Below are 55903 nucleotides of genomic sequence, written 5' to 3'. Positions count from 1 at the left end.
CGTGAGCGACCCGAGGACGTGCCGGCGGTGTTGGAGGTGGTCCGCGCGGCCTTCGGGGACGAGGGCGACACCGTGGCGCGGCTCGTGACGGCGCTGCGCGGCTCGCACGCCTGGCGCGACCTGTCCTTCGTCGCGGTGCGGGACGGCCGCGTGGTCGGACACGTGCTGCTGACCGGGTCGTGGCTGGACGCTCCCCGGCGCCTGGTGGACGTGCTGGTGCTCAGCCCCCTCGCGGTCGCGCCCCAGGAGCAGGGTGCGGGCGTCGGGTCGGCACTGCTCCGGTACGCGCTGGACGCGACGGCGGGGCGGCCCGAGCCGCTGGTCTTCCTGGAGGGTCACCCGGGCTTCTACCCACGGTTCGGGTTCGTGCCCGCGGGCGGGCTGGAGTTCCGTCCGCCCTCCGAGCGGATCCCGGCCGCCGCGTTCCAGGTGCTGGTCCGCGAGCGCCACGAGCCGTGGATGACGGGCGCCCTGGTGTACGCGGACCCGTTCTGGCAGCTGGACTGCGTGGGTCTGCGCGACCCGGACGCCTAGGGCCTGTGGCAGCGATGCGCCGGTCGGCCGGTGCGACCCGGGGGTGAACACTGTGGCCATGGTTCGCCTCCGCGAGTTCACGCTGGACGACGTCGAGGCCCACAACGCGGGCGAGGACGACGAGACGGTTCGCTGGCTCACCGAGGGAGTGGCATCGACCCCGGAAAGCACCGCCCGCTGGATCATGCGATGTCGACGCGTGCATACCGGCGCGGAACCCGGGGAGCGGGCGTACGCGGTGGAGCTCGACGGGCGCCTGGCCGGGATGGTGGCGATGAACCCGGAGCCGGTGGAGGGCTCAGGGCCTGGGGACGTCAACGTCTCCTACGCCGTCCATCCCTGGGCACGGGGCCGCGGCGTCGCGACGCAGGCCGTGCGCCGGGCAGCCGAGATCGCCGATAGGTGCGGCCTGGGGGCCACCCTCCTTGTCCGCGTCGAGCCGGGCAACGGGCCGTCGCTCGCGGTCGTGAACCGGCTGGCTGCGCGGTACGAGGGCGACCTCACCTGCACTGACGGCAGTCGGCTCGCCATCTTCCGCGCGCCGTTGCGCGACGTCGCGCGAGGATGACGCATGGAGCCACCGACGGGGAGCCACCGACGAGCAAGCGGTACGCGGCCGCATGAGGGAGGGCGTTCACGTCAGTCCGCCTGCTCGATGTCACCCATGACATCCGACCAGGCCGTGTCTCCTCATCGAGGCTCGATCAACTCGTGCACTCGTCGCGTGGCATTCATGAGCACCCGCTCTGCTGCTTCCTGTGACGGAACGGCCCCGAGGGCGATGTCGGATGCGACACGGGCACCTACCTGGCTGGTGTCCTCGACGAGCTCCCGGGTGCCCGGGGCCTAGGCCTGGACACGTCCGTGCGTGCGCTGCGTTCGACCGCTGGCGCCCACGAACGCGCCGCCGCAGTGACCTGGGCGCGCCTGGCGCATCATCAACTCCTCCCGGTCACTGATGAGCGCGACGGCGGGGGACGACACCTGAATCAGGCCGTAGGGACTGAAATCCTGGACGGTCTGCTGTGGAGGCTCATAGGCTCACGACGTGGCCGCCACTGGAGCTGCGCTCCTCACCCTCGCCATCGTGCTCTTTTCTGTGGGAGCCCACCCAGCGCTCGTCATCCTGGCGTTGTGGCTAGGCCTCCCACTCCTGGTCGTCGGCCTGGGTGATCGTCCGAGGGGATCGGGCAGGTCCGAACTCTGAAGCACGCCCTCGAAGGCTCGACCGCCACTCGCCGGTCCGGCCCTCCTGAGCCGGGCGGCCCCCGCCCGCGGTGCGCGGGCGGGGGCACGCCAGGTCCGGCTCAGGCGAGGGTCAGCCCGCGATGGGGGTAGCGGCCCCGCTGAACGGGTCGAGGGAGATGTACGCCTCCACCGGGTCGCCGTCGTGCACGAGTGACTCGTGGGCGCCGACGTCGTCGAACGCGAAGGCGTACGCGCGGCCGTCGGCCATCTGCGCGTGCACGAGCTTGGCGTACTCGTTGGTGACCGCGTCGGCGTAGAAGCCGGAGTCGTCCGCGTCGGGCTGCTCCGGGTTGGTCAGGAGCGTCGTGCGGTTGAACCCGGCGCACAGGGTCCGGGCGATCGGGCCGACGACCTGGTCGTTGGGTGCGAGCAGGTCCTTGTGGCAGCCGAAGATGCTGTCCGTGGAGGGGCGGGGGAAGGTGGCGACCACCTGGCCGGTCCCGTCGGTGAACTGCATCTCCTCCCCCACGACCCGGCCGGTGTACCGGATGCTCGGGTCCTCGGTGAACGGCGCGACGGTGAGGTCCTGGTCGCGGTACTGCTCCCAGACCCGGTCGACGTAGTCGGCCATGAGGTCCTCCGGCACGGCGCCGATCCCCAGGCCGTGGCTCGGGTTGAGCGCGCGCAGGACGCTGCCGTCGGGGGCGCGCTGGACGAGGTTGCCCCAGTCGCCCGGGGCCTGCTCGAGCCGGTCGAAGAACTCGGTGAAGCCGTCGGGGCGGAGCATGCCGGTGCTGGCCGCGCCGCCGTCGCCGCCGCGGACCCCGACCTGGTAGGGGGCGGAGAAGAAGTCGACCTGGGTGCTGTTGATCCACAGGCCGGCGTCGTTGAGGGTGTACTCCGTCCAGCTGAACAGGATGTCCCGGTTGGGGTCGGTGGGGTTCTGCACGGCCGGCTGCACGAGCCGCCCGTCGTTCACGATCTGGAACGTGAGCTTCTCGCCGTAGGAGAAGTACACCCGCCCGGAGAGCTTCGGCAGCTCGATGGTGGCGACCTCGCCCGCGGCGGGTCCGGGGATCGAGGCGTCGGGCGCGGGCTCCGGGACCTCCCCGGCGTCGGGCCACGGGTGGAACCCGCCGGTGGCGTCGGCGTACCCCATCTCACCGGTCTCCAGGTTCTCGCCGATCACGTACAGGTACACCGGACCCCGGTCGGCGTCGTTGGTGACGGTCAGGGGGATGGTGCTCGGGACGGCGGTCGCCGCGGGGCCTGTGGCCGCCACCATGCCGGTGGCGCACAGGGCTGCGGCGCACAGCGCCGCCCATGCTCGGACGTGCTTGCGCATCTGTCTGTCCTCTCGGTCGCGTCATCGAAACCGTGCGGCACGCCCCACCACCGCGCTGGGTGGGGGCGTTCCGGGGACGCTAGCCGCGTCAGGTGACACGTGCAACTAATGTGCGAGGCAACTTTTTAGATCGAGTTCCGAGGAGGAGGGCCGACGGGGTGCTACGGCTACTCCGGAGCGACCGTGAGCCCGAGCGCGCGCAGGCCCGCCCGCAGCCGGAGCGTCGAGACGAAGCGCACCGCTCGGAAACCCAGGGCGCGGGCGGCCGCGACGTTGTCCGGGTTGTCGTCGACGAAGACGGCCCGGGCGGGGTCGACGCCGTGCGTGACGGCCAGGTGGCGGAAGATCGCCGGGTCGGGCTTGGCGAGCCCCACCCGCCCGGACACGACGACCTGGTCCATGAGCGCCGTGGCCGGCGCCGCGGGCGCCGCGTGCTCGAACAGCTCCGCCGACCAGTTGGTGAGCCCGACGAGGCGCAGGCCCGCCGCCCGCAGCTCGTCGACGAGGGCGGCCGACCCGGGGACGGGCCCGGTGAGGGTGCCGCGGAAGTTCGCCACGTACGCGTCCAGCAGGGGCCGCAGGTGCGGCCGGTCCGCGAGCGCCGCGCGGGCGTCGGCCCAGCTGCGGCCGGCGTCCTGGGTGTGGTTGAAGGCCGGGAAGTCGATCTCCGCCATCCAGGCGTCCACCTCCCCGCGGGTGCGCCCGGGGAACGCGCCGTACGGGTCCCACTCGACCAGGACGTTCCCGAAGTCGTAGACGACGGTGTCGATGGGCAGGTCGACAGGCACGGCGACAGGCATCTAGAGCATCTCCCTGGGGTCGACCTGGACGCGCACGCTGCCGCCCTCGCGCCGGGCGGAGCGCACCGCCAGCGAGGCACGCAGCTGTGCGGCGAGCTCGGCGCCCCGCGCGAGGGGCACGCGCAGCACGGTCCGCACCTGCGGCTCGAGGGCCGTCGCCGCGCCGCGGCGGCCGTCGGCCCCGTCGGGCAGCTCGACCGGCCCCAGGACGGCGTCCCCGGTGGCGAGGGCGACCCGGCCCACGAGGGCGTCCACGGCGCCCCGGTCGCCGGTGACGGCCGCGACCCGCACCGCCGGCGGGAGGCCGAGCTCGCGCCGCTCCGCGAGCTCACGGTCGGCGAACCCGCCGGGGTCGTAGCGCACGAGCGCGCCCGTCGGCGCGGGGGCGGCGTCCCCCACGAGCAGCACCTGGCCGCCCGCCCGGGCGGGCAGGACGAGGGCGGCGGCGGCCAACCAGCGGTGCAGCGCCTCGGTGGCGGTGGCGAGGCCGGTGCCCGCCGTCGAGACCGCGGCGTCCAGGAGCAGGGCGGCGGCGTACCCGCCGTCCGCGACGGGCTCGGCCCCGGGGGTCGCCACGACGAGCGCGGCCTCGTGCCCGACCCGGTCGAGCACGCCCCCGGGGGCCGACGAGGCGGACACGCGCACCGGCGTGCCGGGGAACGCCCGGCCGAGCTCCTCCGCCGTCCGGTCCGACCCCACGCGCACGGCCCGCAGGTGCGTGTCGCCGCACTCCTCGCACCGCCACCCGGCGGCCAGGCGCCCGCACCAGGCGCACTGGGGTGCGGACCCCCTGCCGGTCATGCCCAGCGGGCCGTGGCACTCGGCACAGCGGGCGGCGGTGCGGCAGCGAGCGCACGCGACGACGGGCAGGTAGCCGGTGCGCGGCACCTGCACGAGCACCGGCCCCCGCGCCAGGCCGTCGCGGGCCGCCCGCCACGCGGCGGTGGGCAGGCGCGCGGCCGCGCCCGGCCCCTCGGCGGCGAGCTCGACCGAGGTGAGCGCGCGCACGCGGGGCGCGCGGGCGCGCAGGACGTCCCGCGGGGCGGCGATCTCCCGCGCCCACCCCGAGGTGAGGAGCGCCTGGGCCTGCACGGTGCGTCCCGGGGAGGCCAGCAGGTAGGCCGCGCCCTCGAGGTCGCTCCGCAGCGCGAGCACCTCGCGGGCGTGCGGGTAGGGCGCGTGCGGCTCCGCGAGGGTGTCCTCGCCGTCCCCCCACAGCACGATCAGCCCGAGGTCGGGCACCGGGGCGAACATCGCGGCGCGCGTGCCGACGACGACGGTGCCCAGCCCGTGGCGCGCGCGTAAGAACGCCCGGTACCGCGGGGCGGGCCCGTCGTCGGCGAGGAGACGCACCACGTCGTCCACGCCCGCGGTCTGGAGGGCGGCGCTCGCGCGCTCCGCGTCCCGGGCGTCCGGCACGACCACCAGCGCGCGCCGGCCCCCGGCCGCCGTGGCGCGCACCGCCTGCGCGACGGCGGCCGCCCAGTGCGGGACGGACGCCGGCTCGTCCCCGTCGGGCGGCGCCAGGCCGGGCAGGGGCGTCCACACCGCGCGCGGGGCCTGCCCGGCGAGCAGGTGGCGGCAGAACGCCTCTCCGCCCGCGTACGGCGCCCATGCCGACGGGGCGGGCTCTCTCGCCGGGGCCTCGCCGTCCTCCCCCGCAGCGGCCGGGGCGTCGGCGGCCGCCGTGGCCTCGGGAGCCTCAGGGGCCGCCGTCTCGGCGCCCGTACCGGCGTCCTTCTCCTCAGGCGTCGCCAGGGCCGCGAGGACCTCCTTCTCCACGCGCGCGTGCCGCGGCGGCACGGCCAGGCGCAGCACGTCCGCGAGGGTGCCGGCGTAACGGTCGGCCACGGCCCGCGCCAGGCGCAGCGCGGGGGCCGAAAGGACCGGGTCCGGCGAGACCACGCGGCGTAGCGGCACGAGCCGCCCCTCGTGGTCCGACGCCTCGACGCGCTCCACGACGTACCCGGCAACCTCCTGCGGCCCGAAGCGGGCCCGCACCCGCACGCCCGGCTGCGCGTCGTCGGACATGGCCTCCGGCACGAGGTAGTCGTACACGCGGTCCAGGTGCGCGGGCTGGAGGTCGAGCACCACCCGGGCGACCGGGAGCTCCTCGGCGATCGGCGCGGCGCCGAGCGCGGGGGCGCGCCGCGACGCGCGGCCCTTCGCCTTGCCGCCCCCGGAACGGGGCGCCGGGACGTCGTCGAGCCCGAGCAGCGCCGGCTGCTCGGGCTCGAGGGTGTCGTTCACGGACCTATCTCATCACGCCCCGCCCACGGCCCGAGTCCTTCCCCAGGCACCCGGGCCGGCGACGCAGGAGGTCAGACCGCCGCCCGCAGCGCATCCACGCGGTCCGTGCCCTCCCAGGTGAACCCGGGCAGGTCGCGGCCGAAGTGGCCGTACGCGGCCGTCGCGGCGTACACGGGGCGCAGCAGGTCCAGGTCGCGGATGATGGCCGCCGGTCGAAGGTCGAAGACCGCCCCGATCGCGGCCGAGATCCGCTCGGTGGGGACGGTCTCGGTGCCGAACGTCTCGACGTACAGGCCCACGGGGTGCGCCTTGCCGATCGCGTAAGCCACCTGGACCTCGCAGCGGCGCGCCAGGCCCGCCGCGACCACGTTCTTCGCGACCCACCGCATGGCGTACGCGGCGGACCGGTCGACCTTCGACGGGTCCTTGCCGGAGAACGCCCCGCCGCCGTGGCGCGCCATGCCGCCGTACGTGTCGACGATGATCTTGCGGCCCGTGAGGCCTGCGTCCCCCTGCGGGCCGCCCACCACGAACTTCCCGGTGGGGTTGACGATGAGGCGGGCGCCCGACGTCTCGATCCCGGTCTCGTCGGCGACCTGCGCCAGCACCGGCGCGATCACCTGGTCCGCGACCTCCCGCTGCAGCTTCTCCTGCACGAGGTCGGCATCGTGCTGCGTCGAGAGCACCACGGTGTCGACCCGCACCGGGCGGTCGCCGTCGTAGCCGATCGTGACCTGCGTCTTGCCGTCCGGGCGCAGGCCCGGCAGCTCGCCGCTGCGCCGCACGGAGGCGAGCCGCTCGGCGAGGCGGTGCGCCGTCCAGACGGGCACCGGCATGAGGGACGGGGTCTCGTCCGTGGCGTAGCCGAACATCAGGCCCTGGTCGCCCGCGCCCTGGGCGTCGAGGGGGTCGCGCGCGATGCCGGGCCCGGACGCGTCGTCGCGCTCCTCCACGCTCTTGTCCACGCCCTGCGCGATGTCGGGCGACTGCTGCCCGATCGACACGGACACGCCGCAGGAGTCGCCGTCGAACCCGATCGCCGAGGACGTGTAGCCGATGCGCCGCACCACCTCGCGCACGATCTGAGGGATCTCGACATACGCGTCCGTCGTGACCTCGCCCGCCACGTGCACCAGCCCGGTGGTGACCATCGTCTCCACGGCGACGCGCGAGCGCGGGTCCTGGGCGAGCAACGCATCGAGGATCGCGTCGGAGATCTGATCGCACACCTTGTCCGGGTGACCCTCGGTCACGGACTCGGACGTGAAGAGGCGCAGGGCTTCGCTCATGGCGCACAGCCTACGGCCAGGAGCGCTCAGCGCCAGGGTTGAAGGCCCGAGATCGTCTCACATCCCGGGTGAATCTCAGATGCTGGGCAGAGTCTTCGCCACGGCGTCCCAGATCGCGTCCGCGACCTCGCGCTTCGAGCCGGATGCCTCGGACACGACGTCACCCTGCCCGTCGAGGATCGTGACGGCGTTGGTCGACGCACCGAACCCCCGGCCGCCGCCCACGGCGTTCACCGCCAGGAGGTCCGCGCCCTTGCGGCGGGCCTTCTGCCGGCCGTGGTCCAGCACGGACCCGGTCGCGTCGCCGGTCTCGGCGGCGAAGCCGACGACGATCTGCCCGGCGCGCAGCCGGTCGTGGGCGAGCTCGGCAAGCACGTCGGGGTTCTCCACCAGGACGATGGGTGCGGGCCCGGTGCCCGGCACCTTCTTGATCTTGGCGTCTGGCACGTCGGTCGGCCGGAAGTCCGCCACCGCGGCCGCCATCACCACGACGTCCGCCGTGCCGGCCGCGCGGCGCACCGCGTCGCGCAGCTGGGCCGTGGTCTCGACCGGCACGACGTCGACGCCCGACCCGCGGGCCTCGGCCGACACGGCGTCGTCGAGGTTCGCCGCGACGAGGATCACGCGCGCGCCACGGGCCCGGGCCGCCTCGGCGAGCGCGGTCCCCTGCCGCCCGGTAGAGCGGTTCCCGATGAAGCGCACCGGGTCGATCGGCTCGCGGGTGCCGCCCGCCGAGACGACGACGTCGCGGCCGGCCAGGTCGCCGGTCGCGACGGAGAGTGCGGGGCCGGACGCAGGGCCGACCGCCGGGTCGGCTGCAGCGCCGTGCGCGACGTCGAGCGCCACGCGGGCGATCTCCTCCGGCTCCGGCAGGCGCCCCGCGCCGGTGTCGGCGCCCGTGAGCCGGCCGCTGGCGGGCTCGATCACGGTCACGCCGCGATCGCGCAGCGTCGCCACGTTGGCGCGCGTGGCGGGGTGCTCCCACATCTCTGTGTGCATCGCGGGAGCCATGACGACGGGGCAGCGCGCGGTGAGCAGCGTGGAGGTGAGCAGGTCGTCGGCGCGGCCGGCGGCGGCCCGCGCGAGCAGGTCCGCCGTCGCCGGCGCCACCACGACGAGGTCCGCTCCCTGCCCCAGTGCGACGTGCGGCACGTGCTCGACGTCCTCGAAGACCTCGCTCGTCACGGGCTCGCCGGAGAGCGCCTCGAACGTCGGCGCGCCGACGAAGCGCAGCGCGGACGCCGTGGGGACCACGCGGACCGCGTGCCCCGCCTCGCGCAGGAGGCGAAGCAGGAGAACGGCCTTGTACGCGGCGATGCCCCCGCTGACGCCCAGCAGGATCCTCATGGTCAGGCCACCTCGTCGTGGGATCGTCGGGCTGCGGTGCGCCGATCGGCGGGGACGCCGATCGAACGGTGCGTCAGGCGGGGACGATCAGAGGGAGAGCTCGTCGCCGGGCTCGACGACCGGCTCCGCCGAGGCGTCCGGCTTCTCCTCGACGGGCGTGGAGACGAGGAGGCCCTCGTTGATCTCGCGCATCGCGATGGAGAGGGGCTTCTCCTGGTTGCGGGTCTCGACCAGCGGGCCCACGTTCTCCAGCAGGCCCTCGTTGAGCTGGGAGTAGTAGGCGTTGATCTGGCGCGCGCGCTGGGACGCGTACAGCACGAGGCCGTACTTCGAGTCGGTGCGCTGCAGCAGCTCGTCGATGGGCGGGTCGGTGATGCCGATGGGCTGGGCCACGGTTCCGGCCATGGGTCACACTCCAAAGATTCGCGGGGGGAAGTCGGGGTTCAGCAGTCCATCCTACCCGTGGTCACCCCATGACCTGTGGCGCCGCCGACGTCACACCCATCACGCGGGCTAGCTCGTCGGTGGCGCGCGTGACGTCGTCGTTGACGATCGTCAGGTCGAACTCCGCCTCGGCCGCGAGCTCGGTGCGCGCCGTGGCGAGCCGCCGCTCCCGCTCCTCGGCGTCCTCGGTGCCCCGCCCGACGAGGCGCCGCACGAGCTCGTCGAAGCTGGGCGGGGACAGGAAGACGAACCGGGCGGCCAGGCCCGACTCGCGCACCGCGTCGCGCACCTGCCGTGCGCCCTGGAGGTCGATCTCCAGCAGCGTCGGGGTGCGGGCCGCGAGGTGCTCCTCGACAGGCCCCCGCGGGGTCCCGTACCGGTGGCGGCCGTGCACCACCGCCCACTCGAGCATCTCGCCCGTGGCGACCATCCGGTCGAACTCCTCGGGCGAGACGAACAGGTAGTGCACGCCGTTCACCTCCCCGGGGCGCGGCGGCCGCGTCGTCGCGGACACGGACAGCCACACCTGGGGGTAGCGCCCACGGATATCGGCGGATACCGTGCCCTTGCCCACGGCCGTGGGCCCGGCGAGCACAGTCAGACAGGCCTGCGGCGCCGTACCCCCGTCCGCGGTGGCAGGACCGGGAACGTCGTGCTGTGCCGGACTGCCGGCGGGCGGTGCGGAAATGTCAGCCAAACCTCTCGATGAGCGCCGAAGCCTGGTGCGGCCCGAGGCCACGGATCCGGCGTGTCTCGGCGATCCCGATCTCCTCCATGATCGCCCTGGCCTTCACCTTACCGACACCGGGGAGCGACTCCAGCAGCGAGACGACCTTGAGCTTGCCCACGACGTCGTCCTTCTTCCCTCGCTCGATCACATCCTTGAGAGAGCCCTGGGAGTACTTGAGACGGTTCTTGATCTCCGCACGCACACGTCTTGCCTCGGCAGCCTTTTCAAGGGCCGCTGCACGCTGTTCCGGGGTGAGAGGGGGGAGTGCCACGCAAGTCACCTACTCTGTCGAGCCGCTTGAAATGGGGAACTGCTCACTCGAAAGTAGCCACGACCTGCGAGGGCGGCAATCGCTAGGCCCCCCGGCCGCAATCTTATCCGGATTCCGACCGGGAGGAATGCGGCATTCAGGTCATGACATCCTCGCAGGTGGCGCCCGGTGACTTCCGTCTCCTCCCGCCCGACGGCGCCGGACGACCCCTCCGACGGGCGGGCTCGCGCGCGGATCCTCAGCTACGCAGCGCCGCGCGGGCGTCCGCGACGGCGGCCGCCGCGGCGGCGCGCAGCGCCCCGGCGTCCGGCCCCGCGGCGAGGACGCCCCGGGAGGACGACGCGAGCACCTGACGCCGTGCGGCGCCGAAGGCGGTCGCGAGCTCTCGCTTGCCCGCCCCCTGCGCGCCCACGCCCGGGGCGAGCAGCGGGCCGTGGACCGCCGTGAGGTTCGTGCCGGTCTCCCGCGCGGCGTCGCCCACCGTGGCGCCCACCACCAGGCCGACCGAGCCCATCGGCAGCCCCTCGGACACGGCGCCCGCGTTGAGCACCGCCGCCTGCGCGGCCACCGAGGCCGCCACGCTCACGCCGTCGGGCCCGACGGCGTGCTGTACCTCGTGGCCCTCCTTGTTGGACGTGAGGCACAGCACGAAGATGCCCCGCCCGGTGCGGGCGGCGAGCTCGGCCGCGGGGGCGAGCGAGCCGAAGCCGAGGTACGGCGAGACCGTCACGGAGTCGCCCGCGAGCGGAGAGCCGTCGGAGAGGAAGGCGTCGGCGTACGCGCCCATGGTCGAGCCGATGTCGCCGCGCTTGGCGTCCACCACCGTCAGCGTGCCCACCGCGCGCGAGGCGGCGATCACGTCCTCCAGCGCCGCGACACCCGCCGAGCCGTGCCGCTCGAAGAACGCGGCCTGCGGCTTGAACGCCGCCACGCGGCCGCCGAGCGCGTCCACCACGCGGAGGCCGAACTCGCGCACGCCGGCGGCGTCGTCGGACAGCCCCCACGCGTCCAGCAGCGACGCGTGCGGGTCGATGCCCACGCACAGCGGGCCGTGGGCGTCCATCGCCGCCGCCAGGCGTGCGCCGAACGGCACGGGACGCGTCGCCGGTCCGGCGGAGCCCGGCCCAGCGCTCACGCGCCCGCCCCCGCCGTGACACCGGCACCTGCACCTGGCACGTCCTCGCCCGCGAGCCGGGCCCGCGTCGCAGCCATGTGCTCCTGCAGGCTCGCGACGTCGAACGGTCCCCCGCGCACCGCCTCGATGCCCTGCACCGCCGCGGCGAGCTGGTCGACCGTGGTGATCATCGGCTTGTCCGCCGCGGTCGTGGCCGCCCGGATCTCGTAGCCGTCGGCGCGCGCGCCCTGGCCCGACGGGGAGTTGACCACCAGGTCCACCGCGCCGTCGGTGATGAGGTCGACGATCGTGGGCTCGCCGTCGGCGCCCCGCCCCTGCGAGAACTTGCGCACCACGGTGCTGCCGATGCCGTTGCGGCGCAGCACCTGCGCGGTGCCGGACGTCGCGAGCACCTCGAAGCCGAGCTCCGCGAGGCGCTTGACCGGGAACACGATGGAGCGCTTGTCGCGGTCGGCCACCGACACGAACACCCGGCCCGCGGTGGGCAGCCCACCGAACGCGGCGGCCTGCGACTTCGCGAACGCGTGCGGGAAGTCCTTGTCGAAGCCCATGACCTCGCCCGTGGAGCGCATCTCCGGGCCGAGCACCGTGTCGACGACCTGCCCCTCGGCGGTGCGGAACCGCTTGAACGGCAGCACGGCCTCCTTCACGGCCAGCGGCGCGCCCAGGTCGAGCGTGCCGCCGTCACCCTCGGCGGGCAGGACGCCCGCGGCGCGCAGGTCCGCGATCGACTCCCCCACCATGACGCGGGCGGCGGCCTTCGCGAGCGAGGTACCCGTCGCCTTGGAGACGAACGGCACCGTGCGGGACGCGCGCGGGTTGGCCTCGAGGACGTAGAGGACGTCGGAGACGAGCGCGTACTGCACGTTGAGCAGGCCGCGCACCCCCACACCCTCGGCGATCGCCTCGGTGGACCGGCGGATGCGCTCGATCTCGGCCTCGGACAGCGACACGGGCGGCAGGACGCACGCCGAGTCACCGGAGTGGATGCCGGCCTCCTCGATGTGCTCCATGACGCCACCGAGGAACAGCTCGGTGCCGTCGTACAGGGCGTCGACGTCGATCTCCATCGCGTCGTCGAGGAACCGGTCGATGAGCAGCGGCGCGGGCAGCAGCTGTCCCGCGCCTGCGGCGGCGGCTGCGCTCTCGTCGAGCGCCCGCTCGACGTACTCGGTGAGCTGCTCGACGGAGTACACGATCTCCATGCCGCGGCCGCCGAGCACGTAGGACGGCCGTACCAGGACGGGGTAGCCGATCGTCTCGGCGACATCGCGGGCCTGGCCGAGGGAGCGGGCCGTGCCGAAGGCGGGCGCGGGCAGGCCGGCGTCGAGCAGGACCTGACCGAAGATGCCGCGGTCCTCCGCGGCGTCGATGGCCTCCGGGGAGGTGCCGAGGATCGGCACGCCCGCGTCGGCGAGGCGCTGCGCGAGCGCGAGCGGAGTCTGGCCGCCGAGCTGCACGATGACGCCCTTGATCGGCCCGGCCGCGAGCTCCGCGGCGTAGACCTCGAGGACGTCCTCGAAGGTCAGCGGCTCGAAGTACAGGCGGTCGGAGGTGTCGTAGTCGGTCGAGACCGTCTCCGGGTTGCAGTTGACCATGATGGTCTCGTAGCGCTCGGAGAGGGTCAGCGCCGCGTGCACGCAGGAGTAGTCGAACTCGATCCCCTGGCCGATGCGGTTGGGCCCGGAGCCGAGGATGATGACGGCCTCGCGCTCGCGCGGCGCGACCTCGGTCTCGTCGTCGTACGACGAGTAGTGGTAGGGCGTGCGGGCCGCGAACTCGGCCGCGCAGGTGTCGACCGTCTTGTAGACCGGGCGCACGCCGAGGGCGTGGCGCACCTCGCGGACCGTGGACTCCCCGCCCCGGCCCATGCCCCGCAGGCGCGCGACCTGCACGTCCGACAGGCCGTGGCGCTTGGCGCGGCGCAGCACGTCCTCGGTGAGCGTCGGCGAGGCGGCGACCTCGGCGGCGACCTCGTTCATCAGCAGGATCTGGTCGAGGAACCACGGGTCGATCTTGGTGGCGTCGAAGACGGCCTCGAGCGTGGTGCGGCCCGCGGCGACGGCGCGCAGCGCCTGCTGCACCCCGACCATGCGGTGCTCGGTGGGCCGCTCGATCTCGGCGAGCAGCTGGTCCAGGGCCGCGCCCGAGGGCGCCTCCCCGTCCCAGTGGAAGGCGACGCCGCCCTTGTCGATCGACCGCAGCGCCTTGCCGAGCGCCTCGGTGAAGTTGCGGCCCAGTGCCATCGCCTCGCCCACGGACTTCATGGTGGTGGTGAGCGTCGGGTCGGCGGCCGGGAACTTCTCGAACGCGAACCGGGGCACCTTGACCACGACGTAGTCGAGCGTCGGCTCGAAGCTGGCCGGCGTGACGCGCGTGATGTCGTTCGGGATCTCGTCGAGCGTGTAGCCGACGGCGAGCTTGGCCGCGATCTTCGCGATCGGGAAGCCGGTTGCCTTCGACGCCAGCGCGGAGGAGCGCGAGACGCGCGGGTTCATCTCGATGACGATGATGCGCCCGGTCTCCGGGTCGACGGCGAACTGGATGTTGCAGCCGCCGGTGTCGACGCCCACCTCGCGGATGACGGCGATGCCGATGTCGCGCAGCCGCTGGTACTCGCGGTCGGTGAGGGTCATCGCCGGGGCGACGGTCACCGAGTCGCCGGTGTGCACGCCCACGGGGTCGACGTTCTCGATCGAGCACACGACCACGACGTTGTCGTCCTTGTCGCGCATCAGCTCGAGCTCGTACTCCTTCCAGCCGAGGATGGACTCCTCCAGGAGCACCTCGGTGGTGGGCGAGTAGTGCAGGCCCTGCCCGACGATGCGGCGCAGGCCCGCCTCGTCGTAGGCGATGCCGGAGCCGAGGCCGCCCATGGTGAACGACGGGCGCACGACCATCGGGTAGCCGAGGTCGGCGGCCGCCGCGACGGCCTCCTCGACGGCGTGCACGACGACGGAGCGGGCGGACTCCCCGCCGCACTTGGCCACGACGTCCTTGAACTGCTGGCGGTCCTCGCCCTTCTGGATGGCGGGGATGTTGGCGCCGATGAGCTCGACGTCGTACTTCGCGAGCACGCCGGCCTCGTCCAGGGCGATGGCGGCGTTGAGCGCCGTCTGCCCGCCCAGGGTGGGCAGCAGCGCGTCGGGGCGCTCCTTGGCGATGATCGTGGTGAGCACCTCGGTGGTGATCGGCTCGACGTAGGTGGCGTCGGCGAACTCCGGGTCGGTCATGATCGTCGCCGGGTTGGAGTTCACCAGGACGACGCGCAGGCCCTCCTCCTTGAGCACGCGGCAGGCCTGCGTGCCGGAGTAGTCGAACTCGCAGGCCTGGCCGATGACGATCGGGCCGGAGCCGATGACCAGGACGGAGGAGAGGTCGGAACGGCGGGGCATCAGTTCTCCTTCAGGGCGGCCAGCGCGGACTCCGGCACGGTGACGGGCTCGCGGGTGGTCATGAGCTCGACGAAGCGGTCGAACAGGTAGGCGCTGTCGTGCGGGCCGGCGGCAGCCTCGGGGTGGTACTGCACGGAGAAGGCGGGCACGTCGAGCGCCGTCAGGCCCTCGACCACCTGGTCGTTGAGGCCGACGTGCGAGACGATCACGCGGCCGTAGCGGCGCCCGTCGGAGCGCTCGTCGTCGTACGGCGCGGTGCTCACCGCGTCGGTGGGGGCGTCGACGGCGAACCCGTGGTTGTGCGCCGTGACCTCGACCTTGCTCGTGGTGCGGTCCATCACCGGCTGGTTGATGCCGCGGTGGCCGTAGCCGAGCTTGTAGGTGCCGTAGCCGAGTGCCCGGCCGAACAGCTGGTTGCCGAAGCAGATGCCGAAGAACGGGATCCCGCGGTCCAGCACGCCCCGCAGCAGCTCGATCTCGTGCGTGGCCGAAGACGGGTCCCCGGGGCCGTTGGAGAAGAACACCCCGGCGGGCGAGCCGTCGGCGGGCAGCAGGGCCTCGACGTCCTCGACCGACGCGGACTGGGGCACCACGTGCACCCGCACGCCGCGCTCGGCGAGGCGCGCCGGGGTCATGGCCTTGATGCCGAGGTCGACGGCGACGACGGTCGCGACGGGCTCCCGCCCGGCGAACTCGCCGGCCGGCTCGACGACGTACGGCTCGGTGGTCGTGACCTCGGGCGAGAGGTTCGCCCCGGCCATGGCCGGGGAGGCCTGCACCTCGGCGACGAGCTCGGGCAGCGGGCGCTCGAGCCCGCCCGCCACCAGCGCGTCCCCGGAGAAGATCCCGGCGCGCATGACACCGAGCTCGCGCAGGTGGCGCGTCAGGGCGCGGGTGTCGACCTCGCTGATGCCGACCACGCCCTGGGCGGCGAGCTCGTCCTCGAGCGAGCGGTCCGCGCGCCAGGAGGACACCCGGCGGGCCGGGTCGCGCAGCACGTAGCCGGACACCCAGACCTTGCCGGACTCCCGGTCCTCGTCGTTGACGCCCGTGTTCCCGACGTGCGGGGCGGTCATCACGACGATCTGCCGGTGGTACGACGGGTCGGTCAGCGTCTCCTGGTAGCCGGTCATACCGGTGGAGAAGACGATCTCGCCGAAGGTGACGCCGCGGGCGCCGTACGCGCGGCCGCGGGCGACCGTGCCGTCCTCGAGGACGAGAAGTGCCGCATCGGTGACGTGGGCCGCGGGCGCGGCGTGCGGGCGCGGCGAGGGAGCGGGGCTGGTGAGGGGGCGGTTGGTCACTGCTCGTCCTTCGGTGCGGGAGCGGAGGTCATGAGGTGGCGCACGGCGTCCACGAGCCGGGAGCGGTCGGGCGCGAACCGGGTGCGCAGCCCGGTGGCGAGGTCGGCGGCGGGCACGTCGCCCGTTGCCGGGTCCTCCCAGGTCACGACGACCAGGCCGTCGGCGCCGACGTACTTGCCGGCCATGCCCGGGGCCAGGCCGACGCCGCGCAGGGCGGCGACGGGCGCGAAGACGTCCGGGGCGCCGTCGCGCTCGACCAGCACGCCCGCGTCGTGCACGGAGACGCGCGCGGTGGAGCGGTCGCCGAGGCCGTGCGCGCCGACGCGGGCGAGCCAGTCCCCCGCGAGGGTCGAGGAGACGTACGTCGCCTCCAGGGGGCCGAGGCGCAGCGCGCCGAGGTCCTCGGGGACGGTGGGCGGCACGGGGACCGTGTGCCGGGTGCGGGCGGCGAGCCGGCGTCGTCCGCCGAGGACGACCAGCAGCAGCGCCACGCCGAGGACGACCCAGATCCCGACCGCGACGGGCATCGGCAGGTTCATCGCGCGCCTCCCCGGACGCCGGTCGAGCGTGCGCCGTCCTGAGCCTGTCGAAGGGTCGAGACCACCGGCGCGCCGTCGAGCACGGTGGCGCGCCCGCGCAGGAACGTCGCCACGACGCGGCCCGGCAGCTCGCGGCCCGCGAACGGCGTGTTGCCGCTCGAGGTGGCCTGGGCGGCGCCGTCGACGGTGCGGGTCGCGGCCGGGTCCACCAGCGTGAGGTTGGCCGGCTCGCCGACGGCGATCGGCCGGCCCTGCGCCGTCGGCCCGGAGTCGACGCGGCCGATGCGGGCCGGGTTCGTCGACAGCACCCTTGCGACGTCGGCCCAGGTGAGGCGGCCCGTGTCGACCATCGTGGCCTGCACCACGCTGAGCGCGGTCTCCAGGCCCGTCATGCCGAACGCGGCCGCGCCCCACTCGCAGTCCTTGTCCTCCCGGGTGTGCGGGGCGTGATCGGTGGCGACGATGTCGATCGTGCCGTCGGCCAGGCCCGCGCGCACCGCCTCGACGTCGGCGGCCGTGCGCAGCGGCGGGTTCACCTTGTACGCCGCGTCGTAGGTGCGCGCCAGCTCGTCGGTGAGGATCAGGTGGTGCGGGGTCACCTCCGCGGTGACGTCGATGCCGCGCCCCTTGGCCCAGCGCACGATCTCGACCGAGCCCGCCGTGGACAGGTGGCACACGTGCAGGCGCGAGCCGACGTGCCCGGCGAGCAGCACGTCGCGGGCGATGATCGCCTCCTCCGCGACGGCGGGCCAGCCTGCCAGGCCGATCTCGGCGGAGACGACGCCCTCGTTCATCTGCGCGCCCTCGGTCAGCCGCGGCTCCTGGGCGTGCTGCGCGACGACGCCGTCGAACGCCTTGACGTACTCCAGCGCGCGGCGCATGAGGATCGGGTCGTGCACGCATTTGCCGTCGTCGGAGAAGACCCGGACGCGGGCGGCGGAGTGGGCCATCGCGCCGAGCTCCGCGAGGCGCTCGCCGCCCAGGCCGACGGTCACGGCGCCGACGGGGTGCACATCCACCCAGCCCGCCTCGTGGCCCAGGCGCCACACCTGCTCGACGACGCCCGCGGTGTCCGCGACCGGCGACGTGTTGGCCATGGCGTGCACCGCGGTGAAGCCCCCGACGGCCGCGGCGCGGGTACCGGACGCCACGGTCTCGGCATCCTCGCGGCCCGGCTCGCGCAGGTGGGTGTGCAGGTCGACCAGCCCGGGCAGCAACACCTGGCCCGCGGCGTCGAGCACGACCACGTCTGCCCCGTCGTCGGGAAGGGTCGTCTCGCCGACTCCCCGGATCTCGCGCACGACGCCGTCCGCGAGGACGACGTCCGCCGGGTCGCCGCCGAGGGGACGCGCCCCGCGCAGCACGTAGGTGGTGGTCACAGAGTGGTCCCTTCGGTGGTGCCGGACAGCAGCAGGTAGAGCGCGGCCATGCGCACGGCGACGCCGTTGGCGACCTGCTCGACGATCACCGCCCGGTCGGAGTCCGCCGCCTCGGCGGAGATCTCGAGGCCGCGGTTCATCGGGCCGGGGTGCATGACGATCGAGTGCGCAGGCAGCATGGCGAGGCGCCGGGCGTCGAGCCCGAAGTAGCGCGTGTACTCCAGCGTGCTGGGGAAGAACGAGCCCGCGCCGCCGGACATCCGCTCCCGCTGCACCCGCAGCGTCATCACGGCGTCCGGCTGCCAGTCGGCGAGCGTCGCGTCCAGGTCGTACGACGTTCGGCAGGGCCAGGCCTCGACCCCGACGGGCAGCAGCGTGGGCGGCGCGACGAGCGTGACCTGCGCCCCGAGCGTGTGCAGCAGGCGCACGTTCGCCCGCGCGACCCGCGAGTGCAGCACGTCCCCGACGATCGCGACCTTGAGGTCGGCGAGGTCGGCGCCGACGCTGTCGCCGCCACCGCGGCGCAGCCCGCCACCTCTGCCCGCCAGATGCCGGCGGATCGTGTACGCGTCCAGCAGCGCTTGCGTGGGGTGCATGTGGGTACCGTCGCCGGCGTTCAGCACGGCGGCGTCGAGCCAGCCCGCGTGCGCGAGCTGGTACGGGGCGCCCGACGCCCAGTGGCGCACCACCACGGCGTCCGCCCCCATCGCGTGCAGGGTCAGCGCCGTGTCCTTGAGCGACTCGCCCTTGGAGACGCTGGAGCCCTTCGCCGAGAAGTTGATGACGTCGGCGGACAGGCGCTTGGCGGCCGTCTCGAAGGAGATGCGGGTGCGGGTGGAGTCCTCGAAGAAGAGGTTCACCACCGTGCGCCCCCGCAGCGTCGGGAGCTTCTTGATCTCGCGGGACTGCGTCACCGCCATCTGGGCGGCGGTGTCCAGCAGCTCGATCGCCTCGTCCTTGCCGAGGTCGGCGGTGGAGAGCAGGTGCCTCATCGGTCGCCCCCCGGGGTGGTCGGGACGCCGGCGCCGGGCTCGCGCCCGCTGATCACCACGGCATCAGTGCCGTCGACCTCGGCCAGCAGCACGCCCACGCGCTCGGACTGCGCGGTGGGGAGGTTCTTGCCCACGAAGTCGGGACGGATCGGCAGCTCCCGGTGCCCGCGGTCCACCAGGCAGGCCAGGCGCACCGCCTTCGGCCGGCCGAGGTCGCCGATCGCGTCGAGGGCCGCGCGGATGGTGCGGCCGGAGAACAGGACGTCGTCGACGAGCACGACCGTCTTGCCCTCGATCCCCGCGGCGGGCAGGCGCGTGACGCCGACGGCGCGGGTGGGCTGACGACGCAGGTCGTCGCGGTACATGGTGACGTCGAGCTCGCCGAGGTCCCGCTCGGGGTCGAACGCCGGGTCGATGCTCGCGAGTCGCTGGCCGAGCCGCGTAGCGAGGGTGACCCCGCGGGTGGGGATGCCCAGCAGGACCACGTCCTGGGCTCCCTTGGCGCGCTCCACGATCTCGTGCGCGATCCGGGTCAGGGCGCGGGCGACGTCGCTCGCGCCGAGCACGACGGTCCCTTCGGGGACGGTCGGCTGTTCGGGGGTTCCGGGCATACCGGTGCCAGCATCCACTGGCGACCTCCTTCTCCGCCTCACGGGACGGGCTTAAAGGGTGTCGACTTCTGTCGATGTCGGCGCCCAGCCTAACCCGTCGGCCGCGTCGAGCCGGGGCACCGCCCACGATGCGGCCGCGGCGTGCGTCACACCCCCGAGAATGCCGAACAGGCGGTTGGTCCCGGATTCGGGCGCCTCGCGGCGCCATCGCGGGACCAACCGCCTGTTCGGCGTCAGGGTCGGTCAGACCGGGGTCGGTCAGACCGGGGTCGGTCAGACCGGGGTCGGTCAGATCAGGAGCGTCGGCTTGATCTCCACGAGCCGGCCCAGCAGCCCGTTGACGAACGACGGCGAGTCGTCGGTCGAGAGCTGGCCGGCGAGGTCGACCGCCTCGTCCACGGCGACGGCGTCGGGGACGTCGTCGTTGTAGAGCAGCTCCCAGGTGCCGATGCGCAGCAGCGCCCGGTCGACCGCGGGCATGCGCTCCACGGTCCAGCCCTGCGAGTACGTGGCGAGGAGCTCGTCGATGCGCTCGCTGTGCGCGACAACGCCCTCGACGAGGTCGACCGTGTACTGCGGTACCGCCGCCTCGGTGTGCGGCTCGATCACCCGGTCGGCGACGAGCACCTGCGGGTCGATCCCGCGCTGCTCCGCCTCGAAGAGGATGTCGACGGCGCGCTTGCGCGCCTTGGTGCGTGCGCCCATGTCAGCAGACGCCCGTCAGTCGTTCACTCGGCCCAGGTACGACCCGTCACGCGTGTCGACCTTGACCTTGGTGCCCTGCTCGAGGAACAGCGGGACCTGGATCTCCGCGCCGGTCTCGAGGGTGGCGGGCTTGGTGCCGCCGGTGGACCGGTCGCCCTGCAGGCCGGGCTCCGTGTACGTGATCTCGAGGACCACCGACGACGGCAGCTCGACGTACAGCGGGGTGCCGTCGTTGGAGGCCACCATGATGGTCATGCCCTCGAGCATGTAGTCCTTGGCGTCGCCGACCGTGGCCGCCGGGATCATGATCTGGTCGTACGTGTCGTTGTCCATGAACACGTAGTCCGCGCCGTCCATGTATAGGTACTGGTAGTCGCGGCGGTCCACGTTCGCCGTCTCGATCTTGAGGCCGGCGTTGAAGGTCTTGTCGACCACCTTGCCCGAGAGCACGTTCTTCATCTTCGTGCGGACGAACGCGCCACCCTTGCCCGGCTTGACGTGCTGGAACTCGATGATCGACCACAGCTGACCGTCGATACGGAGCACGGTGCCGTTCTTGATGTCGTTGGTGGTAGCCACGTTCTTGTTCGTCCTCGGGGTCGGGGTCGGGGCGGGGAGTCGACGTTCTGGGCCGCGAGGTTCTGGGACCGCAGAGAGCCCGAGACATCCTACAGCGCGACGAGGAGCTCGTGCCCCACCAGACCGAGGGCGGCGGACCACGCGAGCGAAGCCAGCGTGCCCACGACGAAGCGTTCGCTCGCCACCGGGTGCTCCCGCAGCTCGGGGAACCGGCCGAGGCCCTTCACCGCTACCACGATCGCCACGCCCTCCGGGTACCCCGCGAGCAGCGTGCCGGTCACGCACAGCCGCTCCAGCAGCCCGATCCAGGTGCCGCCGCGGAGCACGGCCACCGCCTCTGCCGCGAGCTGCGACTCGCGCTCCGCGTGCCGCAGCACCCACGGCACGAGCCAGGCCCCTGCGCCCACGCTCAGTGCCAGGCCGGCGACCCACACCAGGACGTCCGTCGCCACCACTGCGAAGCTCATCGGTCGTGCTCCTCCCACTCGTCGTCCTCGTCGTCGGCCCCGTCGGCCCCGTCGGCCCCGTCGGCACCGGGCCCGTCGTCCGCGCCCGCGGCCCGCAGCAGCCGTGCCGCGAGCGGACGGGCCGCGGCGTCCTCGGCCCACAGGGCGGCCCGCAACCGCTGGCTCACCGCCTGCTCGCTCACGCCGAGCGCCTTCGCGGCCGCACGCTGCGGAGCCGCGGTCCCCGAGTGCGGGACGAGCGTATCGACGGCCTCCCACCCGGCGGCGGAACGACGTGCGACGACGGCGCCCAGCAGGTGCAGCAGGGCCTGGGCGTCCGCGGCGATCGTGGCGTGCGGCTCGTGCTCCGGGCCCGCGACCGCGAGGGGCACGCTCCCCCGCCCTCGCCGTTTCGCACGCTCCACCGCCGCACGCGCCCGCACGAACGCGGGCCCGGATGCGGCCCGGGACACCTCCGGCAGCGGGAGGTCGACCGCACCGAGGCCGATGCCGACGGACCATCCGCCGTCGCGCACGAGGTCGAGGACGAGGTCCACGGCCAGGGCGGAGCCGTCGTCGTCCGCCGCGAGCACCCCCTGGACCTCGTCACCGACGGTGCGGTCGAACGGGAGCACCGTGCCGGACGCGCCCTCTGCCCGAGCCCCCATCATCGCGAGCACCTCGGGCACGCGGTCCGGGCCGCGGGTGCTGCCTCGTTGGTCCGCCGTCAGCACGATCATGGATAAAGGCTATGTCCTTGTCGCGTCACTCACAAGGCTCACCACTTGAGCAACACTCAACCCTGACGCCCTGACAGGAGTCTCTCTAGCCCTGGAGCTTGTGCACGAGGGCGGACAACGCGAGGCGATAGGAATCGAACCCGAAGCCTGCGACGGTGCCGGTCGCGATCCCGGCGACCACCGAGTAGTGCCGGAACGACTCGCGCGACGCCGGGTTGGACAGGTGCACCTCCACCAGGAGCAGCCCCGACGACGTGACCTGGGCGGCGGCGTCGCGCAGCGCGTAGCTGTAGTGCGTGAACGCCGCGGGGTTGAGCACCACGTGCGACCGGGCGTCGACCGCCTCGTGCAGCCAGCCCACGATCTCGGACTCGTCGTCGGTCTGGCGTACGTCGACCGTCACGCCGAGGTCGCTCCCCCAGACGGCGGCCTCCCGATCGAGATCGGCCATGGACGCATGGCCGTAGATCTCCGGCTCGCGCACGCCGAGCCGACCGAGGTTGGGACCGTTGAGGACGAGGACGTGTGTCATGGCCCCGAGGGTACGGTCACTCCGGCGCGTCCACGAGCAGCCGGCGCGGGCCGGGGCCGGCGTCGCCGAGCGCGTCGTGCGGGTTCGCGAGCACGCATCGGCTCAGGGAGAGGCAACCGCACCCGATGCAGTCCGTGAGGTCGTCCCGCAGCCGCTCCAGCTGCTCGATGCGGGCATCGAGGTCGGTGCGCCACGCGCGCGAGAGCCGCTCCCAGTCCCGGACGTTCGGGGCACGGTCCTCGGGGAGGGTCGCCAGCGCCTCCGCGATGCGCGCGAGGGGGATCCCCACCCGCTGCGACACCCGCACGAACGCCACCCGGCGCAGCACGTCGCGCCGGTAGCGACGCTGGTTGCCCGCGGTGCGCCGGCTGGCGATCAGCCCGCGCCGCTCGTAGAAGTGCAGGGCCGAGACGGCCACCCCGCTCCGGGCCGCCACCTCCCCGACCGTGAGCTCGACGTGGTCCCACGGCACCGTCTCGGGTCCCTGCTCGGGCACCTCGACCACCTCTTTCGTCCCGGGCATTGACCTGAACCGTAGTTCAGGTCCAAGCATGGAGCCATGGATGCGATCCGCCACCACTCCTTCGGCCCGCCCGAGACCCTCGCCCTCGAGCAGGTCCCCGACCCCGCTCCCGGCGCCGGCCAGGTCCTCGTCGCCGCCAGGGCGCACGGCGTGCACCTCAAGGACACCGGGCTCCGGCGCGGTGAGGCCTCCGGCCCCCTGCCGGCGCCCACGCTCCCGGCGATCCCGGGCCGTGAGGTCGCGGGGACGGTCGCCGGCGTGGGACCGGGCGTGGACCGCTCCTGGGTCGGCGTGCGCGTTGCCGCCCACCTCGGCGCTACCCCGGCCGGCGGCGGCTACGCCCGGATGGCCGTCGTCGGCGAGCAGGCGCTGCACCGGCTGCCCGACGGCCTCGACCTGGGGGACGCCATCGCCATGATCGGCACCGGCCGGATGGCGCTCATGACGCTCGAGGTCGCGCGGATCGGGGCCGACGACGTGGTCGTGGTCACCGCGGCCGCGGGCGGGCTCGGCTCCCTGTTCGTGCAGTCGGCGCTCGACGCCGGCGCACGCGTGCTGGCGCTGGCGGGCGGCCCGCACAAGGTCCGCGTCGTCCGCGGCATCGTTCCCGACGCGGGCCAGCGGCTCGCCGTCCTCGACTACCGCGGCCCGGACTGGGCGTCGGACGCGCGCGCCGCCCTCCGGCGGCTCGGGTCGGAACACGCGACCGTCGTCCTCGACGGCGTCGGGGGCGACCTCGGCGGGGCCGCGACGGACCTGCTCGGCTCCCGCGGCCGCCTCGTGGTGCACGGCTGGTCCTCCGGGCACCCGAACCCCCGCTCGACGTCGCCCGACATCCAGGTGCCCGACATCCAGGTGCCCGACATCCAGGTGCCCGACATCCAGGTGCTGAACGTCGTCGGCCCCGGCGCCCCCGCCTTCGGCGACGTCCGCACGTACCAGCGGCGTGCGCTGGACCTCGCCGCCGCCGGCGCCTGGCGCGTGCTGACGCACCGCGTGCCGTTCGCCGAGGCGGCGCGGGCGCACCGCGAGCTCGAGGAGCGGCGCACCGTGGGCAAGGTCGTGCTCGGATGACGTCCGGCCCGACGGCCGGCGGGACCGGCGTGCTCGACGCGCGGGCGCAGCGCTGGACGGACCGGCGCGGCCCGACGCCGCCCCTGTGGGCAGGCATCGGGCTCTTCCTCGCGGGCCGCATCCGGCCCACGGGTCACACCTCCCGCTCGGTCACGAATTCCCTCGCCGTCCCGTCGTCGGTGCGGGAGGCTGTCGATGAGAACGCCGTCTCCACGCCGTCTGCATGACAGCACGCACCGCCGCACCGCCGGGCGTCCGCCCGGCAGCACTGTCCTTGCACCGTCCGTCCCAGCACCACTCGTCCCAGGAGCATCGATGACCACACCCTCCATACCCCCCGCTCTCCCCTCGTCCCCGACGACCCCGACGTCCGAGGACGCGGCCGCGTCGCTGCGCACCACCCTCGGGGCCGCCGCGTCCGTGGTCGCGCCCGACGACGACGGCTACGAGGCCGCGCGCACGATCGAGCCGGGCGGGGTCGAGCATCGCCCCGCAGCGATCGTCCGGCCCACCGACGCCGACGCCGTGGCCCGCGCCGTGCGTTACGCCCGCGACGCGGGGACCGAGGTCTCCGTCCGCGCCGGCGGGCACTCCGTCTTCGGCCTCGGCTCCGCCGACGGCGCCCTCACCCTCGACCTGCGCGGGCTCGACTCCCTCGACCTCGACGTCGACGGCCGCACCGCGTGGGCCGGCGGCGGGCTCACCGCCGGGGCATACTCGAGAGCCGCGGGCGCCCACGGGCTTGCCACCCCGTTCGGCGACACGGGCGGCGTGGGCATCGGCGGGATCACGCTCGGTGGCGGCGTCGGGCTCCTCGCCCGCTCCCACGGCATGACGATCGACAGCCTGCTCGGCGCCGAGGTGGTCACCGCCGACGGCGAGGTCGTGCTGACGGACGCCGAGCACGACCCCGACCTGTTCTGGGCCCTGCGCGGGGGCGGCGGCAACTTCGGCGTCGTGACCCGGTTCCGGTTCGCGCTCCACGAGGTGTCGCAGGTGGTGGGCGGTGTCCTCATGATGCCGGCCACCCCCGAGAGCGTGGCCGGCGTGGTCGCCGCCGCCGACGCGGCCCCGGCCGGGCTCACCGTGATCACGATGGTCATGACGGCGCCGCCGATGCCGATGATCCCCGCCGAGTGGCACGGGCGCATGATCGTGATGGCCAACGCGTGCTGGTCCGGGCCGCCGGACGCCGCGGACTCGGCCCTCGCGCCGCTGCGCGAGGTCGCGGCCCGCGCCGGCGGCGCCCTCCTCGACGGGCTGCACCCGACTGCGTACGCGAGCCTGTTCGAGGGCGGGCCTCCCAGCGGGACCGCCGTGGCGACCGGACGCACCTTCTTCGCCGACGGCGTGGACGAGCCCGCCGCCGCGCACCTGCTGGAGCAGCTCGAGAGCTCCGACGCGATGATGCGCGCAGTGCAGCTGCGCGTGGTCGGCGGCGCGGTCGCCGAGGTCCCCGCCGACGCGACCGCGTACGCGCACCGCGCCGCGCGCGTGCTCGGCAACGTGGCTGCCGTGGGCCCGGACGCGGCGACGGCCCGCGGGTACGCGCCGTGGGTCGACGCACTCGCCGACCGTCTCCGCGGGGCCGAGGGCGCATACGTGAACTTCGCCCTCGACGGCGGGGGCGACACCGCCCGCGCGGCGTACCCGAACGGCCACTGGGACCGTCTGCGGGACGTGAAGCGGCGCTACGACCCCCAGAACCTGTTCCGCGCGAACGTCAACGTGCCGCCGGCATGACCCGGCGCTCGCCGTGGCGCCGTGCTCAGCGCGCCCGGGCGTCGATCTCGTCGCGCCGTGCGAGCACGAGCCGGTCCACGACGTCGTCGGGCAAGGGCGCGTCGGGCTGGAAGGAGACCGAGCCCTTCGTGGTCCGAAACCCCTGCAGGTCGTCCGCGAGCGCCGCGATCACCTCGGGGCTGAACGGGTAGAGGCCGAGGTGCGTGCGCGTGACCATCACGCTCAGCAGCGGGCTGCCCCCGTAGCGCAGGGCGGGCATGCCGTAGCCGCGTCCCTCCTCGAGGTTCGGGACGAGGGCGTGGGCACGCTCATACACGCGTGCCACCGCGTCCCGCTCCGGCGCGGACAGGGTGGCCAGGTAGTCCTCGACGTCTCCCATGGGCCCCATGCTCCTGCGCCACGGGCGCTTGGCAAGCGGGGGGTGTCACGTCGCGGCGCGCCGATTCGTCGGAGGGACAGGGCCGGATCGTCCGGTTCGCGGAAGGATGGGCAGCATGCCACGCACGGATCGCCACCAACGCCGCACCCTTGCCGGACATGTCGCCGGACAGGTCGCCGGACGGGTCGCCGGAAATGTCGCCGGCACGGTCGACGTCCCCGACCCTGCAGTCCTCGCCGACCTGCGGCGGGTCGCCTTCGGCGCCGCGTACCGGATGCTGGGCAGCGTGACGGAGTCCGAGGACGTGGCACAGGAGGCCATGCTCCGGGTGGCTCCCACGGGCACGGTGAGCGCGGAGGTGCTGAACGCGCAGGCGTACACGACCACGGTGGCGACCCGGATCGCGCTCGACGTGCTGCGCTCGGCGCGGGTACGGCGGGAGTCGTACGTGGGCGAGTGGGTGCCGGAGCCCCTCGTGGGCGAGCTGGTCGCCGCGGGCTCGCCCGGACGGGAGGCCGCCGCGCACGCGGAGCTCGCCGACGACCTGTCGACGGCGTTCCTCGTGCTGCTCGAGACCCTGACGCCGTCCGAGCGTGCGGCGTTCCTGCTGCACGACGTCTTCGGCTACCCGCACCGTGAGTCGGCTCAGGTGATCGGCACCACCGAGCTGGCGGCGCGCCAGCTCGCGTCCCGCGCGCGGCGCCGGGTCGCTGCGCGGCAGGGGGCACCGGCTGACCGTGCCCAGAAGGACGCCCGTGCCGATCCGCACGCGGCGGAGCTGGTGGAGCGGTTCATCGCCGCCACGGAGGATGGCGACGTGGAGGCGCTGATGGCGCTGCTCGCCGACGACGTGGCCCTCACAGGGGACGGCGGCGGCAAGGTGCCGGCCGGGATGTCGGTGTCGCGCAGGGTCTCCGGCCGCGAGGCGGTGGCACGCCTGCTGTCGGGGTTCGCCAAGCGCGGCGCGCCGGCGCGGCTCGAGGTCGCCATCGTCAACGGCGGGCCGGGGATGATCGCCTACGCCGACGATGTCCTCGGCGGCGGGGTGCTCGGCACGTACGCGCTGCAGGTGTCGGACGGCCAGATCGCACGGATCGACGGGGTGATCAACCCCGACAAGCTGCAGCACCTGGCACCGCTGGCCGACCTGGAGGCCGTGGCGGAGGCGATCAGGGCGTCGGCGCGTCGTCGGCGAGAGCAGGCCTGACGCCGACGGTCACCCTGAGCATGAGGATCAGGCCCGCCAGGACCACCGCGACGATGCCGAGCGTGCCCCAGATCGTCGCGCCGGTGAGCGCGATGACCAGCGTCCAGAGCGACGGCGCGAGGAACGACACGGCGCGACCCGTGGTGGCGTAGAGGCCGAAGATCTCCGACTCTCGCCCGACGGGGGCGACGCGGGCGAGCAGCGACCGGGAGGCGGCCTGGGCGGGGCCGACGAAGCAGGTGAGTGCCAGGCCTGCCCCCCAGAACACCAAGGGGCCCCGCTGGTGCAGCGCCACCACCAGGAGCCCGCACACGACGAGCCCGCCGAGCGACCACACGATCACGGCCCGCGGGCCGAACCGGTCGTCCAGCCGCCCCGCCAGGATGGTGCTCACGCCGGCCAGCAGGTTCGCGGAGATCCCGAAGATCATGACCGCCTGGGCATCGAACCCGAAGGACACGGCGGCGATCACGGCGCCGAAGGTGAACACGGCGGCCAGGCCGTCGCGGTAGACGGCGCTCGCGAGCAGGAACCAGAAGGTCGGTCGTTCCGTGCGGTAGAGGGCGACGATGTCGCGCACCAGCACGACGTACCCGGCGAAGAACCCCACGCGCGGGCGGTCGGCCGCGGGCGGCGCCTCGGGCACGTAGCGGAACAGCGGCCAGGCGAACGCGAGCGCCCACAGCGCGCAGCCGACGGCGATCACCCGGTAGGCGAGGCCGTCGTCGGTGGGCATGCCCCACCAGTCGTACGTGGTGGCCACGACGACCAGGACGAGGGCGACGATCCCACCGAGGTAGCCGAGCCCCCAGCCGAGGCCGGAGACCTTGCCGATCGTGCGCGGCGTCGAGACCTGCACGAGCATCGCGTTGTAGTTCACGCCCGCGATCTCGCTCGCGACGCTGCCGAGCGAGACGAGGGCGGCCCCGAGCACGAACCAGGCCGGGTCGGCGCGGACGGCGAAGAGGCCGAGCATGCTGGCGACGAGCACGAGGGTCGCGCCGCCCAGCCACGCCTTGCGGCGCCCGTCCACGTCCGCACGCTGACCGAGCACCGGGGCGAGCAGCGCGACCAGGATGCCGCCCACCGCGATCCACGCGCCGAGGCCGCTCGTCAGGCCCGCGAGCGCCCGCTCGTGGACCGGGTCGTTCGCGGGGAGCGCGGCGACGGCGGGGTCGAGGAACGCGTCGCTCGTCAGGTACAGCGCGGTGAAGACGAACGTGACGATCACCGTGTTGAAGGGCTGCGTCGCCCAGTCCCACAGGGCCCAGGCCCTGACCTGCCGGTGCGACACCACCGGCACGGTCCCGGGGGTGGTGTCCGTGGTGGCCGCCGGCTCCGGCGCGGCGGGTTGGTCGCTCATGAGCGTGCAGTCTGCCGGACGCGGGTGTCCGGTCGCGACGGCGCGCCCGGCCGTCGCCGCGCGGCTACGATCGCGCCTGTGCACGACGCTACGCCGAACCCCTCCCGGAACCTCTCCCTCCCGGGCACGACGGGGCCCGCCCAGTGGCGACCGGACCGCCTGCTCGGCCCGCCCTTCGAGGAGGCCCCGCTCGGCCCGGCGACGCTGGTCCGTTCGGGTACCCGGCCGTCGTCGGCCCGGTGCGCGGTGCTGCACGTGCACGGCTACAACGACTACTTCTTCCAGGACCATCTCGCCGCCGCGGTCGTCGCGGCCGGCGACGCGTTCTACGCCGTCGACCTGCGCCGTGCCGGTCGCTCGCTCCTGGGCGCTGTCCCGGACGTCGGAGCGGACCCGCTACCCCCGCACTACGTGGCGAGCCTGCGCGAGCAGGGCGCCGACCTCACGGCGGCGGCGCGCGCGGTGCGGGCGCTGGAGCCGGGGCTGCCGCTGGTGGTGCACGCCCACTCGACGGGCGGCCTCGCCGCGACCCTCTGGGCACACGCCGTGCGCGACGACCCGACGGACGGGCCCGACCTGCTCGTGCTCGACTCCCCGTTCTTCTCCCTCGACGGGTCCTGGCTGCAGCAGGCCGCCAGGACGGCGGCGCTGCAGGTGCTGGGCCGGCTGCGCCCGCTGGCCGTCGTGAGCGCGAACCCGTCGGTGTACGCCACGTACCAGCATCGCTCGCACGGAGGCCGGTGGTCCTTCGACACCTCTCTGAAGCGACCGGAGGGTCTGCCCGTCCGGGCGGGCTGGCTCCACGCGGTCCGCCAGGCCCAGCTGCGGCTGGCGCGCGGGCTCGCGGTCCCGTGCCCGGTGCTGGTAGCGCGCAGCGACGCCTCCGGGCCCGACAGCCCGGCCAACCCCCGGCTCGACGCCCAGGACACCGTGCTCGACGTCGTGCGGATCGCCGCGCTGACGCCCCGGGTCGGGCGGGACGTGAGCGCGCTCGTCGTGCCCGGCGGGGTGCACGACCTGGTGCTGTCCGCCGACGGGCCGCGCACCGCCTACCTCGACGGCGTACGGCGCTGGCTCGACGAGCGCCTCCCGGGCGTGGCCGGGCAGGTGCCCGCATGAGGCCGGCTCCCCCGCATCCCTACCTCGACCCGCGCGGGCCCGACGGCGCCCCCCTCGGAGCGCGCCGGGTGGTCGCCCTCGCGCACCGCGGCTTCTCCCACGGCCACGAGAACCTGGAGAACTCGCTGGCGGCGTTCGCGGCGGCCGTCGACCTGGGGTTCCGCTACGTGGAGACGGACGCGCACGGCACGGCGGACGGGGTCGCGGTCGCCCTGCACGACGTGTCCCTCGACCGCACCACCGACGCCTCGGGACTCGTCGCCGACCTGCCCTGGTCGGTGGTGCGCCGCGCCCGCATCGGCGGCACGGAGCCCGTGCCGCGGCTGGACGACGTGCTCGGCACGTGGCCGGACCTGCGGGTCAACATCGACGTCAAGGAGGCCTCTGGCGTGGCGGCGACGGCCGCGGCGATCGAACGGACCGCGGCGCACGACCGCGTGTGCGTGACGTCGTTCGACGTCCGGCGGCGGCGCGACACCCTGGCCCGCCTGTCCCGCCCCGTCGCGTCGTCGGCCGCCCAGCGCGAGGTGGTGGGGTTCCTCGCGGGGGCGCGCCTGCGCGCGGACGCGCTGGCCCGTCGCGCCCTGCGCGACGTCGACGCGCTGCAGGTCCCCGTCACGGAGGGCCGGCTCCACGTGGTCGACGCCGTCACCGTCGCCGCCGCCCACCGCGCCGGCCGTCAGGTGCACGTGTGGACGATCAACGACCCCGACGAGATGCGCCGCCTGCTCGACCTCGGCGTCGACGGCCTCGTCACCGACCGCGCCGACCTGCTGCGCGACGTCCTGACCGAGCGCGGGGACTGGCCCGGCGAGCCGAGGTAGAGAACCTGGTTCTCTATCTCGGCGTGAGGGAGACCGTGACCCCGGGGTTCCCCGTGGGCGGCTCCTTCGACACCTCGGCGTAGGCGGCCGCGAGCAGCGTCGGGTCGGGACCCTCGAGCCGGGTCGGCTTCGCCACGTCGTCCAGCACGACGAAGCGCAGCAGGTTGCCCCGCGTCTTCTTGTCCCGCTGCATGGCGGCGAGCAGCTTGTCCCAGCGGTCGCCGCGGTAGGTGGTGGGCAGGCCGAGGGACTCGAGGATCGCGCGGTGGCGGTCCACGACGGCGTCGTCGAGCTTGCCGCCCAGGCGGGCCAGCTCAGCCGCGAAGACCATGCCGACGGCCACGGCCGCACCGTGGCGCCACTGGTAGCGCTCGGTGAGCTCGACGGCGTGGCCGAGGGTGTGCCCGTAGTTGAGGATCTCGCGCAGGCCCTGCTCCGTGAGGTCCTCCCCCACCACGCGGGCCTTGACGCGCACCGACCGCTCGATGAGCTCAGCCAGCACGGCCCAGGTCTCCTCGGAAGCGTCCGCGCCCTTCCACTCCCGCAGCTCGTCGGCGTGCGCCTCCACCAGCTCGAGGATCCGCGGGTCGGCGATGAAGCCGGTCTTGACCACCTCGGCCATGCCGGCGACGAGGTCCCAGCGGTCGAGCGACTCCAGCGCGGCCAGGTCGCACAGCACCCCGGCCGGCGGATGGAACGCGCCCACGAGGTTCTTGCCCTCGGCGGTGTTGATGCCGGTCTTGCCGCCCACGGCCGCGTCGACCATGGCCAGCAGCGTGGTGGGCAGGTGCACCACCTTGATGCCGCGCAGCCACGTGGCGGCGACGAAGCCCGCGAGGTCCGTCGTCGCGCCGCCCCCCACGGAGACGATCGCGTCCGACCGCGTGAAGTCGGCCTGGCCGAGCACCTGCCAGCAGAAGGCGGCGACCTGGGCCGTCTTCTGCTCCTCGGCGTCGGGCAGCTCGACGGCGAACGCCTCGTAGCCCTGGGCTACGAGGTCCTCGCGCACCGCGTCGCCCGTGGCCTGCAGCGACGCCGGGTGCATGACGAGCACGCGGCGCACGCCGCCCCCGAGCATGCTCGACAGCTCGCCGAGCAGGTGTCGCCCGACGACGACGTCGTAGGGCTGCTCGCCCCGTACGGTCACCCGGACCGTCATACCTGGACCTCCTGTGCTGGTGGGAATCCCTCGGTGACGCGCGCGTGCACCTGGGCGGCGACCTCGTGCGGAGGACGGTCGTCCGAGAGGACGTGCACCGTAGCCAGCCGCTCGTACGTGGGGCGGCGCTGCTCCATCAGCTCCACCCACCGCGCGCGGGGGTTGCCGACCAGGAGCGGCCGCGCCTGGTTGAAGCCGACCCGGGGCGCGGCGTGCGCGAGGGCCACGTCGAGGAAGACGACGACCCCGCCGCCCGCGACATACCCCTCGAGGGCCCGCTGGATGTGCGCGTCCATCACGGCCCCGCCGCCGAGGGCGAGCACGCCCGGGTGGGAGGCCAGCGCCGTCGTAACGGCCTCGTACTCCAGCTCCCGGAAGCGCGGCTCCCCGTCGTCGACGAAGATCTCCGCCACGGCCTTGCCTGCCACGATCTCGACGTCCGCGTCCGTGTCGCGGAACTCCACCGAGAGCCGCTGCGCGAGGATCCGGCCGACCGTGGTCTTGCCGCTCCCGGGCGGGCCGATGAGGACCGCGGCCGGACCCGCTCCGTGCACGTCGGCCGTCATCGCAGCAGCTCCGGGATGGCCGCGAGGTAGGCCTCGGCATTGCGCCGCACCTCGGCCACCGAGTCCCCGCCGAACTTCTCCACGACGGCCTGTGCCAGCTCGAGCGCGACCATCGCCTCGGCCACGACGGCGGCGGGCGGCACGGCGCAGACGTCGGAGCGCTGGTGGTGCGCGGTGACCGACTCGCCCGTGGCGACGTCGACGGTGGCCAGCGCGCGCGGGACCGTGGAGATGGGCTTCATGGCGGCGCGCACCCGGAGGACCTCGCCGTTCGACATGCCGCCCTCGATGCCGCCGGCCCGGTTGGAGCGCCGGTGGATGTGGCCGTCGTCGCCGCGGTCGATCTCGTCGTGCGCGGCCGAGCCCCGGCGACGCGCGGTGCGGAAGCCGTCCCCGACCTCGACGCCCTTGATCGCCTGGATGCCCATGAGCGCGGCGGCGAGCCGGCCGTCGAGGCGCCGGTCGCCCTGCACGTACGACCCGAGGCCGGTGGGCACGTCGTAGGCGAGCACCTCGACGACGCCGCCGAGGGTGTCGCCGTCCTTGCGGCACTCGTCGATCTCCGCGACCATCGCCGCGCTCGCGGCGGCGTCGAAGCAGCGCACCGGATCGGCGTCCAGCGCCGCGGCGTCGTCCGGGGTGGGGAGGTCGGCGCCCTCGGGCACCTCGACCGGCCCGATCGCCACGACGTGCGACACGAGCCGCACCCCGACCGCCTGCTCGAGGAACCTGGCGGCCGCCACGCCGAGCGCGACGCGCGTGGCCGTCTCACGGGCCGACGCCCGCTCGAGCACCGGGCGGGCGTCGTCGAAGCCGTACTTGCGCATCCCGACCAGGTCAGCGTGACCCGGGCGGGGCCGCGTCAGCGGGCGGTTGCGCGCAATCTCGCGCTCGTCGCCCGTGCCGGCGTCCACCAGGAGCGCGTCGCGCTCGACCGGGTCCGGCGACATCACGTCGATCCACTTGGGCCACTCGGTGTTGCCGATCTCGAACGCCAGCGGTCCGCCCTGCGTCACGCCGTGCCGCAGCCCGGCGAGCACGCGCACGTCGTCCCGCTCGAACGTCATGCGGGCGCCGCGGCCGTATCCCAGCCGCCGGCGCGCCAGCGCCGCCCGGATGTCCGCGGTGACGAGCTCGACCCCCGCGGGCAGCCCCTCCATCACCCCGACCAGCGACGGACCGTGCGACTCCCCCGACGTCATCCAGCGCAGCATGACCCCGATTCTTCCACGGCCGCGCGGCGCGCCGGTCCGGTGGTCACGGTACGGACGGCGCCTCCGTCAGGTCGCGGCCGGTGACGCGGGCGCCGACAGGGCCGCGCCCAGGGCGGCATCCATCGCGCCCACCGGGGCCGTGCGCCCCGTCATGAGGCGCACCTGCTCCGCCGCCTGGTGCAGCAGCAACCGCTCGCCCCCGACGACGGTGCCGCCCGCGGCGGCCCAGGCGGACGTGAGTGCCGTGGGCCGCGGGTCGTAGACGACGTCGAGCAGCACGCCCGCGGGAGCGGCGCCGTGCGCGGAGATGGCGGCCGCCACCGGGTCGGCAGCGAAGGCCGGCATCGTGGACACGACGATGTCCGCGTCGAGCAGGGCGCCGAGGGACGCCCGGGCGTCGAGCACCTCGAAGCGCGGGGCGATCCCCATGCGGGCGGCCGCCTCCTGCGGCCCGGCGGCGCGGCCCAGCGAGCGCACGAGCACGCACGGCGTCGTGCAGCCGAGCTCACCGAGCGCCGCGAGCGTGGACGCCGCGGTGGCGCCCCCGCCGAGGACGACGGCGGCCTGCGCGCGGGCGTCGCCACCCCGGCCCTGCGCGGCGAGGCCCTCGCGCAGCGCGGCGACCAGGCCGGGGACGTCGGTGTTCGTGCCCATCAGGGTCACCCCGCGCTGCGCGGGCGCGACCAGCACCGTGTTGACGGCGCCGACGGCGACCGCGAGCGGGTCGACGTGGTCGACCAGCGGGATGATCGCCTGCTTCAGCGGCATCGTCACGCTGAGCCCCGCCCAGCCGAGGTCGAGGCCGCGCACCAGGGCGGGCAGGTCGTCGATCGTCGTGTCGATCGACGAGTACTCCCAGCCATCCAGCCCGAGGGCCTCATAGGCCGCGGTGTGCAGCACGGGCGAGAGCGAGTGCGCGACGGGGTGTCCGAGCACCGCCGCGCGTCGGGAGACGGTCATCTCAGTAGCCGTTCTCCTTCTCCCACTTGCGCAGCTGCGCCACGTACTTCTCGTGCTCCTGGTTGGTCTCCGAGAACTTCGTCTCGCCGGTGTCGAGGTTGACCGTCACCCAGAAGAGCCAGTCCCCGGCGGCCGGGTGCGCCACGGCCTCGATCGACGCCGCGCCCGGGCTCGAGATCGGTGCCGGCGGCAGCCCGGTGCGGGCGTAGAGGGAGTAAGGGTTGTCGAGGTCGTAGTTGTCGTCCCGGGTCAGCTCGGTGCCGGGCTTCCCCAACCCGTAGGCGGTCGACGCGTCGATGCCGAGCGGGACCTCCTGATCGAGGCGGTTCTCGATGGCCCGCGCCATCTTCGGGCGATCCTCGTCATGCTTCGCCTCGCGCTCGACGAGCGACGCCTTGATCAGCGTGGACTCCCAGTCCTCCTTGGCGACCCCCGTCGACTCGAGCTCCTTCGAGGTCTGCGCGACCATGCCCGACAGCAACGACGTGGCGTCGTCGTCCGGCTGCACGCTGTACGTCTTGGGGAACAGCCACCCCTCGGCGTTGCCGTCGGCCTGCTTGGGCAGCCCGATCGAGTCCGGCTTCTTCAGAGCCGCCTGCAGCTCCTTCGCGGTGATGGTCGTCACGGACGCCACCCGATCCACGATCTGGTCGACGGTGTACCCCTCGGGGATGGTCACGTCGGTCTGGAGCTTCTCGTTCTTCACGAGCGCGGCCACGGCATCAGACGCCTTCATCTCCGACAGGAGCTGGTAGGTGCCCGGCTGGATGCCCGCCGCGGCGGGGTTCGCGCCGAAGGCGTCGTTGAAGGCACCGACGCTGGCCACCACGCCGGCATCGTGCAGCGCCGAGCCCATCTGGGCGCCGGTCGCGCCCTCGGGGATCACGACGTCGACGGGGTCGCCGCCCGGGCCGGGGTAGTCCTCCGAGCTCGAGCCGAAGATCGAGAACCCGCCGATGGTCTCGCTCATCTGCCCGTACAACAGGTAGCCGCCGGCCCCGACGATGCCGAGCACCACGACCAGGACCACCGCGGTGCGCTGCCTGCGACGACGCTTGCGTTTGGCCGCGGCCCGCCTGCTGGCGGCCGAGCGGCGCCGCGAGGGTGCCGCGGGCGCCTCCTGCAGGGCGGGATGCTCGAAGAGGTCCGTCACGCCGGGTACTTCTTTCTGACAGGGCCTGTGGTGGGCACGTTGGTCGGGTACTGCTGTCCGGGCGGGTCAGGCGCCCGGCGGCCGCGTCTCGACGAGCTCGCCGGCGCGCTCCCCCGCCGATCGCTCCACGTCGAGTGCAGATTGCAGAATGATAACGGCTGCAGCCTGGTCGATGACAGACCGGTGTGTCTTGGTGGGTCGTCCGGCCGACCGGAGCTGCGCGTGCGCCGTCACCGTCGTCATCCGTTCGTCGACCATACGCACCTCGACGGGCGCGATCGCCGCCGCCAGACGCACGGCGAACTCGCGCGCATCGGCCGTCGCGGCGCCCTCCGCCCCGGACAGATGCCGCGGCAGCCCCACGTAGACGACCGCCGCGAACCGGTCCTCGACCTCGGCCGCGATCCGCGCGACGTCAGCCGTCACGGCCGGGGCGCCGCCTCCACCCGACCCCGTGCCCTTCGGCACCTCCAGGACGCGCGGCACGGTCTCGACGGGCGTCGCGACCAGGCCGTCCGGGTCCGAACCGGCGAGTCCGACGCGGGCCTTGCCCACGTCGACGCCGAGCCGCGCGCCCCGCGGCACCCCGCGGGGCGCGCCCTGCTCGTGCGTCACGCGCCCGCCACGACCGCGCGGACACCCTCTGCCACGCCCGCCAGCGCACCGGCAAGCGCGCCCGCGTCCGTGCCGCCGCCCTGGGCAAGGTCGGGCTTGCCGCCGCCACCGCCACCGAGGGTCTTGGCCGCGGCCTTCACGAAGTCGCCGGCCCGCAGGCCACGGTCGCGAGCGCCCGCGTTGGTCGCGACGACGACCAACGGGCGACCGCCCGCGACGCCCCCGACCGCGACGACCACCGGCTCCGCGTCGCCGAGGCGGCCGCGCACATCCAGCGCGAGGGCGCGCAGGTCGTCCGCCGACGCCACCTCGCCCGCGTCGTGCGCCACGACACGCGCGTCGCCCACGCGCGGCGCCTCGGCCGCGAGCTTCCCGGCGGAGGCGAGGATCCTGTCCTGACGCAGCCCGGCCAGCTCCTTCTCCGACTCCTTGAGGCGGGCCAGCAGCGAGCCCACCCGGTCGGTCAGCTCGTCCGGCCGCGCGCCCAGGAGCCCGGTGAGCTGGCCCACCAACGCGTGCTCCTTGGCCTGGAAGCCGTATGCGCCGTCGCCCACGAGGGCGTCCACGCGCCGCACGCCCGAGCCGATCGACGCCTCGCCGAGCAGGGCGACACGCCCTACCTCGCCGGTGGCCCGCACGTGCGTGCCGCCGCACAGCTCGCGCGACCAGTCGCCGCCGATCGACACCACGCGGACCGTGTTGCCGTACTTCTCGCCGAACAGCGCCATCGCACCCAGCTCGCGGGCCCGATCGAGCGACATCGTGGCGTCGGTGACCTCGAGGTTCTCGGTGAGCCGCGAGTTCACGCGCTCCTCGATCTCGCTGAGCGCGTCCGACGGCACGGGGGTCGGGGACCGGAAGTCGAAGCGCACCCGGCTCGGCGCGTTCTCCGACCCGGCCTGCGTGCGGTCGGGCCCGACCATCTCGTGCAGCGCCTTGTGGATCATGTGCGTGGCCGAGTGCGCGCGGCTGATCGCGACGCGGCGCACGACGTCGATCGTGGCGCTGCCCGGGTCGCCGAGCGCCACCGTGCCCTCCACCAGGCGGCCCCGATGCACCGACAGGCCCTTGACGGGCCGCTGCACGTCGTCCACCTCGATGGTCGCGCCGCCGTCGAGCACGATCGTGCCCTGGTCGGCGAGCTGGCCGCCCGCCTCGGCGTAGAACGGGGTGCGGTCCAGCACGATCTCCACGTCCGCGGGCGCGGTGGCGGCGGGCGCGGGCACGCCGTCGACGAGCAGCCCGGCCACGGTCACCGCGGACTCCGTGTCCGTGTACCCGAGGAACTTCACCGGCGCGGCGAGCTCCTTGGACAGGGTCTCGTAGGAGCGCAGGTCGGCGTGTCCGGTCTTCTTGGCCAGCGCGTCGGCACGCGCCCGCTGCTTCTGCTCCGCCATGAGGTCGCGGAACGCCTTCTCGTCCACCTGCACGCCCTGCTCGGCCGCCATCTCGAGCGTGAGGTCGATCGGGAAGCCGTAGGTGTCGTGCAGCTGGAAGGCCTCGGCCCCGCCGAGCACCGGGGTGCCGCCGTCCGTCGCCTTCTTGGCGCGGTTCACCGCGGTGTCCAGGATCGTCGTGCCCTGCGCGAGGGTGCGCCGGAAGGCGTCCTCCTCCGCGTACGCGACCTCGCTGATGCGCCCGAACTCGGCCTCGAGCTCCGGGTAGGAGGCCTTCATCGCGTCCTTCGACGCGGGCAGCAGGGACGGCAGCGCGACGTCGTCGACGCCGAGCAGGCGCATGGAGCGCACCCCGCGACGGATCAGGCGGCGCAGCACGTAGCCACGCCCCTCGTTCGACGGCTTGACCCCGTCGCCGATGACCATGAGCGCCGACCGGACGTGGTCGGCGACGACGCGCATGCGCACGTCGTCCTCGGCCGAGTCGACACCGCCGGCGCCGTAGCGCTTGCCGGTCATCTCCTCCACGCGGGCGATGACGGGGTAGACCTCGTCGATCTCGAAGAGGTTCTCCTTGCCCTGCAGCAGGTAGGCGATGCGCTCGAGGCCCGCGCCGGTGTCGATGCTCTTGTGCTCGAGCTCGCCCAGAAGCGGGTAGCTCTTGCCCGGCCCCTCGCCCCGAACGAACTCGTCGAAGACGAGGTTCCAGATCTCCAGGTAGCGGTCGCCGCCCGGGTCGACCGTGCCGCCGACGGCGTCGGGGCCGTAGGCGGGGCCACGGTCGTAGTGCCACTCCGCGCACGGCCCGGCGGGGCCCGGCTGGCCGGTGTCCCAGAAGTTCTCCTCGCGCGGCAGGCGCACGATGTGCTTCGGGTCCAGGCCGACGCCTCGGGTCAGCGCCTCGTACGCCTCGGTGTCCTGCTCCCAGATGGTGACCCACAGGCGGTCGCCGTCAAGCCCGTAGCCGCCCTTGTCCTGCGCCGACGTCAGCAGCTCCCACGCGAAGTCGATCGCCTCGCGCTTGAAGTAGTCGCCGAACGAGAAGTTGCCGTTCATCTGGAAGAACGTGCCGTGGCGCGTGGTGCGACCCACGTTCTCGATGTCGTTGGTGCGGAGGCACTTCTGCACGCTCGTCGCCCGCGGCCACGGGGCCGGCTCGGTGCCGAGGATGTACGGGATGAAGGGCACCATGCCGGCGATCGTGAAGAGGATCGACGGGTCCGGCGAGACCAGGGGGGCGCTCGGCACGATCGCGTGTCCCTTGGACTCGAAGTAGTCGAGCCAACGCTTACGGATCTCGGCGGTACGCATGATGTCCTTCGATGGTGTCGAGCCGTCGTGGCGGATGACAAGAGCGGCGGCCGGCCACCGGGGCGGTGGGCCGGCCCCTATTCTCCCGCCGGTCGGGCGATGGTCGGAACGGGATTTCTCAGAACGAGTAGCCGAGCTCGGCCTCGTCGGCGGCGATCTCGGCCTCCGGGTCGGCCGCCTCGGCCGCGTGCCGGGCGTGGCCCGGGCCGCGGCGCAGGTCGCGCGGGCCCAGCCCGCTCGCCCGCACGTCCTCGGGATCGGGCTGGCCCTCCGCGAGCAACGCCGCCGTGAGCTCGGCTTCCCGGGCCGTCCGTGCCTCAGTGAACTCGCGCCGGAACGTGCCCATGAAGCTCTCGGCACGCCGGCCGGCGTCCTGCGCCGCGCGCTCGGCCCGGTCCACCACGGCCGCGGGCGCGTACTGCGCCACGAGCTTGCGCCCCTGCCGGATCACGACCACCGTCACCGCGACGCCCACTCCGACCCAGAACAGCCGGCGCATCAGCGGGCCGCCTTCGACGACTGAGCACCGTCCCGGCCGGCGGAGCGCGAGGCTCGCGTGAACGCCTGGCGCACCCCGTAGGAGAACGCGGCGACCTTCACCAGCGGGCGCCCGAGCGTCGAGGCGTAGAGGCCCGCGAGGGCGGACACGTTCTCGCTCACCTGGGCGACGGACGTGGTGATGGTGTCGACCTTGACCAGCTGGTCGTTGGTGGACGCCACCGTGGTGGCCGCTTCGTCGAGGATCGGCACAGAGTGCTCCGTGACCTCGCGGATGGACCGCGTCGCCTCGTCGAGCACCCGGCCGAGCTTCACGAGCGGAATCGCGAGCAGGCCCACGAGCAGCACGAACGCGACGGCCGCGATGAGCCCGGCCACGTCACCCATCGACATCAGATCTCTCCTCGCACAGGCGTCAGACGGTCGGTCGTCACCCTATCCCGGGACGCCTCTTCGGGACGCTGCCGGGGGCTGCCATGGAACGGCCGGACGCCCCGCCCCCCGCAGAGCGGGTGACGGGGCGTCCGGTACTGCGTACGCGGGTCAGCGCGCGTAGAACTCGACCACGAGCTGCACCTCGCAGGTCACGGGGACCTCGGCGCGCTTCGGCTTGCGGGTCAGCGTGGCCGACAGCTTCTCGTGGTTGACCTCGAGGTAGCCCGGCACGGCCGGCAGGACGTCGCGGTGCGCACCGGCTGCGGCGACCTGGAACGGCGTGGTGGCCTGCGACTTCGCCTTGACCTGGACCGTCTGTCCCGGCTTCACGCGGAAGGAGGGGCGGTCGACGATCTTGCCGTCCACGAGGATGTGACGGTGGGTCACGGCCTGGCGGGCCTGCAGGATGGTGCGACCGAACCCGGCGCGCAGCACGAGCGCGTCCAGGCGGGTCTCGAGGTCCTCGACCATGACCTCACCGGTCAGGCCCGGGTGCTTACGGGCGTCCTCGTAGATCTTGAGGAGCTGCTTCTCGCGCAGCATGTACTGGGCGCGCAGCCGCTGCTTCTCGCGGAGGCGGACCGCGTAGTCCGACTCGGTGCGACGGCGGGCGCGGCCGTGCTCACCCGGGGGGTACGGACGCTTCTCGAAGTGGCGGACGGCCTTGGGGGTCAGCGCGAGGCCGAGCTTGCGGCTCAGGCGGACCTGGCGGCGCGACTTGGTGACGGAGCTCAATGTGCTTCCTGTCCTGTGGTGATGGATGAGGTCACACCCGGTTCCCACCCCGGAGGGAGGTCGGGTGCGGGACCAGCCGATGGAGCTTCCCGCACCGGAGTGACGGGGTGCTCACGGGGCCGAGGTCCCAGGCGGTCGCCGAGACGGCAACCGCAGCATCCTATCGCATCCCCGGGGCGTCAGACGGCCGCCCGCCACCGCGCACCCCTTGCCCCGCTGCACCTCCCGGCGGTTGACTGGGCGGGCCGGCGCCGCCGGCGCTCACGCGTCGCGACGAAGGAGTCCCGCACGATGTCTGCGTCTACCACACTCTCGCCCCGCTCGGCCGAGGTCGTCCGCGCCACCCTCCCGGCGGTCGAGGCAACCATCGACGACATCACGACGATCTTCTACCGGACGCTGCTCGACGCGCACCCGGAGCTGCGGGGGCCGATGTTCGCCCCCGCACGGCTGGAGGACGGCACACAACAGCGGGCGCTGGCCGCGGCGATCGTCGCCTGTGCCGCGCTGCTCGTCGCGGACACGCAGGAGGACCCGCGCGAGGTCCTCGCCCCCGCGGCACGCCGACACCGTGTCCTCGGCGTGACGCCGGCGCAGTACGACGTGGTGCACGAGCACCTCTTCGCGGCGATCGTCGAGGTGCTCGGCGACGCCGTGACGCCCGAGGTCGCCGCGGCGTGGGACGAGGTCTACCGGACGATGGCGAGCACCCTCGTCGAGCTCGAGGCCCGCTGACCCCTCGGGCGCCACCGGACCGGCCTCGAGGGCCTCAGGTGCCGCCCAGGATCTCCCGGATGCGGGCGAGGCGGTCGGTCACCTGCTTCTCGAAGCCCCGGTCGCTCGGCTCGTAGTAGCGCCGGCCCTCGAGCTCGTCGGGCAGGTACTGCTGCGCGGCGACGGCGTGCGGGGCGTCGTGGGCGTAGCGATAGCCCGCGCCGTGCCCGAGCGGCTCGGCCCCCGCGTAGTGCGAGTCGCGCAGGTGGGCCGGGACCACGCCGACCTTCCCGGCGCGCACGTCCGCGAGCGCCGCGTCGATGCCCGCGTAAGCACGGTTCGACTTCGGGGCGGTCGCGAGGTGCACCACCGCCTCCGCGAGGACGATCCGCCCCTCGGGCATGCCGATGAGCTGGACGGCCTGGGCCGCGGCGACGGCCGTCTGCAGCGCGGACGGGTCGGCCATGCCGACGTCCTCGGCGGCGGAGATGACCAGGCGCCGCGCGATGAACCGCGGGTCCTCCCCCGCGGCCACCATGCGGGCCAGGTAGTGCAGCGAGGCGTCGACGTCCGACCCGCGGATCGACTTGATGAACGCGGAGATGACGTCGTAGTGCTGGTCGCCGTCGCGGTCGTACCGCACGGCGGCGACGTCCACGGCGCGCTCGACGGTCTCCAGGTCCACGGGGACGGCCGCTTCCGCCGCCTTCCCGTTGCCGGCGTCCGCGAGCGCCGCGCCCGCGGCGGCCTCGAGGATGGTCAGCGCCTTGCGGGCGTCGCCGCCGGCCATCCGTACGAGCTGGTCCTCGGCGTCGTCGGCGAGCACGACCGCGCCGCCGAGGCCGCGCTCGTCCTCGACGGCGCGGCGCACGAGGGTGCGCACGTCGTCGGCCGTGAGTGGCTTGAGGGTGAGCAGCAACGACCGGCTCAGCAGCGGGGAGTTGACGGAGAACGACGGGTTCTCCGTGGTGGCCGCGACCAGCGTGACCCATCGGTTCTCGACGCTGGGCAACAGCGCGTCCTGCTGCGTCTTGGAGAACCGGTGCACCTCGTCGATGAACAGGACCGTCTCCTCGCCGCCGGCGACGAGCCGCCGGCGGGCATCCTCGATCACCTGCCGGACGTCCTTGACCCCCGCCGTCACCGCGGAGAGCTCGACGAAACGGCGCCCCGAGACCGTGGCGACCAGATACGCGAGGGTGGTCTTGCCGACGCCGGGCGGCCCCCACAGGATCACCGAGCCGGGAGCCGCGCGGCGCGCCGACTCGTCGTCGGGCTCCACGAGCCGGCGCAGGGGCGACCCTGGCACGAGGAGGTGGCCCTGGCCGGCGACCTCGTCGAGCGTCGCCGGCCGCATCCGCACCGCCAGGGGGGCGCTCGGGCCGGAGCGGGCGCTCGCCGGCGTGCCGCGGGCGCCGGTGAGCGCGGAGTCGAACAGGTCCATGCGCCCCAGCCTACGGAGCGCCGCCCACGCGGCCGGCCCGGCTCAGGGCCGGGGGGCTGTGACGTAGCGCTCGACCGTCGGCCCGAGCCAGGCCACGAGCTCCTCGCGGGACATCTCGGCGGCCGGGCCGAACCGCAGCACATACCGCAGGAGTGCCATGCCGAGGATCTGGGAGGCCACCAGCGTGGCGCGGCGGGGCGCGTCCGCGGGGTCCGGACCGAATCGCTCGACGGCGGGCACGAGCTGGGCCCGGAAGACGTCGCGCATCCGTTCAGCACCGGCGGGATGGGTGATGCCCACGCGCAGGAGGGTCACGAGGACCGTGTCCCGCTCCCACAGGTCCAGGAAGTGCTCCACGATCGTGGCACCGAGGGCGTCCGGGGCGATCGCGGCCGCGTCCGGGATGCCGAGCTCCACGTCGACGACGCGGGTGAAGAGCTCCTCCTTGGACCCGAAGTACCGCATCACCATCGACGGGTCGATCCCCGCCTGCGCGGCGACGGCGCGCACCGTGGCGCGCTCGTAGCCGTCCTCGGCGAATCGCTCGCGGGCGGCGGCGAGGATCGCGGCGCGGGTGGTGTCCGACCGTCGCGGCCGGTGGTTCTCAGCCATGCCAACGACTGTAGGCCAACATCTGTTGACCCGCCGCCACGACCCGCCTATCGTCGAATTGCCAACAGTTGTTGGCATCAAGGACGGAGGGACACGATGAACGCGGAGACGCACGCGGACGTGATGGTCGTCGGGGCCGGCCCGACCGGGCTGCTGCTCGCCGGCGACCTGGCCACGGCCGGGGGGCGGGTCACGGTGCTCGAGAAGCGGCCGCCCGGCCTGAGCAACCTGACCCGCGCGTTCGCGGTGCACGCCCGCACCCTCGAGACCCTGGACGCGCGCGGCCTCGCCGACGAGCTCCTGACCACGGGACAGCCGGTGCCCCGGGTGCAGCTGTTCCAGCGGGTCGCCGTCCCCCTGGACTCGCTGCCCGGTCGCTTCCCGTTCGTGCTGGTCACCCCGCAGTACGAGGTCGAGCGGCTCCTGCGACGGCGCGCCGAGGCAGCGGGGGTGACGTTCCGGCACGGCGTCCGCGTGACCGCGGTGGCCCAGGACGCCGACGGCGTGACCGTCACCGCCGAGCCGGACGAGGGCGGCCCGCGGGCCGCGGTGCGGCTGCGCGCCCCCTGGCTGGTCGGCACGGATGGCGTGCGGTCGACGGTGCGCGACGCTGTCCGGATCCCTTTCCCCGGCGAGACCGTCATCCGCGCGATGATCCTGGCCGACGTCCGGCTGGCCAGGCCGCCCTCGAACGTGCTGTCGGTGGCCGCCGCGAACGACGCGCTGGGCTTCCTCGCCCCCTTCGGCGGTGACTGGTACCGCTTCATCGGCTGGGACGGCGAGCGCGACCTCGACGAGCCGGTCACCCTCGACGAGGTGCGGGCGGTCGCCCGGACGACCCTCGGCGACGACCACGAGATGCACGACCTGCGGTTCGCCACCCGATTCTCCGCGGACGAGCGGCAGGCCCCCACCTACCGATCGGGGCGCGTCCTGCTGGCCGGGGACGCCGCCCACGCGCACAGCCCTGCCGGCGGGCTCGGCATGAACACCGGGCTGCAGGACGCCGCCAACCTCTCCTGGCGGCTGGCGGCGGTAGTCGGCGGCGCTGACCCGGCGGTCATCGACGGGTACGAGGCCGACCGGCACCCCGTCGGGGCGCAGGTGCTGCGCGCGAGCGGCACGATCCTGCGCCTCGCCGTGCGGCCCGGCCGCGCGGTGGCGACGGCCCGCGAGGTCGTGGCGAGCGTCGTCGCCCGCCTGCCGGCCGTGCGCCGCCGCGCCGCGCTGCTGATCTCCGCCCTCGGCGTCCGCTATACCCGCCCGCGCGGGGCGCACCGCCTCGTCGGCCACCGCGTGCCCGACCTGCCGCTGGCGCCCGGGCCGCCCGGGACGCGGCTCGCGGAGGCGCTGCGGGCCGGCCGCTTCGTGCTGGTGCAGCCCAGCTCCGGCGCGGCGGCCCCGGTGGCGCCGGAGCCCGCGGAAGCGGGCCTCGGCGCACGGGTGGTCGTGCGCCGCGCCGACCACAACGGCAGCACCCTCCTGGTGCGCCCCGACGGATATCTCGCGGCAGCGGTGACCGGGGCGAGCGCCAGACCGCCGAGGGCGAGCGTCACTCCTGAGGGGCCCGGGGGTCGACGTCCACCCCGGCCTCCTTGCGCTGCTCCGGCGTGATCGGCGCGGGCGCGTCGGTCAGCGGGTCGTAGCCGCCGCCGGACTTCGGGAACGCGATGACGTCGCGGATCGACGGGGACTTCGTCAGCAGCGCGACGATGCGGTCCCAGCCGAAGGCGATGCCGCCGTGCGGCGGGGCGCCGAACTTGAAGGCGTCGAGCAGGAAACCGAACTTCTCCTGCGCCTCCGCCGGCCCGATCCCCATGACGTCAAAGACCCGCTCCTGCACGTCGCGGCGGTGGATACGGATCGAGCCGCCGCCGATCTCGTTGCCGTTGCACACGATGTCGTAGGCGTACGCCAGCGCGTTGCCCGGGTCCTGCTCGAAGCTGTCGATCCACTCGGGCTTGGGCGACGTGAACGCGTGGTGCACCGCCGTCCAGGCGGAGTGCCCCAGCGCGACGTCACCCTCGTCGGCGGCCTCCCCGGTGGGCTTGAACAGCGGCGCGTCCACGACCCACACGAACGCCCAGGCGTCCTCGTCGATCTGGCCGGTGCGGTGCGCGATCTCGAGGCGGGCGGCGCCGAGCAGTGCACGCGCGTCGGCGGTCTTGCCCGCAGCGAAGAACACGGCGTCGCCGGGCCGCGCCCCCGTGGCCGCGGCGAGGCCCTCGCGTTCGACGTCGGACAGGTTCTTGGCGACCGGGCCGCCGAGCGTGCCGTCCTCGCCGTACGTGACGTAGGCCAGACCCTTGGCGCCGCGCTGCTTGGCCCACTCCTGCCAGGCGTCGAACTGGCGGCGCGGCTGCGAGGCGCCCCCGGTCATGACGACGGCGCCCACGTACTCGGCCTGGAACACGCGGAAGGGGGTCTCGGCGAAGTAGTCCGCGAGCTCGACGAGCGGGTTGCCGAAGCGCAGGTCGGGCTTGTCCGTGCCGTACAGGCGCATCGCCTCGGCGAAGGTCATGCGCGCGATCGGCGTCTGGATCTCGACGTCGATGAGCTTCCACAGCGCTACGAGGACCTGCTCCGCCAGGGCGATGACGTCGTCCTGCTCGACGAAGCTCAGCTCGACGTCCAGCTGCGTGAACTCGGGCTGCCGGTCGGCGCGGAAGTCCTCGTCGCGGTAGCAGCGGGCGATCTGGTAGTAGCGCTCGAGGCCGCCCACCATGAGCAGCTGCTTGAACAGCTGCGGGCTCTGCGGCAGCGCGTACCAGGAGCCGGGCGCCAGTCGGGCCGGGACCAGGAAGTCGCGCGCGCCCTCCGGCGTGGAACGGGTGAGCGTGGGCGTCTCGACCTCGACGAAGTCGTGCTCGTCCAGGACGCCGCGGGCGGCAGCGTTGGCCTTCGAGCGCAGGCGCAGCGCGTGGGCCTGCGACGGGCGACGAATGTCGAGGTAGCGGTACTTGAGCCGCGCCTCCTCGCCGATCGTCTCGGTGTCGGCGAGGGCCGTGGAGACCTGGAACGGCAGCGGGGCCGACTCGTTGAGCACGACGACGTCCTTGGCCACGATCTCGATCTCGCCGGTGGCGAGGTTCGCGTTCGCGTTGCCCTCAGGCCGGCGTCCGACCTCGCCCGTGACCTGCAGGACGAACTCCGCGCGCAGCGGGTGCGCCACGGCCTCGTCGCGGATCACGACCTGGGCGATGCCCGACGCGTCGCGCAGGTCGATGAAGGCCACTCCCCCGTGATCCCGCCGGCGATCGACCCACCCGGTGAGGGTGACGGTCTGGCCGATGTGCTCGGCCCGCAGTGAGCCGGCCGTGTGGGTGCGGAGCACGGAGGGTTCCTTTCGTGAAAGTGGGTGGGCGGGTGGTGCCGCCGTCCCCGGTGCCCGGCCGGGAGGCGGTCGCACTCTCGGCGCGACGTGGTGAGTTTAGTCGCTGTACCCGGGGGCACGTCCTGGTGATTCCGGGCCAGGCGTCCGAGTGTGTTGCGCGGGTACAAGCGACGACCCTGGCTACTCTCTCACCTGGCACAAGGGGGGTAGAGATCGATGGCTGACCTGCGCATGGACCTGCATGCGGCGACCGAACCGGGACCGAACTCGAGGATGGTGGCCGTGACGTTCGCGGTGCCCGGAGACACGCTGTGAGGCCGGCGGACTGGTCACCGGTCGGGCTGGACTCCGACCCGACACCGGGCGACCCCGTCCTCGTGCTGCACGGTGGGCAGGACTACCTGGAGGTCGCCGACTCGATCGACGACGCCGCGGGGGCGATGTCCCGGTTGGACGTCGCGGGCACGATCTCCAAGGCCGTGGACGCCCTGATGGAGACCAAGGAAGACACCGTCTCGGAGATCCGGCGGGCGCATTCCCGGTACGAGGCCACGGGCAACGCCCTGGTCGACTACGCCTCCGCGCTGGAACGCGTCCAGGCCGAGACGTTGGCGGCGCTGGAGCAGGCCCGCCACGCCAAGGACGCCGCCGACTCCGCCGCGGGGGCACGTGACCGCAACCAGGATCTCGCCGATGCGGCGACCGATCCGGAGGAGAAGCGGGAGTACCAGCAGCAGGCCGACTCTGCCGGCGGGAACGCGGACGACGCGAACGGGCAGCTCGCCGCCGCGCGGTCCACGATCGAGACCGCCACGTCCGACCGGGATCGTGCCGCGGGAGACGCGGTCTCGCGCATCGAGGACATCACCGGCGGCGACGACCTCAACGACGGCTGGTGGGACAACTGGGGATCCAAGCTCGTCGCCGCGATCGCCGACATCGCCGACATGATCTCCATGATCGCGGGCCTCCTCGCGGTCGTGGTCGCGTTCATCCCCATCGTCGGGACCGCGCTCGCCGGAGTCCTGATCGTCGTGGCCGCCGTCGCAGCCATCGTCAGCGCGCTCGCGAACATCACCCTCGCCGCGACCGGGGAACGCTCCTGGGCCGAGGCCGGGATCGCGATCGCCGGCGCCGCACTATCCGTCATCGGACTCGGCGGCGCCGCGAAGGCCGCCACCGGACTGTCCAAGGCCGCCCTGAAGCAGGGCGCCAAGACCGGCGCGAAGAAGGCCTGGTGCAAGGTCGGGTTCGGCACCTGCTTCACCGCGGGCACCCTCATCCGCACCCCTGACGGCCCTGATGGGGTCAAGGCGATCGAGGACGTCCGCGCCGGGGACAAGGTCTACGCCCACAACCTCGCCACAGGTTTCGACGAGCTGCAGCTCGTGGTCGAGACCTTCGTGCGTCAGACCACGACCCTGTACCACCTGACCATCGACGGGCAGAACGTCACGACCACCGACGAACACCCCTTCATGGTCGCGAACATGGGCTGGATCTTCGCCCGCGACCTGCAGCCCGGCGACATCCTCGTCACCAGCGACACCACCGGCGACGGCAGGGTCACCCTCGACCGCATCGAGGTCGAGGAGCGCGACGAGACCGACGCGGTCACGGTCTACAACTTCCACGTCGAGACCCACCACAACTACTACGTCCTCGCCGGCAACCTCCCCGTCCTGGTCCACAACGCCGTCCACGCGAAGGCCCTCAAGCCGGGGAAGACCTACCGGATCAAGGGCGGCACGTACAAGGTCGACGACCTCGGGCGCCCGGCAGGCATCAGGGCCAAGCTGACCAAAAAGGACATCGGCGGAACCACCGACCCGAAGGTCGACCCGCTGGGGTACGTCGAGGGCGTGCACCAGCGTGGGCACCTCCGCGGCGCCAACCTCGGCGGACCGAACGACCATGCGGCCAACTTCGTCGCCCAGCACCCGCGCTCGAACAGCCCGTGGCAGCGTGCGGTCGAGCGCGAGGTGAAGCGCGTCGTCAACGGCGGCGAGGACGTCGACTACCGGGTGACACCCAAGTACGAGGGCTCCGCCGAGGTTCCGAGCCAGATCCACTTCCAGGCCGACGGCGCCGACGGGTACAAGCTGGACTACACGCTGGACAACCGTGCGGACCTGCCCCTGTACTCGGAGGAGGTCGCCGCCGGCAACCTTCCGAAGAACGCGGACGATTTCCGGTTCGGCACGAGAAGCTAGGAGCGAGCACATGAGCGTTCAGGACCTGATCGACGCGGGCAACCTGGTCCCGCCGAGCGAGCCGTACGACTGGGCAGGCGTGGAGCAGCAGCTCGAGATCACCGTCCCCGAGGACTTCCGGCAGCTCCTCGACGCCGGTGGCGCGGGGCAGTGGTTCGGCTACGTCCGCCTCTTCGCCCCCGGGCACGAGCTACCGAGCCAGGACCTCCGGGAGTCGGCCGGGGTGTTCCGCGACCTCCTCGTCCTGTGGGAGGACGACCCGGAGACGCGGCCGGACGACCTGCCGCAGGAGAGCCGGCTCATCGCCTGGGCGAACACCGGGAACGGGGAGACGGTGTTCTGGCGTGTCGATCCCGGGGCGGACCCGGCCGCCTACGTCGTGTACGTCGAGGACGCGGACGGCGAGAGCTGGGAGAGGTTCGACCTGAGCGCGACCGCCTTCCTCGAAGGAATCATGACCGGCGACATCGTCCCCGAGTCCTTCTCCGACACCTTCGTGCGTGTCGACCAGGTCTACCGGCCGTATCCGAGCGTCTGACACGCACCGCACCCATCCATTCACCCAGGAGACCTGATCGACCATGACGGACGCCACCCACGTCGCACCGTCCTCACCACCCGCCGCGGGCGGAACCCCGGTCACGCGGTCCGGCACGGGCTCGGCCCTCCTCGCGACCGCGCTCGCCGCAGCGGACCGCGCCGCCGTCGGCCGCGCCCTGCGGGACGACGCCGTCGTCGTGCCGATCCTCCAGCGCGAGGACGGCACGCCGCAGGTGCGGGTCTTCCCCGCGCCGGAGGACGCGAAGCGCCCCTACGCGCTGTGCGTGTTCTCGTCGCCCCACACCCTGGAGCCGTTCCTCGCGGGTGACCCCTCGCGCGCCTTCAGCCTCCGCCGTCGCGACTCGTTGCTCCCCTTCCTCCACCGCCACGGCGCCGTGCTCGACCAGGTCGTCCTCGACCCGGCCGGCCCGCACACGATGGCCTTCGGCGTCGACGACGTCGTGGCGGCGCTGGGTCCGGGGTCGGACGCCGACCCGACCGGCATGGCCGACGACACGGGTGCCGGCATCAGCATCGAGGGCCTGCACGCGATGGCCACCCTGGACGAGCCCGGCGGGTCGCGCGGCATCGGCATCGAGCTCAACCTGCCGGACCACTGGGCGTTGATCGACCTCGTGGACGAAGCCCAGCGCGACCAGCAGATCCGTGCCGTCGTCAAGCAGCAGGGGGCGGCTCTCGGCGACCGCGGCGCCACGTTGCGACGCGACCTGCGCGACCAGCTCACCGACGTCGCCGCCAGGGCCGCCGCCGCCGGCGGGCAGGTCATGGCCTACCTGGTGCTGCCGGGCAAGGAGGCGGCGCTCGCGCTGAACCTCACGCTGTACTGGCACGACCTCGGCCCCGAGGCCGGCGGCATCCCCCACCTGCAGCGCATCCACGACCGCCTGCACCCGGGCCTCGCCGCCGAGGACGAGCTCACCACCACCGAGACGCTCTCCGGACCGTTCCTGCGCCACGTCCGCGTCGCCCACGGCTCGCCGGAGCACGGCGGCCAGGACGTCCCCCTGCTGCTGATCGACTACTGGGCGCCCGCGCCCGGGGCGCAGGCGGCCGCCCGCCTCGCCTTCTCCACCCCGCACGTCGAGATCCGCGATGCGATGCTCGGGCTCACCGACAAGGTCCTCTTCGCCACCGAGTGGCTCATGAGCGAACCCGGCGTCGCCACGTCGACCGACGACTGACCATCGGCGACCGACCATCGGACTGACCGGCACGACAGGAGACACCCATGGCCCCCAGGATCGCTACCACCAGCCGCGTCGAACGCGAGGAGCTGCTCGACGTCCTCCGGGCACGGCGACACGGCGTGCTCGTCACGACGCGCGGTGACGGTAGCCCGCAGCTCAGCCCCGTGACGTTCGGCGTCGACGCCGCCGGACGCATCGTGGTGTCGACCTACCCGGACCGGGCGAAGGCGGTGAACCTCCGGCGGCGTCCGCAGGCGTCGTTCCTCGCGCTCGGCGACGACTTCGACGACGCGTGGGTGCAGGTGGACGGCACCGCCGAGGTGATCGATGCGCCGGACTCCGTGGAGCCGCTGGTCGAGTACTACCGCGCGGCCGCCGACAAGGAGCACCCCGACTGGGACGAGTACCGCGAGGCGATGGTGCGCCAGGGCAAGTCGGTCGTACGGATCACGATCGAGCGGTGGGGACCGGTCGCCACCGGCGGGTTTCCCCCGCGACTCGCGCAGGGGTGATTCGGCCGAGCGTGACAGGATCGGCTCCTCCGGGCCACCGGTCCGGTCTCCCGACGGCGAGAGGCGAACGATGGCAATCACCCTGTGCGTGCTGCTCTGGGCAGTGGACGGCGAGGCACTGACGCTCGAGGACTACGAGACCGAGGTGCTGGCGCTGGTCCCCCGACACGGCGGCCGGGTGCTGCAGCGCGTGACGAACGTCGCGCACACGGACGACGCCGAGCACGGCGCCGTCCAGCCCACGGAGGTGCAGATCATCGAGATGCCCGACGAGGAGGCGCTCGCGGCCTACCTGGCGGATCCTGATCGCGCGGCACGGGTCGACGTCCGCGACCGCGCGATCGCCCGGACGGAGATCCTGCGGGTCCGCCCGGTGGGCTGACCCGTACGGTGGACGGCATGCTCTGGCTCCCGGATCCCATGTGGCCCGTCGTCGTCCTCGCGCTGATCACCGCCGTCGACGCGGCGCTGTGCGTGCGGCCCGTGGCGTTCATCGCGCAGTGCTTCCGCGACGTGAACTTCCCCGAGCGCTGGTGGTGGGTGACGCCGTGGGTCAAGGCCGCCGCGGCAGTCGGCCTCGTCGCCGGGATCTGGGTGCCCGTGCTCGGGGCGGTGACATCCGCCGCGCTGGTCGCCTACTTCGTCGTCGCGCTCACCTTCCACGTGCGCGCCCGGGACTTCGGCCGGAACTTCTTCCTCAACGCGACGGGCATGTTCCTCATCTGCGTCTTCGTGCTCTGGTTCTCATTCGTCCGCTGACACCGGCCGGCGGCGCCTCAGGACAGTCTCGGAACAGCCTCAGAACAGCACGGACTCGGCGTCGGACCCGGCGACCTCGAGCCCTCCGCCGTCGACGGGCATGCCCGCGAGCGCCCCGCCGGCCCCGTCTTGGGGCTCGACGATCGACCCGGCCGGGTAGTCGCCCTCGTCGTGCGGCCGTAGCTCGCCGTGGAAGCGTCCGGTCGCGCCGGACCGGGCGCGATGGCCCGACGAGCCGAAGCCATGCTCGTCGAGCAGCGGCTCCACCCGGTCCCACAGCCACTGCCGGTAGGCCTCGAGCGCGTACGTGCCGCGGGCAAACACCCGCCTGTACCCCGCGACCGCGTGCGGGTGCTCCTGCTCCAGCCACTGCAGGTACCACTCGCGGGTGCCGGGCTTGAGGTGCAGCGGCACCACGGTGACCCCGGTCGCCCCCGCGTCGGCGATCGCGTCGAGCAGCCGCCGCAGGTGGTCCCGGGAGTCCGTCAGCCACGGCAGTACGGGGGCCACCATGACGCCGCACGGCAGCCCCGCGGCCCGCACCGCGCGGACCAGGTCGAGCCGGGCGCGCGGCGTCGGCGTGCCGGGCTCCACCGATTGCTGCAGCTCCTCGTCCGCGAACGCGAGCGAGACACCGATCCCCACCTCCACCCGTTGCGCGGCCTCCGCGATCAGCGGCAGGTCCCGGCGCAGCAGCGTGCCCTTGGTGAGGATCGAGAACGGCGTGCCCGAGTCCGCGAGCGCCCCGATGATGCCGGGCATGAGGCGGTAGCGCCCCTCGGCCCGCTGGTACGGGTCGGTGTTGGTCCCCAGCGCCACCGGCTCGCGCCGCCACGACGGCTTCGCGAGCTCCGCGCGCAGCACGGTGTCGACGTTCACCTTCACCACGACCTGGGAGTCGAAGTCCTTGCCCGCGTCGAGGTCCAGGTACTCGTGCGTGGGCCGGGCGAAGCAGTACCGGCATGCATGGCTGCATCCCCGGTACGGGTTGACCGTCCACCCGAAGGGCATGCGCGACGCTGCGGGCACCTTGGTCAGCGCGCTCTTGGACATGACCTCGTGAAAGGTGACGTCCGCGAACTCGGGCGTCTTCACGCTGCGCACGAGCCCGAGCCGCGCCAGGCCGGATCGCTCCAGTCCCGGCAGCGCACCGTCGTCGGCCGCGATCGCCTGCCCGTCCCATCTCACCCGGACATTCGAACATGCGTTCGATCGCGCGTCAACGTCCGGGCGGCTCGCGGCTCAGGAGGAGACCGGCATCCTCGGCTCGGGCACCGCGAACAGCCCGCCCGAGCCCTGGAGCATGAGGGCGGGAACCGGGGCCGCGGCGCGGGCCGACGCCCGGTAGCGCTTGAGGTCGCCCCGGTACGCGACGCTCCCCGGCACCTGCAGGAGCGTCTGCGGGCGCACCTTCCAGCGCGGGATCCCGAGGTCGCACACGCCCGCGTCGCGCAGCACGTGGTAGACGAACTCGGAGCAGAAGAACCGTCGGTCGTCCTCCGAGCCGCGCCCGAGCAGGCCGGTCAACATCCCCGACGAGTTGTACGCGTAGGTGTGGCTGTCGAGGACGAACTCCGTCACGCGGGCGCCCACCGCGTCGCGCTGCTCGGGCGTCACCGGCACCTCCAGCACCACTCCCGGCAGCCGGTCCATCCCGCGATACAGGTCGTCGTCCAGCCGTTCCCGCTTGAAGCACCCGACGAACGGGTTCGACGCGCGGCGACGGCCGAAGCTGAACATCAGCTCCAGGTCCGCGTCGAGGGCCAGCGCCGAGTGGGTGAACTCGTCCCGCGTCGCCAGACGGATCGTCCGGGACAGGACGGTGCTGCTGCGGGACAGGACGACGTAGATACTCACGGCGTCACCGTAGCGCCCCTGAAGGCCCAATACGGCCTGCTCATGGTGCAAATCAGGGGCAGATTCAGGGATGCGTCAGGGTGTTCGGGGGATAACCCCCTCCTGGAGCCCTCCGATCAGTTCCGCGCCCCTCGGCCGTCCACCCCCTGGGCCCGGTACTCCGCGGGCCGTCGGCCGAACGAAGGAGACCCCCGTGATCACCGTGCAGCGTGCGTTCAGCAGCTTCTCCGTCGACGACCTCGACGCCGCCGAGACGTTCTACCGCGACACCGTAGGCCTCCCGGTCGAGCGCACCCCGATGGGGCTCGAGCTCGGCGTCGACGGGCCGGCCGTCTTCGTCTACCCCAAGGGCGACGCGCACGAGCCGGCGAGCCACACCGTGCTCAACCTCGTCGTGCCGGACGTCGCCGCGGCGGCGGCCGACCTGCACGGGGTGGGCGTCGACCTGGTGCGCTACCCCGGGTTCGCGCAGGACGCCGACGGGGTGGTGCGCAGCGACGACCCGCGCCAGGGTCCGACGATCGGCTGGTTCCGCGACCCAGCACACAACGTCGTCGCGCTGATCCAGGCGTGACCCGCCCCGCGCGTCACTCCCCCGATGCCGGGACGACGCGCGGGACCAGGTCGGCGGCCGGGGGCTCCCAGGTGGCGGCGTCGGCGTCCACCTGCTCGCCGGACCGGATGTCCTTCACCTCACCGGCCAGCACGTCGGGGGGGACGACGGCGCCGTCGTCCCCCGGCTGGACCGGGAACCACACGAACGGGATGCCGCGGCGGTCGGCGAACTTGATCTGCTTACCGAACTTGGCCGCCGTGGGGGCGACGTCCGCCGCGATGCCGCGGCCGCGAAGCGCGCCGGCCACCGCGTCGGACTGCGCGCGGTGCTCCTCGTCGCTCACCGCCACCAGAACGGCCGTGGGCACACCGCGCGTCGCGGTGACGAGCCCGGCGGACAGCAGCCGGGACACGAGCCGTGAGACGCCGATCGAGAGGCCCACGCCCGGGTAGGTGTTCTTGCCGTCGGACGCGAGCGTGTCGTACCGGCCGCCCGAGCAGATCGACCCGAGCTGCTCGTGCCCCACCAGCACCGTCTCGTAGACCGAACCCGTGTAGTAGTCGAGCCCCCGCGCGATCTTCAGGTCGGCCACGACGACGCCTGGCGCGCGACGTGCCGCCGCCTCGACCAGCGCGGCGAGCTCGCCCAGGCCGGTCTCCAGCAGGTCCGTGCCGGCGTCGTAGGAGGCCGCGAGCGCCCGGACGCGGTCGATCACGGTCACGTCCGCGCCGGAGATCGCCGCCAGCTCGAGGCAGGCCTTCGCCTGCTCGGGCGTGGCTCCCTGCTCGGCCCGCAGCAGCTCCGCGACCGCGTCCGGGCCGACCTTGTCGAGCTTGTCGACCTGGCGCAGCACGCCCTCGACGTCCTCCAGCCCGAGCCCGCGGTAGAAGCCCTCGGCGACCTTGCGGTTGTTCACCAGGATGCGGACCTCGGGCACGCCGACGTCGCGCAGGGCCCCCAGGGCCTCCGCCATCACCAGCGGCAGCTCGACCTCGTAGTGGTAGGGCAGCTCGCCCGCGCCGACGACGTCGATGTCGGCCTGCACGAACTCGCGGAAGCGGCCGTCCTGGGGGCGCTCGCCGCGCCACACCTTCTGGATCTGGTAGCGCTTGAACGGGAACGCGAGCCGGCCGGCGTTCTCCAGCACGTAGCGCGCGAACGGGACGGTGAGGTCGAAGTGCAGGCCCAGCTGCTTCTCGGACCGGTCGCCCGGCGAGTCGCCCGCCGCGGCGTCCTCCTGCAGCCTCCGCAGCACGTAGACCTCCTTGGAGGTCTCACCCTTGCGCAGCAGCTGGTCGAGCGGCTCGACCGCCCGGGTCTCGAT

General features: G+C 73.6%; 56 protein-coding genes (2 of these 56 cut by a window edge). 17 read left to right on the top strand and 39 right to left on the bottom strand.

From position 1 onward, the window contains the following. Both AC1C2W_RS07510 and AC1C2W_RS07505 read left to right on the top strand, forming a co-directional pair. A protein-coding gene (locus AC1C2W_RS07510) for a GNAT family N-acetyltransferase (protein ID WP_495389346.1) crosses the window boundary here: on the top strand, positions 1-534 show its 3' portion. It extends 81 nt beyond the left edge of the window; 534 of the gene's 615 nt are visible here — the last part of the coding sequence; its start codon lies beyond the left edge, outside the window; it ends in the stop codon at positions 532-534. Positions 535-592: 58 nt separating this feature from the next. Next, positions 593-1102, top strand: a complete 510-nt coding sequence (locus AC1C2W_RS07505) for a GNAT family N-acetyltransferase (RefSeq protein WP_495389347.1) — start codon at positions 593-595, stop codon at positions 1100-1102. Between the two features lie 750 nt (positions 1103-1852). Here the strand turns inward: AC1C2W_RS07505 and AC1C2W_RS07500 are convergent. From AC1C2W_RS07500 to soxR, 21 genes are all read right to left on the bottom strand, one after another. Next, a complete protein-coding gene (locus tag AC1C2W_RS07500) occupies positions 1853-3067 on the bottom strand; it encodes a glycoside hydrolase family 64 protein (protein WP_495412768.1) in 1215 nt (404 codons plus the stop codon). Between the two features lie 167 nt (positions 3068-3234). Continuing rightward, on the bottom strand, positions 3235-3867 hold the full coding sequence (locus AC1C2W_RS07495; protein ID WP_495412767.1) for an HAD family hydrolase: 633 nt from the start codon (positions 3865-3867) through the stop codon (positions 3235-3237). Next, positions 3868-6117, bottom strand: coding sequence for a primosomal protein N' (locus tag AC1C2W_RS07490; RefSeq protein WP_495389350.1), 2250 nt, complete (start codon positions 6115-6117; stop codon positions 3868-3870). Positions 6118-6188: 71 nt separating this feature from the next. Continuing rightward, positions 6189-7406: a methionine adenosyltransferase gene (gene metK / locus AC1C2W_RS07485; protein WP_495412766.1), complete on the bottom strand. Its 1218-nt coding sequence runs from the start codon at positions 7404-7406 to the stop codon at positions 6189-6191. Between the two features lie 75 nt (positions 7407-7481). Beyond that, positions 7482-8753 carry a bifunctional phosphopantothenoylcysteine decarboxylase/phosphopantothenate--cysteine ligase CoaBC gene (gene coaBC / locus AC1C2W_RS07480; RefSeq protein WP_495389352.1) on the bottom strand — a complete coding sequence of 424 codons (1272 nt, stop codon included), beginning with the start codon at positions 8751-8753 and terminating at the stop codon, positions 7482-7484. Between the two features lie 87 nt (positions 8754-8840). After that, entirely contained in the window at positions 8841-9158 is a 318-nt protein-coding gene (gene rpoZ, locus AC1C2W_RS07475; RefSeq protein WP_495389353.1) for a DNA-directed RNA polymerase subunit omega, read from the bottom strand. A 61-nt stretch (positions 9159-9219) separates the two neighbouring features. Further along, positions 9220-9792 (bottom strand): guanylate kinase, encoded by a 573-nt coding sequence (gene gmk, locus AC1C2W_RS07470; RefSeq protein WP_495389354.1) that lies wholly within the window; start codon positions 9790-9792, stop codon positions 9220-9222. A gap of 94 nt (positions 9793-9886) precedes the next feature. Beyond that, positions 9887-10198: an integration host factor, actinobacterial type gene (gene mihF / locus AC1C2W_RS07465; protein ID WP_495389355.1), complete on the bottom strand. Its 312-nt coding sequence runs from the start codon at positions 10196-10198 to the stop codon at positions 9887-9889. 238 nt (positions 10199-10436) lie between these two features. Further along, on the bottom strand, positions 10437-11333 hold the full coding sequence (pyrF, locus tag AC1C2W_RS07460; RefSeq protein WP_495389356.1) for an orotidine-5'-phosphate decarboxylase: 897 nt from the start codon (positions 11331-11333) through the stop codon (positions 10437-10439). Further along, positions 11330-14728, bottom strand: coding sequence for a carbamoyl-phosphate synthase large subunit (carB, locus tag AC1C2W_RS07455; RefSeq protein ID WP_495412765.1), 3399 nt, complete (start codon positions 14726-14728; stop codon positions 11330-11332). The genes pyrF and carB overlap by 4 nt, the downstream gene beginning before the upstream one ends. Further along, positions 14728-16032 carry a glutamine-hydrolyzing carbamoyl-phosphate synthase small subunit gene (carA, locus tag AC1C2W_RS07450; RefSeq protein ID WP_495412764.1) on the bottom strand — a complete coding sequence of 435 codons (1305 nt, stop codon included), beginning with the start codon at positions 16030-16032 and terminating at the stop codon, positions 14728-14730. The genes carB and carA overlap by 1 nt, the downstream gene beginning before the upstream one ends. Next, the gene (locus tag AC1C2W_RS07445) at positions 16029-16571 is read right to left on the bottom strand and encodes a PH-like domain-containing protein (protein ID WP_495412763.1); all 543 of its coding nucleotides are present in this window, start codon (positions 16569-16571) and stop codon (positions 16029-16031) included. Before AC1C2W_RS07445 ends, carA begins: the two co-directional genes overlap by 4 nt. Further along, positions 16568-17950, bottom strand: coding sequence for a dihydroorotase (locus AC1C2W_RS07440; RefSeq protein ID WP_495412762.1), 1383 nt, complete (start codon positions 17948-17950; stop codon positions 16568-16570). Before AC1C2W_RS07440 ends, AC1C2W_RS07445 begins: the two co-directional genes overlap by 4 nt. Beyond that, positions 17947-18942, bottom strand: a complete 996-nt coding sequence (locus tag AC1C2W_RS07435; RefSeq protein WP_495389361.1) for an aspartate carbamoyltransferase catalytic subunit — start codon at positions 18940-18942, stop codon at positions 17947-17949. The genes AC1C2W_RS07440 and AC1C2W_RS07435 overlap by 4 nt, the downstream gene beginning before the upstream one ends. Next, entirely contained in the window at positions 18939-19553 is a 615-nt protein-coding gene (gene pyrR / locus AC1C2W_RS07430; protein ID WP_495389362.1) for a bifunctional pyr operon transcriptional regulator/uracil phosphoribosyltransferase PyrR, read from the bottom strand. Before pyrR ends, AC1C2W_RS07435 begins: the two co-directional genes overlap by 4 nt. Before the next feature lie 288 nt (positions 19554-19841). Continuing rightward, positions 19842-20258 carry a transcription antitermination factor NusB gene (nusB, locus tag AC1C2W_RS07425; RefSeq protein WP_495389363.1) on the bottom strand — a complete coding sequence of 139 codons (417 nt, stop codon included), beginning with the start codon at positions 20256-20258 and terminating at the stop codon, positions 19842-19844. A 15-nt stretch (positions 20259-20273) separates the two neighbouring features. Beyond that, entirely contained in the window at positions 20274-20837 is a 564-nt protein-coding gene (gene efp, locus AC1C2W_RS07420) for an elongation factor P (protein ID WP_495389364.1), read from the bottom strand. Between the two features lie 89 nt (positions 20838-20926). Beyond that, entirely contained in the window at positions 20927-21304 is a 378-nt protein-coding gene (locus AC1C2W_RS07415; RefSeq protein ID WP_495389365.1) for a hypothetical protein, read from the bottom strand. After that, entirely contained in the window at positions 21301-22023 is a 723-nt protein-coding gene (locus AC1C2W_RS07410; protein WP_495412761.1) for a hypothetical protein, read from the bottom strand. Before AC1C2W_RS07410 ends, AC1C2W_RS07415 begins: the two co-directional genes overlap by 4 nt. Before the next feature lie 85 nt (positions 22024-22108). Then, entirely contained in the window at positions 22109-22555 is a 447-nt protein-coding gene (locus AC1C2W_RS07405) for a type II 3-dehydroquinate dehydratase (RefSeq protein ID WP_495412760.1), read from the bottom strand. A 16-nt stretch (positions 22556-22571) separates the two neighbouring features. Then, on the bottom strand, positions 22572-23078 hold the full coding sequence (soxR, locus tag AC1C2W_RS07400) for a redox-sensitive transcriptional activator SoxR (RefSeq protein WP_495389368.1): 507 nt from the start codon (positions 23076-23078) through the stop codon (positions 22572-22574). Positions 23079-23114: 36 nt separating this feature from the next. On the opposite strand from soxR, the gene AC1C2W_RS07395 reads away from it, so the two are divergent. The 3 genes from AC1C2W_RS07395 to AC1C2W_RS07385 all read left to right on the top strand — a co-directional run bounded on the left by AC1C2W_RS07395 (position 23115) and on the right by AC1C2W_RS07385 (position 25895). Then, on the top strand, positions 23115-24152 hold the full coding sequence (locus tag AC1C2W_RS07395) for a zinc-binding dehydrogenase (protein WP_495412759.1): 1038 nt from the start codon (positions 23115-23117) through the stop codon (positions 24150-24152). Next, positions 24149-24379 (top strand): hypothetical protein, encoded by a 231-nt coding sequence (locus AC1C2W_RS07390; protein ID WP_495389370.1) that lies wholly within the window; start codon positions 24149-24151, stop codon positions 24377-24379. Before AC1C2W_RS07395 ends, AC1C2W_RS07390 begins: the two co-directional genes overlap by 4 nt. A gap of 88 nt (positions 24380-24467) precedes the next feature. Then, positions 24468-25895 (top strand): FAD-binding oxidoreductase, encoded by a 1428-nt coding sequence (locus AC1C2W_RS07385; protein ID WP_495412758.1) that lies wholly within the window; start codon positions 24468-24470, stop codon positions 25893-25895. Positions 25896-25920: 25 nt separating this feature from the next. Here the strand turns inward: AC1C2W_RS07385 and AC1C2W_RS07380 are convergent, their stop codons facing one another. Next, positions 25921-26274: an iron chaperone gene (locus tag AC1C2W_RS07380; RefSeq protein ID WP_495389372.1), complete on the bottom strand. Its 354-nt coding sequence runs from the start codon at positions 26272-26274 to the stop codon at positions 25921-25923. A gap of 115 nt (positions 26275-26389) precedes the next feature. Here AC1C2W_RS07380 and sigJ point away from each other — a divergent pair, with 115 nt between their 5' ends. After that, on the top strand, positions 26390-27481 hold the full coding sequence (sigJ, locus tag AC1C2W_RS07375; protein WP_495412757.1) for an RNA polymerase sigma factor SigJ: 1092 nt from the start codon (positions 26390-26392) through the stop codon (positions 27479-27481). On the opposite strand, the gene AC1C2W_RS07370 is transcribed toward sigJ, so the two are convergent. Then, positions 27444-28844 (bottom strand): MFS transporter, encoded by a 1401-nt coding sequence (locus AC1C2W_RS07370; RefSeq protein ID WP_495412756.1) that lies wholly within the window; start codon positions 28842-28844, stop codon positions 27444-27446. The genes sigJ and AC1C2W_RS07370 overlap by 38 nt on opposite strands. Before the next feature lie 78 nt (positions 28845-28922). Here AC1C2W_RS07370 and AC1C2W_RS07365 point away from each other — a divergent pair, with 78 nt between their 5' ends. Beyond that, on the top strand, positions 28923-29963 hold the full coding sequence (locus AC1C2W_RS07365) for an alpha/beta hydrolase (protein ID WP_495412755.1): 1041 nt from the start codon (positions 28923-28925) through the stop codon (positions 29961-29963). After that, complete coding sequence (locus AC1C2W_RS07360) at positions 29960-30787, top strand: glycerophosphodiester phosphodiesterase family protein (RefSeq protein WP_495389376.1); 828 nt, start codon at positions 29960-29962, stop codon at positions 30785-30787. Before AC1C2W_RS07365 ends, AC1C2W_RS07360 begins: the two co-directional genes overlap by 4 nt. A gap of 13 nt (positions 30788-30800) precedes the next feature. Here the strand turns inward: AC1C2W_RS07360 and aroB are convergent, their stop codons facing one another. The 10 genes from aroB to rpsD form a co-directional block, all read right to left on the bottom strand. Continuing rightward, a complete protein-coding gene (aroB, locus tag AC1C2W_RS07355; protein ID WP_495389377.1) occupies positions 30801-31946 on the bottom strand; it encodes a 3-dehydroquinate synthase in 1146 nt (381 codons plus the stop codon). Continuing rightward, positions 31943-32512, bottom strand: coding sequence for a shikimate kinase (locus tag AC1C2W_RS07350; protein ID WP_495389378.1), 570 nt, complete (start codon positions 32510-32512; stop codon positions 31943-31945). Before AC1C2W_RS07350 ends, aroB begins: the two co-directional genes overlap by 4 nt. Further along, entirely contained in the window at positions 32509-33726 is a 1218-nt protein-coding gene (gene aroC / locus AC1C2W_RS07345; protein ID WP_495389379.1) for a chorismate synthase, read from the bottom strand. The genes AC1C2W_RS07350 and aroC overlap by 4 nt, the downstream gene beginning before the upstream one ends. Before the next feature lie 66 nt (positions 33727-33792). Further along, the gene (locus AC1C2W_RS07340) at positions 33793-34686 is read right to left on the bottom strand and encodes a shikimate dehydrogenase (protein WP_495412754.1); all 894 of its coding nucleotides are present in this window, start codon (positions 34684-34686) and stop codon (positions 33793-33795) included. A 1-nt stretch (position 34687) separates the two neighbouring features. Next, the gene (gene mltG, locus AC1C2W_RS07335; RefSeq protein ID WP_495389381.1) at positions 34688-35839 is read right to left on the bottom strand and encodes an endolytic transglycosylase MltG; all 1152 of its coding nucleotides are present in this window, start codon (positions 35837-35839) and stop codon (positions 34688-34690) included. A gap of 66 nt (positions 35840-35905) precedes the next feature. Then, on the bottom strand, positions 35906-36454 hold the full coding sequence (gene ruvX / locus AC1C2W_RS07330; RefSeq protein ID WP_495412753.1) for a Holliday junction resolvase RuvX: 549 nt from the start codon (positions 36452-36454) through the stop codon (positions 35906-35908). Then, a complete protein-coding gene (alaS, locus tag AC1C2W_RS07325; RefSeq protein ID WP_495412752.1) occupies positions 36451-39162 on the bottom strand; it encodes an alanine--tRNA ligase in 2712 nt (903 codons plus the stop codon). The genes ruvX and alaS overlap by 4 nt, the downstream gene beginning before the upstream one ends. Before the next feature lie 118 nt (positions 39163-39280). Next, on the bottom strand, positions 39281-39661 hold the full coding sequence (locus AC1C2W_RS07320) for a hypothetical protein (protein ID WP_495389384.1): 381 nt from the start codon (positions 39659-39661) through the stop codon (positions 39281-39283). Beyond that, positions 39661-40053: a DUF948 domain-containing protein gene (locus AC1C2W_RS07315; protein ID WP_495389385.1), complete on the bottom strand. Its 393-nt coding sequence runs from the start codon at positions 40051-40053 to the stop codon at positions 39661-39663. Before AC1C2W_RS07315 ends, AC1C2W_RS07320 begins: the two co-directional genes overlap by 1 nt. A 150-nt stretch (positions 40054-40203) precedes the next feature. After that, the gene (gene rpsD / locus AC1C2W_RS07310; RefSeq protein ID WP_495389386.1) at positions 40204-40830 is read right to left on the bottom strand and encodes a 30S ribosomal protein S4; all 627 of its coding nucleotides are present in this window, start codon (positions 40828-40830) and stop codon (positions 40204-40206) included. 291 nt (positions 40831-41121) lie between these two features. Between rpsD and AC1C2W_RS07305 the strand changes: the two genes are divergently transcribed. Next, positions 41122-41565: a globin domain-containing protein gene (locus AC1C2W_RS07305; protein ID WP_495389387.1), complete on the top strand. Its 444-nt coding sequence runs from the start codon at positions 41122-41124 to the stop codon at positions 41563-41565. Between the two features lie 34 nt (positions 41566-41599). On the opposite strand, the gene AC1C2W_RS07300 is transcribed toward AC1C2W_RS07305, so the two are convergent. Both AC1C2W_RS07300 and AC1C2W_RS07295 read right to left on the bottom strand, forming a co-directional pair. After that, positions 41600-42988 carry a replication-associated recombination protein A gene (locus AC1C2W_RS07300; protein WP_495389388.1) on the bottom strand — a complete coding sequence of 463 codons (1389 nt, stop codon included), beginning with the start codon at positions 42986-42988 and terminating at the stop codon, positions 41600-41602. A gap of 42 nt (positions 42989-43030) precedes the next feature. Beyond that, positions 43031-43600 carry a TetR/AcrR family transcriptional regulator gene (locus AC1C2W_RS07295; RefSeq protein WP_495389389.1) on the bottom strand — a complete coding sequence of 190 codons (570 nt, stop codon included), beginning with the start codon at positions 43598-43600 and terminating at the stop codon, positions 43031-43033. A gap of 96 nt (positions 43601-43696) precedes the next feature. Between AC1C2W_RS07295 and AC1C2W_RS07290 the strand changes: the two genes are divergently transcribed. Beyond that, positions 43697-45214, top strand: coding sequence for an FAD-dependent monooxygenase (locus AC1C2W_RS07290; protein WP_495412751.1), 1518 nt, complete (start codon positions 43697-43699; stop codon positions 45212-45214). Here AC1C2W_RS07290 and aspS read toward each other — a convergent pair. Beyond that, positions 45153-46934 carry an aspartate--tRNA ligase gene (gene aspS / locus AC1C2W_RS07285; protein WP_495389391.1) on the bottom strand — a complete coding sequence of 594 codons (1782 nt, stop codon included), beginning with the start codon at positions 46932-46934 and terminating at the stop codon, positions 45153-45155. The genes AC1C2W_RS07290 and aspS overlap by 62 nt on opposite strands. 311 nt (positions 46935-47245) lie before the next feature. Here aspS and AC1C2W_RS07280 point away from each other — a divergent pair, with 311 nt between their 5' ends. The 6 genes from AC1C2W_RS07280 to AC1C2W_RS07255 all read left to right on the top strand — a co-directional run bounded on the left by AC1C2W_RS07280 (position 47246) and on the right by AC1C2W_RS07255 (position 52166). Next, positions 47246-49147: a polymorphic toxin-type HINT domain-containing protein gene (locus AC1C2W_RS07280; protein ID WP_495412750.1), complete on the top strand. Its 1902-nt coding sequence runs from the start codon at positions 47246-47248 to the stop codon at positions 49145-49147. A 10-nt stretch (positions 49148-49157) separates the two neighbouring features. Beyond that, positions 49158-49685 (top strand): SMI1/KNR4 family protein, encoded by a 528-nt coding sequence (locus tag AC1C2W_RS07275; RefSeq protein ID WP_495389393.1) that lies wholly within the window; start codon positions 49158-49160, stop codon positions 49683-49685. Between the two features lie 43 nt (positions 49686-49728). After that, positions 49729-50889 carry an SseB family protein gene (locus tag AC1C2W_RS07270; protein WP_495389394.1) on the top strand — a complete coding sequence of 387 codons (1161 nt, stop codon included), beginning with the start codon at positions 49729-49731 and terminating at the stop codon, positions 50887-50889. 47 nt (positions 50890-50936) lie between these two features. After that, positions 50937-51407: a PPOX class F420-dependent oxidoreductase gene (locus AC1C2W_RS07265; RefSeq protein WP_495389395.1), complete on the top strand. Its 471-nt coding sequence runs from the start codon at positions 50937-50939 to the stop codon at positions 51405-51407. A gap of 70 nt (positions 51408-51477) precedes the next feature. Beyond that, positions 51478-51789, top strand: coding sequence for a DUF1330 domain-containing protein (locus AC1C2W_RS07260; protein WP_495389396.1), 312 nt, complete (start codon positions 51478-51480; stop codon positions 51787-51789). A gap of 17 nt (positions 51790-51806) precedes the next feature. Beyond that, entirely contained in the window at positions 51807-52166 is a 360-nt protein-coding gene (locus AC1C2W_RS07255) for a DoxX family protein (RefSeq protein WP_495389397.1), read from the top strand. A 39-nt stretch (positions 52167-52205) separates the two neighbouring features. On the opposite strand, the gene AC1C2W_RS07250 is transcribed toward AC1C2W_RS07255, so the two are convergent. Both AC1C2W_RS07250 and AC1C2W_RS07245 read right to left on the bottom strand, forming a co-directional pair. Beyond that, complete coding sequence (locus AC1C2W_RS07250) at positions 52206-53354, bottom strand: Rv2578c family radical SAM protein (protein WP_495412749.1); 1149 nt, start codon at positions 53352-53354, stop codon at positions 52206-52208. Positions 53355-53408: 54 nt separating this feature from the next. Continuing rightward, complete coding sequence (locus tag AC1C2W_RS07245) at positions 53409-54023, bottom strand: hypothetical protein (RefSeq protein WP_495389399.1); 615 nt, start codon at positions 54021-54023, stop codon at positions 53409-53411. Positions 54024-54216: 193 nt separating this feature from the next. On the opposite strand from AC1C2W_RS07245, the gene AC1C2W_RS07240 reads away from it, so the two are divergent. Further along, a complete protein-coding gene (locus AC1C2W_RS07240) occupies positions 54217-54597 on the top strand; it encodes a VOC family protein (RefSeq protein ID WP_495412748.1) in 381 nt (126 codons plus the stop codon). Between the two features lie 13 nt (positions 54598-54610). On the opposite strand, the gene hisS is transcribed toward AC1C2W_RS07240, so the two are convergent. Then, positions 54611-55903, bottom strand: the 3' portion of a protein-coding gene (gene hisS / locus AC1C2W_RS07235; protein WP_495412747.1) for a histidine--tRNA ligase. The gene runs 117 nt beyond the window's last position; 1293 of the gene's 1410 nt are visible here — the last part of the coding sequence; its start codon lies off the right edge, out of view — the gene reads right to left on this strand; its stop codon occupies positions 54611-54613.

It is taken from the genome of Isoptericola sp. Y581 (assembly GCF_059445475.1).
The sequence above is the reverse complement of the archived record's forward strand: the minus strand, read 5'-3'. Positions and strand labels throughout refer to the sequence as shown.

Coding starts and splice junctions, on each gene's coding strand:
- AC1C2W_RS07505 (WP_495389347.1), top strand. CDS start 593: ATGGTTCGCCTCCGCGAGTTCACGCTGGACGACGTCGAGGCCCACAAC.
- AC1C2W_RS07500 (WP_495412768.1), bottom strand. CDS start 3,067: ATGCGCAAGCACGTCCGAGCATGGGCGGCGCTGTGCGCCGCAGCCCTG.
- AC1C2W_RS07495 (WP_495412767.1), bottom strand. CDS start 3,867: ATGCCTGTCGCCGTGCCTGTCGACCTGCCCATCGACACCGTCGTCTAC.
- metK (WP_495412766.1), bottom strand. CDS start 7,406: ATGAGCGAAGCCCTGCGCCTCTTCACGTCCGAGTCCGTGACCGAGGGT.
- coaBC (WP_495389352.1), bottom strand. CDS start 8,753: ATGAGGATCCTGCTGGGCGTCAGCGGGGGCATCGCCGCGTACAAGGCC.
- rpoZ (WP_495389353.1), bottom strand. CDS start 9,158: ATGGCCGGAACCGTGGCCCAGCCCATCGGCATCACCGACCCGCCCATC.
- carB (WP_495412765.1), bottom strand. CDS start 14,728: ATGCCCCGCCGTTCCGACCTCTCCTCCGTCCTGGTCATCGGCTCCGGC.
- AC1C2W_RS07445 (WP_495412763.1), bottom strand. CDS start 16,571: ATGAACCTGCCGATGCCCGTCGCGGTCGGGATCTGGGTCGTCCTCGGC.
- AC1C2W_RS07435 (WP_495389361.1), bottom strand. CDS start 18,942: ATGAGGCACCTGCTCTCCACCGCCGACCTCGGCAAGGACGAGGCGATC.
- pyrR (WP_495389362.1), bottom strand. CDS start 19,553: ATGCCCGGAACCCCCGAACAGCCGACCGTCCCCGAAGGGACCGTCGTG.
- nusB (WP_495389363.1), bottom strand. CDS start 20,258: ATGGGCGCACGCACCAAGGCGCGCAAGCGCGCCGTCGACATCCTCTTC.
- AC1C2W_RS07415 (WP_495389365.1), bottom strand. CDS start 21,304: ATGAGCTTCGCAGTGGTGGCGACGGACGTCCTGGTGTGGGTCGCCGGC.
- AC1C2W_RS07410 (WP_495412761.1), bottom strand. CDS start 22,023: ATGATCGTGCTGACGGCGGACCAACGAGGCAGCACCCGCGGCCCGGAC.
- AC1C2W_RS07405 (WP_495412760.1), bottom strand. CDS start 22,555: ATGACACACGTCCTCGTCCTCAACGGTCCCAACCTCGGTCGGCTCGGC.
- soxR (WP_495389368.1), bottom strand. CDS start 23,078: ATGCCCGGGACGAAAGAGGTGGTCGAGGTGCCCGAGCAGGGACCCGAG.
- AC1C2W_RS07395 (WP_495412759.1), top strand. CDS start 23,115: ATGGATGCGATCCGCCACCACTCCTTCGGCCCGCCCGAGACCCTCGCC.
- AC1C2W_RS07390 (WP_495389370.1), top strand. CDS start 24,149: ATGACGTCCGGCCCGACGGCCGGCGGGACCGGCGTGCTCGACGCGCGG.
- AC1C2W_RS07385 (WP_495412758.1), top strand. CDS start 24,468: ATGACCACACCCTCCATACCCCCCGCTCTCCCCTCGTCCCCGACGACC.
- AC1C2W_RS07380 (WP_495389372.1), bottom strand. CDS start 26,274: ATGGGAGACGTCGAGGACTACCTGGCCACCCTGTCCGCGCCGGAGCGG.
- sigJ (WP_495412757.1), top strand. CDS start 26,390: ATGCCACGCACGGATCGCCACCAACGCCGCACCCTTGCCGGACATGTC.
- AC1C2W_RS07370 (WP_495412756.1), bottom strand. CDS start 28,844: ATGAGCGACCAACCCGCCGCGCCGGAGCCGGCGGCCACCACGGACACC.
- AC1C2W_RS07360 (WP_495389376.1), top strand. CDS start 29,960: ATGAGGCCGGCTCCCCCGCATCCCTACCTCGACCCGCGCGGGCCCGAC.
- aroB (WP_495389377.1), bottom strand. CDS start 31,946: ATGACGGTCCGGGTGACCGTACGGGGCGAGCAGCCCTACGACGTCGTC.
- AC1C2W_RS07350 (WP_495389378.1), bottom strand. CDS start 32,512: ATGACGGCCGACGTGCACGGAGCGGGTCCGGCCGCGGTCCTCATCGGC.
- aroC (WP_495389379.1), bottom strand. CDS start 33,726: ATGCTGCGCTGGATGACGTCGGGGGAGTCGCACGGTCCGTCGCTGGTC.
- AC1C2W_RS07340 (WP_495412754.1), bottom strand. CDS start 34,686: ATGACCGTCTCCCGACGCGCGGCGGTGCTCGGACACCCCGTCGCGCAC.
- alaS (WP_495412752.1), bottom strand. CDS start 39,162: ATGCGTACCGCCGAGATCCGTAAGCGTTGGCTCGACTACTTCGAGTCC.
- AC1C2W_RS07320 (WP_495389384.1), bottom strand. CDS start 39,661: ATGCGCCGGCTGTTCTGGGTCGGAGTGGGCGTCGCGGTGACGGTGGTC.
- AC1C2W_RS07315 (WP_495389385.1), bottom strand. CDS start 40,053: ATGTCGATGGGTGACGTGGCCGGGCTCATCGCGGCCGTCGCGTTCGTG.
- AC1C2W_RS07305 (WP_495389387.1), top strand. CDS start 41,122: ATGTCTGCGTCTACCACACTCTCGCCCCGCTCGGCCGAGGTCGTCCGC.
- AC1C2W_RS07300 (WP_495389388.1), bottom strand. CDS start 42,988: ATGGACCTGTTCGACTCCGCGCTCACCGGCGCCCGCGGCACGCCGGCG.
- AC1C2W_RS07295 (WP_495389389.1), bottom strand. CDS start 43,600: ATGGCTGAGAACCACCGGCCGCGACGGTCGGACACCACCCGCGCCGCG.
- AC1C2W_RS07290 (WP_495412751.1), top strand. CDS start 43,697: ATGAACGCGGAGACGCACGCGGACGTGATGGTCGTCGGGGCCGGCCCG.
- AC1C2W_RS07275 (WP_495389393.1), top strand. CDS start 49,158: ATGAGCGTTCAGGACCTGATCGACGCGGGCAACCTGGTCCCGCCGAGC.
- AC1C2W_RS07270 (WP_495389394.1), top strand. CDS start 49,729: ATGACGGACGCCACCCACGTCGCACCGTCCTCACCACCCGCCGCGGGC.
- AC1C2W_RS07265 (WP_495389395.1), top strand. CDS start 50,937: ATGGCCCCCAGGATCGCTACCACCAGCCGCGTCGAACGCGAGGAGCTG.
- AC1C2W_RS07260 (WP_495389396.1), top strand. CDS start 51,478: ATGGCAATCACCCTGTGCGTGCTGCTCTGGGCAGTGGACGGCGAGGCA.
- AC1C2W_RS07255 (WP_495389397.1), top strand. CDS start 51,807: ATGCTCTGGCTCCCGGATCCCATGTGGCCCGTCGTCGTCCTCGCGCTG.